Origin of the sequence: Acidovorax sp. NPDC077693, assembly GCF_044542805.1 — a bacterium.
Taxonomy (GTDB): Bacteria; Pseudomonadota; Gammaproteobacteria; order Burkholderiales; family Burkholderiaceae_C; genus Acidovorax.
In genome coordinates this window covers 171,286-227,840 of the sequence record NZ_JBITVD010000003.1, presented here as the reverse complement: position 1 = coordinate 227,840, position 56,555 = coordinate 171,286, and the positions used below count along the sequence as shown (strand labels likewise).

Annotated in this window: 49 protein-coding genes (2 of these 49 only partly in view); 25 read left to right on the top strand and 24 right to left on the bottom strand. The window is 68.0% G+C overall.

All coding sequences use genetic code 11. The features are described 5' to 3' along the window. The 4 genes from msrP to ACIGHN_RS04970 form a co-directional block, all read right to left on the bottom strand. On the bottom strand, positions 1-219 hold the 5' portion of the coding sequence (gene msrP / locus ACIGHN_RS04985) for a protein-methionine-sulfoxide reductase catalytic subunit MsrP (protein ID WP_056415311.1). Its footprint begins 786 nt before the window's first position; 219 of the gene's 1,005 nt are visible here — the first part of the coding sequence; its start codon is at positions 217-219; the stop codon falls past the left edge of the window. Positions 220-393: 174 nt separating this feature from the next. Continuing rightward, a complete protein-coding gene (gene ccsB / locus ACIGHN_RS04980) occupies positions 394-1,740 on the bottom strand; it encodes a c-type cytochrome biogenesis protein CcsB (RefSeq protein ID WP_396503493.1) in 1,347 nt (448 codons plus the stop codon). Then, positions 1,737-3,902 carry a cytochrome c biogenesis protein ResB gene (locus ACIGHN_RS04975; protein WP_396503492.1) on the bottom strand — a complete coding sequence of 722 codons (2,166 nt, stop codon included), beginning with the start codon at positions 3,900-3,902 and terminating at the stop codon, positions 1,737-1,739. The genes ccsB and ACIGHN_RS04975 overlap by 4 nt, the downstream gene beginning before the upstream one ends. 160 nt (positions 3,903-4,062) lie before the next feature. Then, positions 4,063-4,704, bottom strand: coding sequence for a cytochrome c (locus ACIGHN_RS04970; protein ID WP_056415302.1), 642 nt, complete (start codon positions 4,702-4,704; stop codon positions 4,063-4,065). Between the two features lie 72 nt (positions 4,705-4,776). Here ACIGHN_RS04970 and yihA point away from each other — a divergent pair, with 72 nt between their 5' ends. Both yihA and ACIGHN_RS04960 read left to right on the top strand, forming a co-directional pair. Continuing rightward, positions 4,777-5,535, top strand: coding sequence for a ribosome biogenesis GTP-binding protein YihA/YsxC (yihA, locus tag ACIGHN_RS04965; protein ID WP_396503491.1), 759 nt, complete (start codon positions 4,777-4,779; stop codon positions 5,533-5,535). Positions 5,536-5,585: 50 nt separating this feature from the next. Then, positions 5,586-6,491: an alpha/beta fold hydrolase gene (locus ACIGHN_RS04960; protein WP_396503490.1), complete on the top strand. Its 906-nt coding sequence runs from the start codon at positions 5,586-5,588 to the stop codon at positions 6,489-6,491. A 165-nt stretch (positions 6,492-6,656) separates the two neighbouring features. Here ACIGHN_RS04960 and ACIGHN_RS04955 read toward each other — a convergent pair whose 3' ends face one another. Both ACIGHN_RS04955 and ACIGHN_RS04950 read right to left on the bottom strand, forming a co-directional pair. Next, positions 6,657-7,523: a lysophospholipid acyltransferase family protein gene (locus ACIGHN_RS04955; protein WP_396503489.1), complete on the bottom strand. Its 867-nt coding sequence runs from the start codon at positions 7,521-7,523 to the stop codon at positions 6,657-6,659. Beyond that, entirely contained in the window at positions 7,520-8,386 is an 867-nt protein-coding gene (locus ACIGHN_RS04950) for a lysophospholipid acyltransferase family protein (protein ID WP_056415289.1), read from the bottom strand. Before ACIGHN_RS04950 ends, ACIGHN_RS04955 begins: the two co-directional genes overlap by 4 nt. 131 nt (positions 8,387-8,517) lie before the next feature. On the opposite strand from ACIGHN_RS04950, the gene metK reads away from it, so the two are divergent. The 3 genes from metK to ACIGHN_RS04935 all read left to right on the top strand — a co-directional run bounded on the left by metK (position 8,518) and on the right by ACIGHN_RS04935 (position 10,711). Further along, positions 8,518-9,699 (top strand): methionine adenosyltransferase, encoded by a 1,182-nt coding sequence (metK, locus tag ACIGHN_RS04945; RefSeq protein WP_056415287.1) that lies wholly within the window; start codon positions 8,518-8,520, stop codon positions 9,697-9,699. Positions 9,700-10,023: 324 nt separating this feature from the next. Next, positions 10,024-10,209, top strand: a complete 186-nt coding sequence (locus ACIGHN_RS04940) for a DUF1328 domain-containing protein (RefSeq protein ID WP_056415285.1) — start codon at positions 10,024-10,026, stop codon at positions 10,207-10,209. A gap of 49 nt (positions 10,210-10,258) precedes the next feature. Next, positions 10,259-10,711 carry a hemerythrin domain-containing protein gene (locus tag ACIGHN_RS04935; protein WP_396503488.1) on the top strand — a complete coding sequence of 151 codons (453 nt, stop codon included), beginning with the start codon at positions 10,259-10,261 and terminating at the stop codon, positions 10,709-10,711. 99 nt (positions 10,712-10,810) lie between these two features. On the opposite strand, the gene ACIGHN_RS04930 is transcribed toward ACIGHN_RS04935, so the two are convergent. Together ACIGHN_RS04930 and ACIGHN_RS04925 are read right to left on the bottom strand one after the other, a co-directional pair. After that, positions 10,811-12,055 carry a diguanylate cyclase gene (locus ACIGHN_RS04930; RefSeq protein WP_396503487.1) on the bottom strand — a complete coding sequence of 415 codons (1,245 nt, stop codon included), beginning with the start codon at positions 12,053-12,055 and terminating at the stop codon, positions 10,811-10,813. A gap of 225 nt (positions 12,056-12,280) precedes the next feature. Continuing rightward, positions 12,281-12,958: an NrtR DNA-binding winged helix domain-containing protein gene (locus ACIGHN_RS04925; RefSeq protein WP_396503486.1), complete on the bottom strand. Its 678-nt coding sequence runs from the start codon at positions 12,956-12,958 to the stop codon at positions 12,281-12,283. Positions 12,959-13,132: 174 nt separating this feature from the next. Here ACIGHN_RS04925 and ACIGHN_RS04920 point away from each other — a divergent pair, with 174 nt between their 5' ends. The 4 genes from ACIGHN_RS04920 to ACIGHN_RS04905 all read left to right on the top strand — a co-directional run bounded on the left by ACIGHN_RS04920 (position 13,133) and on the right by ACIGHN_RS04905 (position 18,542). Next, on the top strand, positions 13,133-13,999 hold the full coding sequence (locus ACIGHN_RS04920; RefSeq protein ID WP_396503485.1) for a cysteine hydrolase: 867 nt from the start codon (positions 13,133-13,135) through the stop codon (positions 13,997-13,999). A 212-nt stretch (positions 14,000-14,211) separates the two neighbouring features. After that, on the top strand, positions 14,212-15,411 hold the full coding sequence (pncB, locus tag ACIGHN_RS04915) for a nicotinate phosphoribosyltransferase (protein WP_396503484.1): 1,200 nt from the start codon (positions 14,212-14,214) through the stop codon (positions 15,409-15,411). 140 nt (positions 15,412-15,551) lie between these two features. Then, complete coding sequence (locus tag ACIGHN_RS04910) at positions 15,552-17,252, top strand: NAD+ synthase (RefSeq protein ID WP_396503483.1); 1,701 nt, start codon at positions 15,552-15,554, stop codon at positions 17,250-17,252. 234 nt (positions 17,253-17,486) lie between these two features. After that, complete coding sequence (locus ACIGHN_RS04905) at positions 17,487-18,542, top strand: bifunctional nicotinamide-nucleotide adenylyltransferase/Nudix hydroxylase (protein ID WP_396503482.1); 1,056 nt, start codon at positions 17,487-17,489, stop codon at positions 18,540-18,542. A 47-nt stretch (positions 18,543-18,589) separates the two neighbouring features. On the opposite strand, the gene ACIGHN_RS04900 is transcribed toward ACIGHN_RS04905, so the two are convergent. The 7 genes from ACIGHN_RS04900 to ACIGHN_RS04870 form a co-directional block, all read right to left on the bottom strand. After that, a complete protein-coding gene (locus tag ACIGHN_RS04900; RefSeq protein ID WP_056415266.1) occupies positions 18,590-20,653 on the bottom strand; it encodes a bifunctional diguanylate cyclase/phosphodiesterase in 2,064 nt (687 codons plus the stop codon). Between the two features lie 257 nt (positions 20,654-20,910). After that, positions 20,911-22,434 (bottom strand): methyl-accepting chemotaxis protein, encoded by a 1,524-nt coding sequence (locus tag ACIGHN_RS04895; RefSeq protein WP_396503481.1) that lies wholly within the window; start codon positions 22,432-22,434, stop codon positions 20,911-20,913. Between the two features lie 293 nt (positions 22,435-22,727). Continuing rightward, positions 22,728-23,984: a Zn-dependent hydrolase gene (locus ACIGHN_RS04890; RefSeq protein WP_056416302.1), complete on the bottom strand. Its 1,257-nt coding sequence runs from the start codon at positions 23,982-23,984 to the stop codon at positions 22,728-22,730. A 153-nt stretch (positions 23,985-24,137) separates the two neighbouring features. Next, the gene (gene hydA / locus ACIGHN_RS04885) at positions 24,138-25,592 is read right to left on the bottom strand and encodes a dihydropyrimidinase (RefSeq protein WP_396503480.1); all 1,455 of its coding nucleotides are present in this window, start codon (positions 25,590-25,592) and stop codon (positions 24,138-24,140) included. A gap of 74 nt (positions 25,593-25,666) precedes the next feature. Beyond that, positions 25,667-27,124 (bottom strand): NCS1 family nucleobase:cation symporter-1, encoded by a 1,458-nt coding sequence (locus tag ACIGHN_RS04880; protein WP_396503479.1) that lies wholly within the window; start codon positions 27,122-27,124, stop codon positions 25,667-25,669. A 223-nt stretch (positions 27,125-27,347) separates the two neighbouring features. Next, positions 27,348-28,661 carry an NAD-dependent dihydropyrimidine dehydrogenase subunit PreA gene (gene preA, locus ACIGHN_RS04875; protein ID WP_396503478.1) on the bottom strand — a complete coding sequence of 438 codons (1,314 nt, stop codon included), beginning with the start codon at positions 28,659-28,661 and terminating at the stop codon, positions 27,348-27,350. A 58-nt stretch (positions 28,662-28,719) separates the two neighbouring features. Next, positions 28,720-30,099 (bottom strand): NAD(P)-dependent oxidoreductase, encoded by a 1,380-nt coding sequence (locus ACIGHN_RS04870; protein ID WP_396503477.1) that lies wholly within the window; start codon positions 30,097-30,099, stop codon positions 28,720-28,722. A gap of 349 nt (positions 30,100-30,448) precedes the next feature. Between ACIGHN_RS04870 and ACIGHN_RS04865 the strand changes: the two genes are divergently transcribed. Then, positions 30,449-31,174, top strand: a complete 726-nt coding sequence (locus ACIGHN_RS04865; protein WP_396503476.1) for a TetR/AcrR family transcriptional regulator — start codon at positions 30,449-30,451, stop codon at positions 31,172-31,174. Between the two features lie 225 nt (positions 31,175-31,399). On the opposite strand, the gene ACIGHN_RS04860 is transcribed toward ACIGHN_RS04865, so the two are convergent. Beyond that, positions 31,400-32,287, bottom strand: a complete 888-nt coding sequence (locus ACIGHN_RS04860; RefSeq protein ID WP_396503475.1) for a LysR family transcriptional regulator — start codon at positions 32,285-32,287, stop codon at positions 31,400-31,402. A 120-nt stretch (positions 32,288-32,407) separates the two neighbouring features. Between ACIGHN_RS04860 and argC the strand changes: the two genes are divergently transcribed. The 3 genes from argC to ACIGHN_RS04845 all read left to right on the top strand — a co-directional run bounded on the left by argC (position 32,408) and on the right by ACIGHN_RS04845 (position 34,694). Continuing rightward, on the top strand, positions 32,408-33,340 hold the full coding sequence (gene argC, locus ACIGHN_RS04855) for an N-acetyl-gamma-glutamyl-phosphate reductase (protein WP_396503474.1): 933 nt from the start codon (positions 32,408-32,410) through the stop codon (positions 33,338-33,340). 221 nt (positions 33,341-33,561) lie between these two features. After that, positions 33,562-33,915: an SMR family transporter gene (locus ACIGHN_RS04850; RefSeq protein WP_396503473.1), complete on the top strand. Its 354-nt coding sequence runs from the start codon at positions 33,562-33,564 to the stop codon at positions 33,913-33,915. Between the two features lie 56 nt (positions 33,916-33,971). Next, positions 33,972-34,694: a pentapeptide repeat-containing protein gene (locus ACIGHN_RS04845; protein ID WP_396503472.1), complete on the top strand. Its 723-nt coding sequence runs from the start codon at positions 33,972-33,974 to the stop codon at positions 34,692-34,694. Between the two features lie 44 nt (positions 34,695-34,738). On the opposite strand, the gene ACIGHN_RS04840 is transcribed toward ACIGHN_RS04845, so the two are convergent. Beyond that, a complete protein-coding gene (locus tag ACIGHN_RS04840; RefSeq protein ID WP_056173325.1) occupies positions 34,739-35,128 on the bottom strand; it encodes a RidA family protein in 390 nt (129 codons plus the stop codon). A 117-nt stretch (positions 35,129-35,245) separates the two neighbouring features. On the opposite strand from ACIGHN_RS04840, the gene ACIGHN_RS04835 reads away from it, so the two are divergent. From ACIGHN_RS04835 to ACIGHN_RS04795, 9 genes are all read left to right on the top strand, one after another. After that, a complete protein-coding gene (locus tag ACIGHN_RS04835) occupies positions 35,246-36,853 on the top strand; it encodes an ABC transporter substrate-binding protein (RefSeq protein WP_396503471.1) in 1,608 nt (535 codons plus the stop codon). 129 nt (positions 36,854-36,982) lie between these two features. Next, positions 36,983-37,930 (top strand): ABC transporter permease, encoded by a 948-nt coding sequence (locus ACIGHN_RS04830; RefSeq protein WP_056415237.1) that lies wholly within the window; start codon positions 36,983-36,985, stop codon positions 37,928-37,930. Continuing rightward, a complete protein-coding gene (locus ACIGHN_RS04825; RefSeq protein WP_156372212.1) occupies positions 37,927-38,817 on the top strand; it encodes an ABC transporter permease in 891 nt (296 codons plus the stop codon). The genes ACIGHN_RS04830 and ACIGHN_RS04825 overlap by 4 nt, the downstream gene beginning before the upstream one ends. Continuing rightward, positions 38,814-39,857: an ABC transporter ATP-binding protein gene (locus tag ACIGHN_RS04820; RefSeq protein WP_396503470.1), complete on the top strand. Its 1,044-nt coding sequence runs from the start codon at positions 38,814-38,816 to the stop codon at positions 39,855-39,857. The genes ACIGHN_RS04825 and ACIGHN_RS04820 overlap by 4 nt, the downstream gene beginning before the upstream one ends. After that, positions 39,854-40,879, top strand: a complete 1,026-nt coding sequence (locus ACIGHN_RS04815; protein ID WP_396503469.1) for an ABC transporter ATP-binding protein — start codon at positions 39,854-39,856, stop codon at positions 40,877-40,879. Before ACIGHN_RS04820 ends, ACIGHN_RS04815 begins: the two co-directional genes overlap by 4 nt. After that, complete coding sequence (locus tag ACIGHN_RS04810) at positions 40,876-42,159, top strand: amino acid deaminase (RefSeq protein WP_396503468.1); 1,284 nt, start codon at positions 40,876-40,878, stop codon at positions 42,157-42,159. Before ACIGHN_RS04815 ends, ACIGHN_RS04810 begins: the two co-directional genes overlap by 4 nt. Before the next feature lie 2 nt (positions 42,160-42,161). Further along, positions 42,162-43,085 carry a MurR/RpiR family transcriptional regulator gene (locus ACIGHN_RS04805; protein WP_396503467.1) on the top strand — a complete coding sequence of 308 codons (924 nt, stop codon included), beginning with the start codon at positions 42,162-42,164 and terminating at the stop codon, positions 43,083-43,085. 1 nt (position 43,086) lies between these two features. Continuing rightward, positions 43,087-44,568 (top strand): amidohydrolase family protein, encoded by a 1,482-nt coding sequence (locus tag ACIGHN_RS04800; protein ID WP_396503466.1) that lies wholly within the window; start codon positions 43,087-43,089, stop codon positions 44,566-44,568. A 392-nt stretch (positions 44,569-44,960) separates the two neighbouring features. Next, positions 44,961-45,137, top strand: coding sequence for a DUF3606 domain-containing protein (locus tag ACIGHN_RS04795; RefSeq protein WP_082485896.1), 177 nt, complete (start codon positions 44,961-44,963; stop codon positions 45,135-45,137). A 135-nt stretch (positions 45,138-45,272) separates the two neighbouring features. Here the strand turns inward: ACIGHN_RS04795 and ACIGHN_RS04790 are convergent, their stop codons facing one another. The 6 genes from ACIGHN_RS04790 to ACIGHN_RS04765 all read right to left on the bottom strand — a co-directional run bounded on the left by ACIGHN_RS04790 (position 45,273) and on the right by ACIGHN_RS04765 (position 52,761). Next, entirely contained in the window at positions 45,273-46,700 is a 1,428-nt protein-coding gene (locus ACIGHN_RS04790; RefSeq protein WP_396503465.1) for an efflux transporter outer membrane subunit, read from the bottom strand. A gap of 222 nt (positions 46,701-46,922) precedes the next feature. Next, positions 46,923-48,884: a MacB family efflux pump subunit gene (locus tag ACIGHN_RS04785; RefSeq protein WP_396503464.1), complete on the bottom strand. Its 1,962-nt coding sequence runs from the start codon at positions 48,882-48,884 to the stop codon at positions 46,923-46,925. A gap of 62 nt (positions 48,885-48,946) precedes the next feature. Continuing rightward, the gene (locus ACIGHN_RS04780) at positions 48,947-50,161 is read right to left on the bottom strand and encodes an efflux RND transporter periplasmic adaptor subunit (RefSeq protein WP_396503463.1); all 1,215 of its coding nucleotides are present in this window, start codon (positions 50,159-50,161) and stop codon (positions 48,947-48,949) included. Positions 50,162-50,355: 194 nt separating this feature from the next. Beyond that, positions 50,356-51,045: a TetR/AcrR family transcriptional regulator gene (locus ACIGHN_RS04775; protein ID WP_396503462.1), complete on the bottom strand. Its 690-nt coding sequence runs from the start codon at positions 51,043-51,045 to the stop codon at positions 50,356-50,358. 207 nt (positions 51,046-51,252) lie between these two features. Then, on the bottom strand, positions 51,253-51,546 hold the full coding sequence (locus tag ACIGHN_RS04770; RefSeq protein ID WP_396503461.1) for a DUF4148 domain-containing protein: 294 nt from the start codon (positions 51,544-51,546) through the stop codon (positions 51,253-51,255). Between the two features lie 291 nt (positions 51,547-51,837). Then, a complete protein-coding gene (locus ACIGHN_RS04765; protein ID WP_235503982.1) occupies positions 51,838-52,761 on the bottom strand; it encodes a LysR family transcriptional regulator in 924 nt (307 codons plus the stop codon). Positions 52,762-52,833: 72 nt separating this feature from the next. Between ACIGHN_RS04765 and ACIGHN_RS04760 the strand changes: the two genes are divergently transcribed. After that, complete coding sequence (locus tag ACIGHN_RS04760) at positions 52,834-53,829, top strand: tripartite tricarboxylate transporter substrate binding protein (protein ID WP_396503460.1); 996 nt, start codon at positions 52,834-52,836, stop codon at positions 53,827-53,829. Positions 53,830-53,846: 17 nt separating this feature from the next. Then, positions 53,847-55,511, top strand: coding sequence for an FAD-dependent monooxygenase (locus ACIGHN_RS04755; RefSeq protein WP_396503459.1), 1,665 nt, complete (start codon positions 53,847-53,849; stop codon positions 55,509-55,511). A 123-nt stretch (positions 55,512-55,634) separates the two neighbouring features. Here the strand turns inward: ACIGHN_RS04755 and ACIGHN_RS04750 are convergent, their stop codons facing one another. After that, positions 55,635-56,024, bottom strand: a complete 390-nt coding sequence (locus ACIGHN_RS04750; protein WP_396503458.1) for a nuclear transport factor 2 family protein — start codon at positions 56,022-56,024, stop codon at positions 55,635-55,637. A 291-nt stretch (positions 56,025-56,315) separates the two neighbouring features. Between ACIGHN_RS04750 and ACIGHN_RS04745 the strand changes: the two genes are divergently transcribed. After that, on the top strand, positions 56,316-56,555 hold the beginning of the coding sequence (locus ACIGHN_RS04745) for an AraC family transcriptional regulator (protein WP_396503457.1). Its footprint extends 663 nt past the window's final position; the window shows 240 of its 903 coding nt (coding positions 1-240); its start codon is at positions 56,316-56,318; the stop codon falls past the right edge of the window.

Genomic DNA, 56,555 nt, shown 5'->3' with positions numbered 1-56,555 from the left:
CGTCGACCGGGTGCTGGCCAGCGCGGCCAGCTTGCCGGGCTTGGGCACTGCCGCCGCCTGCGCCATGGCCTCGCGCCCTGCCCAGGCCGCCAGGGCAGCGCCTGCGGCACCACCGGCCATCAGGCGCAGCATCTGGCGCCGGTCCTCGTAGACCGAGCGCGGCGTGATCTCCGAGGAGTGCGGGTGGTTGAAGCCTTTGTCGCGGGGCGGGATCAGCATGGCGGTCTCCGGTGTTCTCGGGTTGAAACAGTGTGACGATAGAGCAGAACAACTGCTAGTTCGTTCCCTGTACCGCTCAGGTTACACCGAAGACGCAATAGTTTCCATCGCGCCGACCCCACCGCCCCGCTCGCACCACGCCATACCCCGGGGAATGGCGCCCCGGCGTTCTTCTTACAGCGTGCCGTAGCTGTGCAGCCCCGACAGGAACATGTTCACGCCCAGAAAGGCGAACGTGGTCACCGCCAGGCCGACCAGCGCCCACCAGGCCGACAGGGTGCCCCGCAGCCCCTTCATCAGGCGCATGTGCAGCCAGGCCGCGTAGTTGAGCCAGACGATCAGCGCCCAGGTCTCCTTCGGGTCCCAGCTCCAGTAGCCGCCCCAGGCCTCGGCCGCCCACAGGGCGCCCAGCACGGTGGCGATGGTGAAGAACGCAAAGCCCACGGCGATGGACTTGTACATCACGTCGTCCAGGATCTCGAACGACGGCAGGCGCGCCGCGATGCGCTTGCGGCCCAGCAGGATGCCCGCGACGATGAGCGCGGAGATGCCGAAGTACACCATCCAGTAGCTGCCGCCGTTCTCGGTGGCACCCTGGCGGAAGACGATGGGCTCGAAGCACAGCACCACGCCCAGCAGCCACAGCGGGGCCAGCTTGTACCAGCGGGTTTCGGTGGCCTGCTGCTTGATCAGGTAGGCAAAGGCCACCATGGCAGCCAGCGCGAAGGTGCCGTACCCGATGAAGTTGGCGGGCACGTGCAGCTTCATCCACCAGCTTTTCAGGGCCGGCACCAGGGGCTGGATCTCGTGCGCCTCGCGCACCACGGTGTACCAGAGCAGAAAGCCCACCGCCGCGCTCACCACCAGCATCACGAAGCCGCCCAGGGCGCGCGTGTCGTACTGCTGCTCGTAGTACAGGTAGAACGCTGCGGTCATCCAGCAGAACAGCACGAACACCTCGTAAAGATTGCTCACCGGGATGTGGCCGATGTCCGGGCCGATGAGGTAGCTCTCGTACCAGCGCACCAGCGTGCCGATGAGCGCCATGGCCACCGCCACCCAGGCGATGCGCGAGCCCAGCAGGCTCATCGTGCGGCCTTCGCCGCGCGAGAACATGCCCACCCAGTAGAAGATGGTGCTCATGAAGAACAGCATGCTCATCCACAAAATGGCGGACTGGCTGGACAGGAAGTACTTGAGGCCGAACACCGTGTCGGCACGCGCCAGGCTGCCCGCGCCGTCCTGCTGGTACAGGCCGATGGCCATCAGCGCCACCGCCGCCACCACCAGCAGCAGCGCGCGCAGCGGGCGCCAGAACCAGCACAGCCAGATGGTGCACGGGATGGCGCCCAGCAGGATACCCTTCTCGTACACATCCATGAAGCTGCCGTAGCGCTGGAGCGCATACAGCCCCCCTGCCACGACGATGGCGGCAAACAGCCAGTCGAACCAGTTGCGGCGGGCGAAGAACCCCTCGTTCAGGGTGATCACGGTGGTCGTGTTGCGGGTGGCGGTGTTCATGCGGTGCCTTCCGGGGCCTTGGTGGCCCCGATCAGTTTCTGTGCAAGCTGGACGAACTCATGGTCGCCGTCCATGGTTTTTCGATTGGTCGACAGGGCCATGACGGCGTGGCTGCGCGTGCCATCACCGTCGCGGGGGGCGAGCCAGACCCATACGCGGCGCTCGCGGACGTAGAGCATGGCGAAAACGCCCAGGATCAGCAAGGCGCAGCCCAGATAGACGATGTTCTTGCCCGGGGCGCGCGCCACCTGGAACACGCTGGCCTGCACCTGCGTGAAGTCCTTGAGCTCGAACACCAGCGGTGCGGGGTAGATCTGCGCGTCGGACAGCGACAGCACCGCCTGCGTCATGAAGGCCTGGGTCTTTTCATCCTGCGGCAGCGGCGGCAGGCCGGCGCGCTGGCGCGACAGCTGCGCCACCTCGAACAGCGTGCCGTTCAGGATGCGCACCAGCACTTCGCCAGCACGCGCGCGCTCGGCCTCGGGCACGTTGGCTTCCATGAAGTCCGACACGGCCTGCAGGCCGCCGGTGGGCTTGCCATCGACCATGCCCCGGCCCGCGAACAGCGCCAGCGCGCGGGATGCAGACTGCCGCAGCTGCTCGGCCAGCTCGGGGCGCGAGGCATCGATGGCCTGCGCCACATAGCGGCGCACGGCCACCTCGCGGGCCTCCGGGTCGGCCAGGGCGGCCTTCATGCGCAAAAAGCCATCCATGCTGCCGCTGTCATCGGCCGGCACGCGCAGGTAGCGAAACGGCTCGGACGGTGTCTCGCGCACGCCCAGCAGGAACACGGGCGCGCCATCGCCGGTGTCCACCGGCAGCATGTAGTTGTGGAATTCGCGGGCCTGGCCTGCGGCGTCGCGCAGCTTGTAGCTCACGCTGGGGCCCACGTTGCGCAACTCTTTCTTGGTCACCGTCTTGTTGGCCGCGCCCAGGCGCGACTCCACCGATTCGCGCAGGTCAACCTTGCGCACATCCACGCCCGTGCTGCCGGGGCCGGCGCCCGCGAAGTTCTCCACGTTGATGGTGCGCAGCGCGGTGAATTCGAGCGTGAGCTTGTCGCTGCCCGGGCCGCCGCCCTTGTTGGTGAGCTCGGTGGAGTTGCCCACCACGCCCTCGATGTCGAACGGCTTGGCACCCGCCACCATGGGCACGGCACGCAGCTTCAGGTGCGAGCCGCCGTCGTCGAAGCTCGACTGGTAGATCTCGATGCCTTTGTAGCTGGCCGGGTGGTTCACCTCGACGCGCGCCGGGGTCTTCTCGCCCGTGGCCTTGTCGTGGATGACGATCTCGCTGGCAAACAGCTTGGGCATGCCGGTGGAGTAGTGCTCCACGATGAATTTCTTGAGCTCGATGGCGAACGGCAAGTCCTGCAGCAGCACGCCGTCGGACTGGTTCAGGATGGCCGTGCTCGACTGCGTGCCTTCGGCCACGAGCAGGTTGCCCCGGAACGTGGGGTTGCGCTCGGACAGGCGGTGCTCGGGCTTCACGTCGGCGATCAGGCCACCGCCCTGGTAGGGCGTCTTGCCACCCAGCAGCATCTGGGCCCGCACGATGAGGTCGCCGTCCAGCAGCCCGCCCAGGCACACCAGCACGATGGCGCTGTGCGCCGCGATGTACCCGAGCTTGTTGGCCGCGCCCGCCTTGGCGGCCACCATCCAGCCGGTGCCCGGGCCGGCCGCCGTGTCGCGCTGCTGCAGGCGCACCTTCCAGCCGCCGCCGGCCAGCATGGTGCCGATGCGGCGCGCCTCGGCTTCGGCCGACTCGTTCAGGTCGGCCTCGGCCTTGTGGTGAAAGGCCTTGAGGCTCTGCTCGCGGATGTTTTCCTTGTAGACCTTGAGGTCCGTGAGGATCTTGGGCGTGTTGCGCGCGATGCACAGCGAGGTGCTGGTCACCAGGAACGCCAGGATGAGCAGGAACCACCAGGCGCTGTACACCGCGTTGAGCTGGATGGCGCCGAACAGCTCGGCCCAGAATGGCCCGAACTGGTTGACGTAGTTGACCGCCGGCTCATGCTGCTTGAGCACCGTGCCGATCACCGAAGCGATGCAGATCACCGTCAGCAGCGAGATCGCGAACCGCATGGAGGACAGCAGTTCGACCCCGGCGCGCAGGGCTGCTGAACCAGACTGGACGCGAAGGCCCTGGGTGTTGTCGGACATGGATGAAGAGGAGAAAGAGCGGGTGCTGCGAGGCGCGGGAAGTGGAAAGCAAAAAGGGCGGGGCCATCCGTGCGATGGACCCGCCCTTTTTGGGGTTGTTATTGGCGGTAGGTTCCGTGCGGCGCCCTTAAAAAAGCCGCCGTGGGTTGACGAGGATCAATCAGCGCAGGCCGGCGATGTAATCCGACACGGCCTTGATTTCCTTGTCGTTCAGCTTGGCGGCCACTTGCGTCATCTGGATGCTGTTGGCGCGCTTGCCTTCGCGGAACTCCACCAGCTGCTTGACGGTGTAGTCTGCATGCTGGCCCGACAGGCGGGGGTACTGGGCCGGGATGCCGGAGCCATTGGGGCTGTGGCAGCCGGCGCAGGCGGCGATGTTGCGGTCGGCGATGCCGCCGCGGTAGATGCGCTCGCCCAGCGAGACCAGTTCCTTGTCCTTTGCGAAACCAGGCTTGGCGGTCTTGGAGGTCACCCAGTAGGCGATGTTCTTCATGTCCTCGTCCGACAGCGCCGAGGCGAAGCCCTTCATGACGGGGTCGTTGCGCTTGCCGGACTTGAACTCCTGCAGTTGCTTGACCAGGTACTCAGGGTGCTGCTGCGACAGCTTGGGGTTGGCTGCGATGGCAGAGTTGCCATCGGCGCCATGGCAGGCTGCACACACAGCCGTGAAGCTGGCCTCGCCTTTGACCAGATCGGGCTTGGCCGCCTTGGGCGGTGCCGCAGGAGCTTCCCCCGCTGCAAAGGCCGAGAAAACAGGTGCTGCCAATGCGGCAGCTGTCAACAAGGAGGCAAGCAACTTCATATCGAGGGTCTATGTTATGGGCGCAAAAACCTCGCGATTCTACAATGAGGCTCTCTCGTAACCCAATACTCCATGACGACCTCCCCCACTGCGCCAGTTGCTGGCTCCCTCCCGCCCGCACCCGACGCGAAGATCGCCATGGGCTGGATGCACACGGCCAGGTTCCTCACCACGGCCGCCCAGCTGCACCACCTGCCGCCCATCCACGTGCCCGAGATCGCCTTCGTGGGCCGCTCCAATGCGGGCAAATCCACCTGCATCAACACGCTCACCCAGCAAAAGCAGCTGGCGTTTGCCTCCAAAAGGCCGGGGCGCACGCAGCACATCAACCTGTTCTCGCTGGGCAAGCACGGCGTGACCGATGCGGTGCTGGCGGATCTGCCCGGCTACGGCTACGCGAAGGTGTCGCGCTCGGACAAGCTGCGCTGGCAGCAGGTGATGGTCAACTACCTGGTCAGCCGCCCCGGGCTCACGGGCATCGTGTTGCTGTGCGACCCGCGCCTGGGCTTGACCGAGCTGGACGAGGCGCTGCTCGAAGTGCTGCGCCCCCGCGTCGAGGAAGGCCTCAAATTCCTCATCGTGCTGACCAAGGCGGACAAGCTCACACGCTCCGAGCAAGCCAGGGTCCTGTCGATTACGCGACTGAACGCGGCGGGCGGAGATGTGATGATGTTTTCGGCCCTCAAGAAGCAGGGCGTGGACGAGGTTGCCCAGCTGCTGTGGCAGTGGGCGCACCCGGTGCAGCCCGGCGCCCCCGCCGCGTTGCCTGCCGATGGCCCCGCCACCGCCCGCGCCACGTCGGATGCGCTTGAGGATTCTCAGCAAAACTAGGCCTTAGCGCTGATCCAACGGGCGCTATCAGCTATTCAATTCATAGCGCCATGATCCAGACCCGCTCCGTCGCCCTGCCCCACGGCATCACCCTGCACTGCCGCGTGAGCGGCGTGGCCGGTCGGCCCGTGCTGCTGTTTCTGCACGGCTTCCCCGAAGGCGCCTTCATCTGGGACGAGCAGCTGGCGTACTTTGCCCGGCCGGAGAACGGCGGCTACCGCTGCATCGCCCCCTACCTGCGGGGGTTCGGCGCCTCCAGCAGCCCCGCTGAGGTCGAGGCCTACCGCGCCAAGCACCTGGTGCAGGACCTGGTGGCCCTGATCGCCGCCGAGTCGCCCCAGGCACCGCTCGAATGCCTGGTGGCGCACGACTGGGGCGGCGCCGTGGCCTGGAACCTGGCCAACCAGCAACCGCAGTTGATGAAGCGCCTGGCCATCGTCAACTCGCCGCACCCCGGTGCCTTCGTGCGCGAGCTGGCGCACAACCCGGCGCAGCAGGCCGCCAGCCAGTACATGCACTTCCTGTGCAGGCCGGACGCCGAAGCCCTGCTGGCCGAGAACGACTTCCGCCGCCTGTTCGGCTTCTTCGACGACCCCCAGGGCCGCGCCCCGGCGTGGCTCACCGAGAGCGTGCGCTCCCAGTACCGCGCGCTGTGGCAGCAGGGCCTGACGGGCGCGTGCAACTACTACCGTGCCAGCCCCATCCGCCCGCCGCGGGACGGGGAGCCCGGCGCGCAAGCGATCACACTGCCCGAGTCCATGCTCACGATCGCCGTGCCCACGCTGGTGCTCTGGGCCATGGACGACCCGGCCCTGCTGCCCGGTCTGCTGGACGGACTGCCGGGCTGGATACCGCAGCTGCAGATCCACAAGGTGGAGCAGGCCTCGCACTGGGTCGTGCACGAGCACCCGGAGCGCGTGGCGCTGGAGCTGCGCCGGTTTTTGCAATCAAATTGATAGCTGCCAGCGCCTGGCAGACAAGCGCCAGCGGCCATTTTCGTGAGCATCTGCCATCTTGCCCACTGGCGCACCCCAGGCCAGTGCCACCGTGGAACCGGCTCTGCCAGGCCACGGGTGGCGGCCCCCGGAGGGGGAAGACGCCGCAAGCGGCTCAGTGGGGAATCAATACAAGCCTGGCTCGCCCTCGGGCCGCGTCTTGAAGCGCTTGTGCACCCAGTAGTACTGCTCGGGCATGGTGTCGATCACGGCCTGCAGCTCGCGGTTCATGCGCTCGGTGTCGGCATCGACGTCGTCGGTGGGGAAGTTCGCCCACGCGGGCGAGACCTCGGCCACGTAGCCGGTGGGCGTCATGCGCGAATACACCCCGACCACCTTGGCACGCCCCAGCCGCGCAAAGCGCGACAGCGACGGGATGGTCGCGGTGGTCACGCCGTAGAACGGCACGAACACCGAATCGTTGCGGCCATAGTCCATGTCGGGCAGCAGGTACAGCAGGCCGCCCTGGCGCAGGTTGGCGATGATGGGCTTCACGCCGTGAGACCGGTTGAGCATGCGCACATCGCCGAAACGCTGGCGCCCCGCCATGAACCAGGCGTCCACGGCGGGGTCCGGGTGGGTGGCGAAGATGGAGGTGAATGCGCGGCTGGAATGCAACGGCAACGCCAGGCCGCCCGCATCCATGCCGTAGAAATGCGGCGCGAACAGGATGGTGGGCGTGTCGCCCTCCAGCTCGTGGATGGCGCCGGTGAGAACGACGCGCCGCTCCACCACCTCGCGCGGCGCGGCCCACAGCCAGCTGCGGTCGAGCCAGGTCTGGCAGAACGCCACGAAACTCGCCCGCGCCACCGCGCGGCGGCGCGCCTCCGTCCAGTCCGGAAAACACAGCGCCAGATTGCGCAGCGCCACCCGCCGCCGGGGCGCCGCCAGCACAAAGGCCACCTGCCCCAGCAGCCAGCCCAGGCCCCGCAGCACCGGCAGCGGCAGCAGTGCCAGCACCCGCATGAACCACACGCCCAGGCGGCCGGTCATGCTGCGGTCTCCGGAGCCGGTGCAGCCGGCGGCGCGGCCTCGGCACGGGGCTGCTTGTAGCGGGCGTAGCCCCACAGGTACTGCTCGGGGCACTGGCGGATGAGGTGTTCCATGGCCTGGTTGATCTGCAGCAAGGCCTGGTCCATGTCGGCCGACAGCGGCGCCGGCAGCGGCTCGAAATGGGTGACGTAGCCACGGCCCCAGGACAGCCGCTCGCACCGCGCCAGCACCACCGCCGCGCCCGTCTGCTGCGCCAGCCGCGCGGCCAGGGTCATGGTGTAGGCATCGCGGCCGAAAAAGGGCGACCACAACCCCTGCCCGTCGGGCGGCACCTGGTCGGGCAGCAGGCCCACGGCCTCGCCGCGGCGCAGGGCCTTGATCATCTGGCGCACCCCCGCCAGCGTGGTGGGCACGGCCAGCATGCCGGGGCGGTTGCGCGCGGTCTCCATCACCTTGGCCAGCCAGGCCTGGCGCGCAGGGCGGTACAGCACGGTGATGGGGCCGCGCTCGGCGCTCCAGCGGCGCGCGGCCGCCTGGGCCGACAGCTCGAAGCACCCCTGGTGCGGCGTGAGATACACGATGCCCTTGCCGGCCGCATAGGCCGCCTCGACACACGCCTCGCCCTCCAGCCGGCACGGCATGGGCGCGCCCAGCCACAGGCGGGGCAACTCGGTCACCATGCGGCCCGCGTGTGCCACGGCGGCACGCACCGCGCCGAACGGATAGCCCGCCAGCGCCACGTTGGCCAGAAAGCGCCGCCGGTACGTGGGCGACGCCGCAAACGCCACCCAGCCCATCGCCGCGCCGAGGGCGTGCAGCAACCACAGCGGGAACACAGAAAAGAAACGGAACACGACTGGCATTAAAATAACGGGTCGCTGAGTTAAATGAGCAACTTGCAGGGCGACGTTAAAAAAATCTGCTAAAGCGTTCGCCACAGCTCCTTCGGGGTGAGGGCAACGCCCCAAATGCCGGAACACAGGAGTTTATTCAAATGGCGAACGACTTTCTCTTTACCTCGGAATCCGTGTCCGAGGGCCACCCCGACAAGGTGGCCGACCAGATCTCGGATGCGATCCTCGATGCGATCTTCAAGGAAGACCCCCGCTCCCGCGTCGCCGCCGAAACGCTGACCAACACCGGCCTCGTGGTGCTGGCGGGCGAGATCACCACCAACGCCCACGTGGACTACATCCAGGTGGCGCGCGACACCATCAAGCGCATCGGCTACGACAACACCGACTACGGCATCGACTACAAAGGCTGCGCAGTGCTGGTGGCCTACGACAAGCAGTCCAACGACATCGCCCAGGGCGTGGACCACGCGTCCGACGACCACCTGAACACCGGCGCCGGCGACCAGGGCCTGATGTTCGGCTACGCCTGCGACGAGACGCCCGAGCTGATGCCCGCGCCCATCTACTACGCCCACCGCCTGGTGGAGCGCCAGGCCCAACTGCGCAAGGACGGCCGCCTGCCCTTCCTGCGCCCCGATGCCAAGTCGCAAGTCACGATGCGCTACGTGGACGGCAAGCCCCACAGCATCGACACCGTGGTGCTGTCCACGCAGCACCACCCCGACCAGAGCGAAACCCAGACCAAGATGAAGGCCTCGTTCACCGAAGCCATCATCGAAGAGATCATCAAGCCCGTGCTGCCCAAGGAATGGCTGCAGAACACCCGCTACCTGATCAACCCCACCGGCCGCTTCGTCATCGGTGGCCCCCAGGGCGACTGCGGCCTGACTGGCCGCAAGATCATCGTGGACACCTACGGCGGCGCCTGCCCGCACGGCGGCGGTGCCTTCAGCGGCAAGGACCCCACGAAGGTGGACCGCTCGGCCGCCTACGCCGCCCGCTACGTGGCCAAGAACATCGTGGCTGCCGGCCTGGCGCGCCAGTGCCAGATCCAGGTGGCGTACGCCATCGGCGTGGCCGAGCCGATGAACATCACGGTCTACACCGAAGGCACTGGCGTAGTCCCGGACGAGCGCCTGGCCGAATTGGTGCGCGAGCACTTCGACCTGCGCCCCAAGGGCATCATCCAGATGCTCGACCTGCTGCGCCCGATCTACGAAAAGACGGCTGCGTATGGCCACTTCGGCCGGGAAGAACCCGAGTTCAGCTGGGAGAAGACCGATAAAGCTGCCGCACTGCGTGCGGCAGCCGGGCTGTAAAGCCCGCCGCGCTCCTTGCGCGGTATCGGTCTTCGGGCGAAGCTCATATCGCGCAGCGATGTGAACGGAGACCAAGGTACGGATACACCCGCCGCCGCATCCTAGCCCCCCACAGTCCCCATCAAAGCCGCAACGCCCCGCGTTGCGGCTTTTCTTTTGCCTGCTCACCAAGCACCAGCTCCGCGCAAACCTTGCCCCGGCGACTCTCTCCTACACCCGCATCCCGCCCATGCTGACGGCTGTGCCCAGGCCCCGCCGGTATCGTTCCAGCACACCCTCACGCAGCCCCGGGCTGCTCTTCAACCCCCGCTAGGAGCGACCATCATGCTGAAGTACGCCATCATTTTTGCCCTGATCTCCCTGGTTGCAGGTGCACTGGGCTTCACCGGCGTGGCTGCCGGCGCCGCAGGCATTGCCAAGGTGCTGTTCGTGATCTTCCTGATCATCGCCGTGGTGTTCGTGATCCTTGCTGCCGTGGGCGTGGGTGCAGCGCGCAAGGCGCTGAAGTAACCGCACCGCCGGCTTCACCCCACGATCGACACAAGAAATCAGGACTCCCATGGCACTCAACATCTTTGAAGCACTGCGCGAAAGTCACGAACGGCAACGCGAGCTGTGCAAGCAACTGGTCGACACCAGCGGCGACACGCCCGAGCGGCACGAACTGTTCGAGCAGCTCAAAACCGAACTGCTCGCGCACGAGCTGGGCGAAGAGCGGCATTTCTACATTCCGCTGATGGCGCACGATGCCGGTGTGGATCTGTCGCGCCACGCGATCTCGGAACACCACGAACTCGATGAGCTGGTGGAATCCATCGAAGAGGCCGACCCTGCAACGCCCGCGTGGCTGCCGCTGGCCAAGAAGCTCGCCGAAAAGGTCGAGCACCACCTGAAAGAAGAGGAACACAAGTTCTTCCAGATGGCGGGCAAGCTGCTGACCGAAAAGCAAAAGACGCAGCTCGCCAAGGAATATCTGGCGACCTACGAAGAAGCCAAGACTACGACGGCCTGAGGAGCTGTTGTCGCGGCACGGGGCGCGACGCAGGCAGCCACGGCCCAGCTGCTGCGCTCCGCGCTCTGCACAATGCCGTGCACAGCGCTCCAGAGGTGGTCAGGCTGTGGCTTCCTCGGCCTGCACCACGCAGTTGCGGCCCTTGGACTTGGCCACGTACAGCGCGGTGTCTGCGCGCTTGATGAGAGCATGGGCATCTTCGTGGTGGTCCCAGGTGGCCACGCCAAAACTTGCGCTCACATGCCCCACCGAATCGAACGGCGCTCCGGCAATGCGGGCGCGCACCGCCTCGGCCATGGCCATCGCGGCGTCCACCGGCGTTTCCTTGAGCAGGATGATGAACTCCTCGCCGCCAAAGCGTGCGGCGCAGTCCGAGGTGCGCAGCAGTTCGCGCACCCGCAGCGCAGTGCTCTTGAGCACCACGTCGCCCGAGTCGTGGCCGAACGTGTCGTTGATGCGCTTGAAGAAATCGATGTCGAACATCACCACCGACAGGTGGCTCTTCTTGATGCGCGTGTCGGCCATTTCGGTTTCCAGCCGCTCGAAGAACCGGCGGCGGTTCACCAGGTCGGTCAGGAAGTCCTTGGTGGCCAGGTCCTCCAGCTTGGCGTTGAGCCGGGCCATGGGCTCGATCACCAGCGACGAGAGCGACAGGTTGAGCACCACGAACAACAGCACGAAGCTGGCCAGCAGCGCGCCCATCACGGTGTAGAAGGTCTGGCGCGCCTTCTCCAGCGGGAAGTACATCGGCACCTTCACTACCTGGATGCCGACCGTCTCGTTCATGCCCCAGCCAAAGCCGTTCTTGTCGCCATAGATCTTGAGCATGGTCGGCGGCGCAGCAGCCGGTGTGCTGTGGCAGGCCATGCACTGGGCCTGCTTGATGGTGATGGGCCGGGCCACGTACATGGCGCGGTGCATGCCCTCGCCCACTTCGCCCGTCACCTCTTTCTTCACGTCCACGCGGCCTTCGCGGAAGTCGCTGATGATGCGCTCCTCCCACTCGTTGGCGCGGTCGCGCAGGTTGGTGGGGTTGAGCACCGCCTCCTTGTACTCGTAGCCGGCGAAGCGGCCCTGCAGGCGGCGCAGGGTTTCGGTGGCGGCGTAGGCGGGCACGGTCTGCGGCAGGAATTTCTCGGCCAGCGTCACGTCCAGGTGCGGCTTGACCAGCTCGGTGGTGTAGTCCCGGATGGCCATGGCGGCGTGCATCATGATCTGCGAGTTGTGCTGCACCTCCTCGATGGCCGACTTCTGCAGGAAGCGATGCACATAGGCTCCCGCACCGACCAGTGCGAGCAGCAGCACGGCTGCCAGCACCAGGTTGAATTTCAGCCGCAAAGACATGGATTTCCCTCGGGTGCCAGCGTGGGTGGCCGGCTTGTTATGGGTACGGCGTGGGCCGCCGCTGCACGCGGGGCGGCTGCCAGCGCACGCCACTCCCTCGTCAAAGCCTGCGTTTGTGCCAGATTTTGCAGGGGCGGTCCAACACTTTCTGCCACCGTGCCCCAGCGCAACACACACGGCACACCGATGGCCCGGGCCCGCAGTTTGGCACTGGCAAAAAACTGCTTACAAGCCGCGCGCGCTCAGCGACAGGCTGCGCCGGTACGCCGGCCGCACCCGGTACAGCTGTGCGGGCCGGTGCGCACCACCCGTCTGCAGGGCGCCGGGCACGGGCTCCAGCATGGCCAGCTCGTCCACCTTGCGGCGAAAGCTCACCTTGTTGATGGCCTCGCCCAGCAGCGCTTCGTAGACGGCCTGCAGTTGAGGCAGCGTAAAGGGCTCGGCACACAGGTGCACCGGCAGCGACGAATACTGACTCTTGCTACGCACGCGCTGCACGGCGGTGTCGATGATCTGGCGGTGGTCGAACGGCAGGGGCGGCAGTGCATCCACCGCCACCAGCTCCACGCGGCCCTCGGCCTGGGCCAGCGTCTCGGGCGGCACCAGCGCGCAGTACGCCACCGCCACGGACCAGCCCCGCGGGTCCCGCACCGCGCCCGAGAACGTGGCCAACTGCTCCAGGTACGGGCTCTCCAGGCCCGCCTTGTCGCGCAGCACGCGGGCGGCGCTGGCCTGCGTGTCCACATCGTCCTGCGCATGGATGTAGCCGCCGGGCAAGGCCAGCGCCTGGGCGAACGGCGCCCGCTCACGGCGCACCAGGGCCACCTTCAGCTGGCTCTGCTCCAGGGTCAGCAGCACCACGTCCACGGTGCAGATCACGGCGGGGGCACTGTCGCTGGTCATGGTTCGATCGTTGAGTTCATTGCAGAGATATACGAACAAGGCTAACACTGCACCTTCAAAACCCCAAGTATTCAGAGAAAAAGCTCTCTGGAATCCGACACATCGTGTTGCATCTTAGTTAGTTGCATTTTTGTATTAACAAAATTACACTGCATCCAACCCAAGGAGAAGACCATGGCCCGCAACATCCAGCTTTTGGTGATCGACCCGCAAAACGACTTCTGCGACCTGCCTGCCGAGTGGCATCCTGTGCAGACCGGCCAGCCCCCAGGCAGCCGCACAGCACCCAGCCTCCCAGTCGCCGGCGCCCATGCCGACATGCAGCGCCTGGCCGCGTTCATCCGCACGCAGGGTGCACGGTTTGACGCCATCACCGTCACGCTCGACTCGCACCAACGCTTCGACATCGCCCATCCCGGGTTCTGGCAGCAGGCAGGCGGCGCAGCCGTCGCGCCCTTCACCCCCATCACGGCGGCCCAGGTGCGCAGCGGCGCGTTCACGCCCCGCAGCGCCTCCGCACTGCCGCGCACGCTGGCCTACCTGGATGCGCTCGAAGCCCAGGGCCGCTACACGCTCATGGTCTGGCCGGTGCACTGCGAGATCGGCAGCTGGGGCCACGGCGTGCATGCCGACGTGCAGGCCGCCTGCGGCGACTGGCAGCTGCAGCAACAGCGCGCGGTGCACAACGTGTTCAAGGGCACCAACCCCTGGACCGAGCACTACAGCGCCATCCAGGCCGAGGTGGTCGACGCCGCCGACCCGGACACCGCCCTCAACACCCGCCTGCTCGCGGCGCTCGACACCGCCCACCTGCTCATCATCGCCGGCGAAGCCAGCAGCCACTGCGTGCGCTCCACCACCGAGCACATCGTGCAGCACCTGCCCCGCCTGCAGGCGGCCGGCGCCGGGCCCAGCCACATCGTTCTGCTGACCGACTGCATGAGCCCCGTGGGCGGCTTCGAACCACAGCACCAGGCCTTCCTCGACGCCATGCGCGCCCAGGGCGTGCAACTGGCCACCAGCACGGAAATCAGCCTCTAGGGGCCCTCTGCACGAATCATCGCGCCGTGTGCATCTGCGGTCTCGGGCGGCCTGCGGCGTTGCAAATACTCGCAATAGCTACAGCTATTGCTGCGTTTTGCGCCTTGCACTCCTTCCCGATCCGCAGTGCACACTTGGCAACTCGATTCGTGCAGAGGATCCCTAGCGCTTGCTGAACCAGCGCAACCAGCTACAAAAACAGGAGCATCACCATGACCCGCATCATCACCAGCCTGCTCGACACCGACCTGTACAAGTTCACCATGTGGCAGGCCCTGCTGCACCGTCACCCGCAGACGCAAAGCGAATACCGCTTCGTGTGCCGCAACCAACCCCTGTACCCGCTGACCGAACTGCTGCCGGAGGTGAACGCAGAGCTCGACCACCTGTGCTCGCTGCGCTTCACCAAGGGCGAGCTGGACTACCTGGGCGGCCTGCGCTTCATCAAGAGCGACTTCATCGACTTCTTGCGCATCTTCCAGTTCCAGCGCAGCTTCATCGAGGCGCGGGCCGAGGGCGACACGCTCACCATCGTCGCGCGCGGCCCCCAGGTGCACGTGATGGGCTTCGAGATCTTCGTGCTGGCCATCGTGAACGAGCTGTACTTTCGCCGCTTCGACGCCGCCGCAGCGCTGGCCAGCGGCCGTGAGCGCCTGGCCGCCAAGGTGCAGCAGCTGCAGGACCTGGCCCAACAGGCCACGCTGCGCCACCCCTTCGAGCTGTTCGACTTCGGCCTGCGCCGCCGCTACAGCGGCGACTGGCAGCGCGAAGTCGTCAAGACGTTTGCCGAGCAAACGCCGCAGTGGTTCAAGGGCACGAGCAACGTGCTGCTGGCGCGCGATTTGAACCTGGTACCCATCGGCACCATGGCGCACGAATACCTGCAAAGCTACCAGGCGCTGGGCGTGCGGCTGCGCGACTTTCAAAAGGCCGCGCTGGAAGACTGGGTGCAGGAGTACCGCGGCGACCTCGGCATCGCGCTGACCGACACCGTGGGCATGGACGCCTTCCTGGCCGACTTCGACCTGTACTTCGCCAAGCTGTTCGACGGCCTGCGCCACGACTCGGGCGACCCGGTGGCCTGGGGTGAAAAGGCGCTGGCGCACTACGCCAAGCTGCGCATCGACGCCAACACCAAGCGGCTGGTGTTCTCCGACGGCCTCACGCTCACCAAGGCGCTGTCGCTGTACCGCCATTTCGGCGACCGCACGCAGCTGGGTTTTGGCATTGGCACCCACCTCACCAACGACATGGGGGACACACCCGAAATGAAGCCGCTGAACATCGTGATGAAGCTCACCCGTGCCAACGGCCAAGCGGTGGCCAAGCTGTCGGACACGCCGGGCAAGACGCTGTGCGACGATGAAACCTATTTGGCCTACCTCCGCCAAGTCTTCAACGTTGTGAATTGAGCGGCTGAGAAAACTCTCCTGGCGTCGTTGTTCCGTCTTGCCGTACATCCGGTACTGTCTGCGACGGAACGCCTAGCCAGGACCGCTTCGCTGAGTTTTTCAGCCACTCCATATCGCTCTGCGCACTCAAGGGAAACGCAATGCTCCGCATCACCATCGCTCAATTGAATATCACCGTCGGCGACATCGAAGGCAATGTCGACCGCATGGTGGATGCTGCCCGCAAGGCTGCAGCCGACCAATCCGATATCGTCGTGTTCAGCGAACTCTCGCTGTGCGGCTACTACCCCGGCGACATGCTGGACGAGCCAGAATTCATGCAGCGCGTGGAGGCCGGGGTGGCTGAGTTGCAGGCCGCATCGGCCGAGCTGCCGGCCCTGCACTGGGTGGTGGGCACGCCCACGCGCGCCAGCGGGCCGGGCAAGCGGCTGCACAACAGCCTGCTGGTGCTGCAGGGCGGCACCGTGAAGCTGTCGTACGCCAAGCAGCTGCTGCCCACCTACAACATCTTCGACGAGCGCCGCCACTTCGAGCCCGGCCCCGACGTGGCCAAGGTGCTGCGCGTGGGCAATGCCCAGGTGGGCCTGCTGGTCTGCGAAGACGGCTGGAACGACCACGGCGCCGACTACGTCACCAACCCCTTCGTGCGCCTGCGCGATGCCGCACCGGACCTGGTGATCAGCATCAACGCCAGCCCCAGCCACGTGGGCAAGCGCGAGCAGCGCCACCAGATCTTCGGCGGCTCATCGCGCCGCCACGGCCTGCCCATCCTGTACGTCAACCAGGTGGGCGGGCACGACCAGCTGGTGTACGACGGCGCATCGTTTGCGGCCGAGCCCGATGCCGGCATCGTCTTCGAGGCGCCCCGCTTCGTGGAGGACGTGCGCACCCTGCAGTTCGACAACGGCCACTTCTCCATGGGCGACGGCCAGGCCCCGGCCCCCGTGCCGGCCGAGGGCATTCCCACCATGGAGTTCTACCGCCAGCAAATCATGCTGGGCCTCAAGGACTACGCGCGCCGCTGCGGCTTCCGGCAGGCGGTGGTGGGCAGCTCGGGCGGCATCGACAGCGCGCTCACCCTGGCCCTGGCCGCACAGGCGCTGGGCCCCGAGAACGTGGTGGGCATCACCATGCCCTCGCGCTACTCCAGCAGCGGCTCGGTCGACGACTCGGTGGCCCTGTGCCGCAACCTGGGCGTGCAGCTGTTCACCCACCCCATCGCAGACCTGGTGGCGGGCTACGCGCAGCAGTTCGGGCAATCGTTCGACCAGCCGCTGGCGGGCCTGCCGCTCGAAAACCTGCAGGCGCGCATCCGCGGCACGGTGCTGATGGAATACTCCAACGCCTTCGGCCACTTGCTGCTCACCACCGGCAACAAGTCCGAGATCTCGGTGGGCTACTGCACGCTGTACGGCGACACCAACGGCGGCCTGGGGTTGATCGGCGACCTGTACAAGACCGAAGTGTTCGCGCTCTCGCGCCACGTCAACGCACAGGCCGGGCGCGAGCTGATCCCCGTGGCCATCATCGACAAGGAACCATCCGCCGAACTGGCCCCCGGCCAGCGCGACGTGGACAGCCTGCCGCCCTACCCGGTGCTGGACGAAGTGCTCAAGCTCTTGATCGAAGGCGAGCGCCTGTCCACCGCCGAACTCACGGCCGCGCAGACCTTCGTGTCGAACCTGCAAGAAGACGACGCCGGCCGCGCCCTGGTGCAGCGCGTGCGCATGATGGTGGCGCGCAACGAATACAAGCGCCGCCAGGCCCCGCCCATCCTGCGCGTTCGGCCCCGGGCGTTCGGCAGCGGGCGGCAGATGCCGATCGCGGCAAAATATGTCTGACGGCATGCATATGGAATGCACTCCCATCCGCTTGGGCTGAGCTGGCCGAAGCCCGGCACCGCGCTTCGACAAGCCTGCCGTGACATGCCGAAAGGCCCGGCGTGAACGGATGGACTTTTCAGCAGCCGCCGAGCAGCCCCGCACGCCCTTTTACAATCGCTATCAAAACAGTAGCTGGCAGCGCTCTCCCATCAAGCGGTAGAGGCTCAGATCACTTCAACCGCCTGGAGACACATGCACGACACCGCCATCTACATCGGCCGCTTCGAGCCCGTCCACACCGGCCATCTGGCCCTGCTGCAACGCGCACTCGACAGCGCGCGTAATGTGATCGTGGTGGTCGGCTCTGCTTGGCAGGCCCGCTCGCCCAAGAACCCCTTCACCTGGCAAGAACGCGAGGCCATGCTGCACGAAGCCCTGCCCGCGGCCGACCGCGCCCGGGTGCGCGTGCTGCCCGTGCGGGACTACTACAACGAGGCCGTGTGGGTGCAGGCCGTGCGCCGCGGCGTGGCCGAGATCGCCGGTGCCGATGCCAACATCGGCCTGGTGGGCCACTTCAAGGACGCCACCAGCAGCTACCTGAGCGCCTTCCCCGGCTGGCAGCTCATCCACGTGGAGCGCCAGGGCCGCATCGACGCCACCGCCATCCGCGACGCCTACTTCGGCGCCACGCCCGCCACAGTGCAGGCAGCGCTGGCTCCGCTGGCGGCCGAGATTCCGCCCAGCACACTGACAGCGCTGGAGCACTTTGCCCACACCCCGCACTACCCGGCCCTGCAGGAAGAATGGCGCATGCTGCGCCGCTACCGAGAGGCCTGGTCCGCTGCACCCTACCCTCCCGTCTTTGTGACCGTGGACGCTGTCCTGCGCTGCCAGGACCACGTGCTGCTCATCCGCCGCGCCCACGCCCCCGGCAAAGGCCAGCTGGCCGTGCCGGGCGGCTTCATCGAACAGCGCGAAACGGTGTGGCAGTCCTGCCTGCGCGAACTCGTGGAAGAAACCCACTGCGACCTGCCCGAAGCCACCATGCGCGCCGCGCTGCAGTCCGTGGCCGTCTTCGACCACCCCGACCGCAGCCAGCGCGGCCGCACGCTCACGCATGCGCACTACTTCGACCTGGGCAACGCGGCCTTCCCCAAGGTCCAGGCGGACGACGATGCGCTGCAGGTGCAGTGGACGCCGCTGTCCGAACTGGCAGGCATGGAGGAGGAGTTCTTCGAGGACCACTTCCACATGCTGGACCACTTTCTGGGTATCACCGACGCGCCGGAACTGGCGGCCTCGGCCTGACCGAATCAGTGTGAGCCGAGCATCGCGGCGACGCCTGTCTGCCAGGCTCAGCCCGGCGGGTGCACACGCATCCAGTCGGTGAACTCCCGCACCGGCATCGGCCGCGCATACAGATAACCCTGGTACTGCGCAATGCCGCGCCCGGCCACCCAGTCGAGCTGTTCCTGGGTCTCCACGCCCTCGGCCACTGCCGTGAGCTTCATCAGTGTCGACAGCGAGACGATCAGCTCGGCCAGCGAGCGGTTGGCGTCGGTGTCCTGGATGAAGGTCTTGTCGATCTTGAGCGTGTGGACCGGGAACCGCTGGAGGTAGGCCAGGTTGGAATAGCCCGTGCCGAAATCATCGAGCGCAATCGTCAGGCCCAGCGCCGACAGCTCGCGCAGCACGTTGAGCACGTGCTGGTCTTCCCCGAGCAGGATGGACTCGGTGATCTCCAGCTCCATGCGCGCGGGGTTCACAGCGGCCTCGCGCAGCACGCTGGTGATGTCGTGCAGCAGGCTGGGCGATGCGAACTGGCGCGGCGACAGGTTGACCGACACCACCAGGTCCCAGCCCTTCGCGGCCCAGGCCACCTGTTCGCGCGCCGCCTGCGCCAGCACCCACAGGCCCAGCGCGCCGATGAGGCCGGTGGTCTCGCAGGCCGGGATGAAATGCGCGGGCGACACCACGCCCAGGCGCGGGTGGTTCCAGCGCACCAGCGCCTCCACTGCGCGGATGGTGTTGGTGGCCACGTCCACGCGCGGCTGGAAGTACACCTCGAACTCCTCGCGCTCCAGCGCCAGGTGCAGCTCTTTCTCCAGCTCGGTGCGGCTGCGCACCGTCTCGGCCATGTGCCGGTCGAAATAGGCCAGCGCGTTGCGCCCGCGCTCCTTGGCCGCGTACATGGCCAGGTCGGCGTTGCGCAGCAGGATCTCGATGGACTCGCCGTCCTGCGGGTACAGCGCCACGCCGATGCTGGACGTGACGCGCAGCTGCGCCCCGGCAATGGACAGCGGCGCCGCCATGGCCACGGAGATGCGCTCGTGCAGTGCATCCAGGTCTTCGCGGATGCGCGGCGATGTCAGCAGCACCAGGAACTCGTCGCCACCCCAGCGGGCCAGCACCTCGGTGCCGTGCCGCGTGTGGCGCAAGCGCTGCGACATGGCCACCAGCAGCTCGTCGCCGGCCGCATGGCCTAGCGTGTCGTTCACGTCCTTGAAGTGATCGAGGTCGATCAGCATCAGCGCAGCTTCGAGCGACTGGGCCTTGGCCTCCTCCACAGCCCGCGCAAAACGCTGCGTGAAGTGGGCCCGGTTGGGCAGGCCGGTGAGCACGTCGTGCAGCGACTGGAAATTGGCGCGCTCTTCGGTGTGCTTGATGGCGCTGATGTCCGCCTCGCTCACCAGCACCGCGTCCTGGCCGGTGACGGCGTCGCTGCAGCGGCGCGCCGACAGCTCGTGCCAGCGGTCGCCCTGCGGCGTGCGCACTGCGAGCGTGAGCGTACCCACGCCGTGCTGCTCCAGGCTGCGCGAGAGCGCGGCAAACACCGCCGCGTTGCCCACGCGCTCCTGCAGGCGCTCGCCGGGGCTGAGCACGGCGGCACGCGCGGCAGGGTTGCGGTACAGCGCCTGGCCGTTGCCGTCGTACAGCGTGATCATCACCGCGGTGTGCAGCAGGGCCTCGACCGAGCGCAGGGACTCCGGCAGGGCCGCGCCCATGGCGTCGGCCTCGCACAGCATGCCCATGCGGCCATCGGGCAGGCGGTGCCCGCCAAAGCGCACGTTGAGCGACACCGGCACGCCGCCGGGGTAGATGGTCCACTGCTCGGTGAAGCTCGCGTCGCCCCGCAGCACGAAGTCGCTCTGGTACTGCGCCAGCCGCTGCGCGACCGACTCGGACATGTCGTGGCCCATGTCGCGCCCGCACAGCTCGGCCAGCGTGGTGGCCTGCCACACGGCCAGCGCCGCCGCATTGGCCCAGTACACGCACCGGCCGTCGATGTCGAAGAGCCAGACGGGCCGCGACAGCCACTCCAGCGCCGCGCAGCGCAGTCCGCGCTCGGCCAGCTCGGCGTCGGTGGGCAGGCGGTGTTGCGGCAGGCGCGCTGCCGGCAAGGGGGCCGACACGGTCATGCCAGCCCACAGTCCAGCGCCAGGCCGGCGGCCTGCGGGTGCGCAAAGGTCAGCAAGAGACGGGCGGGCATGGTGGTGATGACGGTGGGGTGACAGCAGTGCAGACAGGGTGTGCGCCGGCGGCGCGCTCCGTCCGCGATGCCCTTGGCGCACCCCGGCCGTAGACGCCATGGTTTGCATCTTCGCACAGCCAGAGAGCTTGTCCAGCCAAGTTTTGCCACGCCCGCGACGCCCGCCGGCGCCCGCGCAAAACCCTCTCAAGAGACGCGGAACTGCCCCACCGTCTGCGACAGCGCCACCGCCTGCTGGCTCAGGGACTGCGCCGCTGCCAGGGCCTCTTCCACCAGCGCTGCGTTCTGCTGCGTGCCCTGGTCCATCTGCGACACGGCCTGGTTGACCTGCGCGATGCCCGCGCTTTGCTCGGCGCTGGCCGCGCTGATCTCGGCCACCATGGTGGTCACGCTCTTCACGCCGTCGACCACCTCGCGCATCGTGGCACCGGCCTGCTCCACCAGTTGCGTGCCCGCACCCACCTTGGTCACGGAGTCGTCGATCAGGCCCTTGATTTCCTTGGCCGCGGCGGCACTGCGCTGCGCCAGGCTGCGCACTTCGCTGGCCACCACCGCAAAGCCGCGGCCCTGCTCGCCGGCGCGCGCGGCTTCCACCGCGGCGTTCAGCGCCAGGATGTTGGTCTGGAACGCGATGCCGTCGATGACGCTGATGATGTCCACGATCTTGCGCGAGGACTGCTCGATGGAGCCCATGGTGCCCACCACCTGCTGCACCACGTCGCCGCCGCGCACGGCGGTGGCCGAGGCCACACGCGCCAGTTCGTCGGCACGCCGGGCGTTGGCGGCGTTCTGCTCCACGGTGGAGGTGAGCTCTTCCATCGACGCAGCGGTCTGCTGCAGCGCGCTGGCTTGCGATTCAGTGCGGGACGAGAGGTCGCCGTTGCCTGCCGCGATCTCGGCCGATGCCGTGTTGATCGAGTCGGTGCTGTCGCGCACCTGGGTCACCAGGTGGGCCAGGTTGTCGCGCATGGCGCGGATGGCAAACAGGATGCTGGAGGTGTCACCCGGGCGCGTCTGCACATCCACCGCCAGGTTGCCTTCGGCGATCTGCGTGACCACCTGCGCCGCGTACTGCGGCTCGCCGCCGAGCTGCTGCACTAGCGTGCGGAGCATCTGCCAGGCCATCACCGCCACGATGAGCATCAGCACCGCGCCGATGGACAGCAGGATGGCGGTGTTGCGCCAGAACGCATCCTCGATGTCGTCCACGTAGTCGCCAAAGCCGATGATCCAGTCCCAGGGCTCGAACTTGATGATGGCGTAGAGCTTGTCCACCGGTTCCTTGGCACCGGGGCGCGTGCCCGGCGCGGTCACCGTGCCGATGGTCTTGCCCTGCAGCGCGGCGCGGTAGCGCACGCCGGCTTCCTTGCCGCCCTTTTCGTCGACGATGCCGATGCGCTTGGGGTTGGGGTGCACGTAGTTCACATCGTTGGTGAAGCCGCGCACGAAGAAATACTTGTCCTTGTCGACAAAGCTGCCGATGGTGCGCTCGGCCTCCTTGATCGCGTCCTCGCGGGACAGCGCGCCGCTCTTTTCCTTGTCGTGCGCCTTCTGCGCGGCGGCGTGGGCCAGGATGACCAGGTTGGACAACTGCGCCGTGCGCTCGTTCATCATCGACCGGTACAGCGTGGTCAAGGCCACGGCGGACAGGACCACCAGGCCCAGCAAGGTGGCCGCACACAGCCACAGGATTCGGGTACGCAATTTCATGGGAAACGTCTTCGGGAAACGGAAAAAGTAACCAGAAGATACAGGGACCGCCCCGTTGATCCCCTCAAGACCGCCAGAAAGTCACGGTCTCTTCATCCCATTGTGGTAAGCGCAGATCGGTGTGCAGGCCGCACGGGGGCACGACTTGGCGCCTGCGGGGACCCAGGTGTAACAGCGGGGGACCTGTGGCGCACCCACAACGGGACGGGACGGCCTGCGCTGCCGGCGCAGGCGCTGGTTGGCAGGAAGGCCGCCCCGTGTACCGAGCCCGCGTCCACCCGGCGTTGCGGGCGTCAGGTCCCTGCCCGCTCCAGCATCGCATGCAGCAGCACGTTGCAGCCCGCCGTGATGTGCTCTGGCTTGGCGTCCTCGATCTCGTTGTGGCTGATGCCGTCCTTGCAGGGGATGAAGATCATGCCGCTGGGCGCGAGCTTGGCCATGTACACGGCATCGTGCCCCGCGCCCGACACGGCGGGCATGTGGCTGTAGCCCAGCCTGGCGGTGGCGCGGGCCACGGCCTCCACGCATTCGGCGTGAAAGGCCTGCGCGGGGTAGCTGGACACCATCTCGATGTGCACCTGCACGCCGTGCTCCTGCGCCACCTGCTCGGCGCGGGCCTTCACTTCGGCGGCCATCCGGTCCACGAGTTCGTCGGTGCTGTTGCGCAGGTCGATGCTGAACTTGACCCGGCCGGGAATGACGTTGCGGCTGTTGGGAAACACCTGCACCATGCCCACGGTGCCGCGGCCGTGCGGCGGGTGGCGGTGGGCCGCGGCCACCACGTCCTGCATGATGTGCGTGGCGGCGAGCAAAGCGTCCTTGCGCAGCGCCATGGGCGTGGGGCCCGCGTGGGCTTCCATGCCGGTGACGGTGCAGTCGAACCAGCGGATGCCCAGCACGCCGCTGACCACGCCGATGGTCTTGTCGTTGTCTTCCAGCACCGGACCCTGCTCGATGTGGGTCTCGAAGTACGCGCCGATGGGGTGGTCGCCCGGCTCCTGCTCGCCGACGTAGCCGATGCGTTCCAGCTCGCCCTTCACCGTCTTGCCCTCGGTGTCGGTGGCGGCGTAGGCGTGCTCCAGCGTGAAGGCCTTGGCGAACACGCCCGATCCCATCATCACCGGCACGAAGCGGCTGCCTTCTTCGTTGGTCCAGAAGGCCACCTCGATCGGTGCCTCGGTCTCGATGCCGTGGTCGTTGAGCGTGCGCACCACCTCGATGCCGGCCAGCACGCCATAGTTGCCGTCGAACTTGCCGCCCGTGGGCTGGGTGTCGATGTGGCTGCCGGTCATGATGGGCGGCAAGCTGTTGTTGCGCCCGGGGCGGCGCATGAAGCCGTTGCCGATCTTGTCGATGGTGACGCTCATGCCGGCCTCGCGCGCCCAGCGGGTGACGAGGTCGCGGCCCTGCTTGTCCAGGTCGGTGAGCGTGAGGCGGCACACGCCGCCCTTGGGCGTGGCGCCGATCTGCGCCAGCTCCATGAGCGATGCCCACAGGCGGTCGCCGTTGATGCGCAGGTTCTCGATGTCGGGTTTGACTTTGGTGTCCATGGTGTTCTCCAAGGGATGTCTGAATTGCCGGTTCACTCAGTACCGTTCGGGCTGAGCCTGTCGACGCCGGGGCTGGTGACGGCCTTTGACAGGCTCAGGCTGAACGGGCGGTGAAAGTGCAAAGCCGGATGTAATGCTTCCATAGCGCCCGCATCAGCCGCGCGCCACTGCCGTGGGCGCAAGCTCCTGCGCACGCTTTTGCACGGCGTGGAAGTTGGGGCCGAACGCGGGGCGCTTGATGTAGCGGCCCGTACCCGACTCCGCACGCAGGTCGCCGTTGGCAAACACCACGCGGCCCTGGCTCACGGTGTGGGTGGGAATGCCGCGCACGGTGCGGCCCTCGAAGATGTTGAAGTCGCCCTTGCTGAACTGCGTCTTGGCCGAGAAGGTCTTGGTGCCCTCGGGGTCCCACAGCACGAGGTCGGCGTCGGCGCCCTCGCCGATGAAGCCCTTGCGCGGATAGATGTTGAACAGCTTGGCCGCGTTGGCCGAGGTGATGGCCACGAACTCGCTGGGCGTGAGGCGGCCGGTGTTGACGCCGCCGTCCCAGATGGCGGCCATGCGCTCTTCGACGCCGCCGGTGCCGTTGGGGATCTTGGCGAAGTTCTCCTGGCCCATGGCTTTTTGCGCGGCGCAGAAGGTGCAGTGGTCGGTGGCGGTGGTGTGCAGCTGGCCGGACTGCAGGCCGCGCCACAGCGCCTCCTGGTGCACCTTGGGGCGAAACGGCGGGCTCATCACATACGCGGCGGCCTTGGCGAAGTCGGGGTCGCGGTAGACGCTCTCGTCCACCAGCAGGTGCCCGGCCAGCACCTCGCCGTACACGCGCTGGCCGCGCGCGCGGGCGCGGGCGATCGCGTCGGCCGACTCCATGCAGCTCACGTGCACCACGTAGATGGGCACGCCCAGCACGTCGGCAATCGCGATGGCGCGGTTGGCGGCCTCGGCCTCGACCATGGGCGGGCGCGACAGCGGGTGGCCCTCGGGGCCGGTGAAGCCCATCTTGGCGACCTCCTGCTGCAGCAGGTACACCAGCTCGCCGTTCTCGGCATGCACCGTGGGCATGGCGCCCAGCTCCAGCGCGCGCTTGAAGCTGTTCACCAGGGTTTCGTCGTCGCACATGATGGCGTTCTTGTAGGCCATGAAGTGCTTGAAGCTGTTCACGCCCTCCTCGTGCACCAGCGTGCCCATGTCGGCGCGCACCTGCTCGCTCCACCAGGTGATGGCGACGTGGAAGGAGTAGTCGGCCGCCGATTTCTCGGCCCAGCCGCGCCACTTGCGGTAGGCCTCCAGGATGGGCTCCTGCGGGTCGGGAATCACGAAGTCGATGATGCTCGTGGTGCCGCCCGCCAGCGCTGCCGCCGTGCCGGTGAAGAAGTCGTCCATGGTGACCGTGCCCATGAAGGGCAGCTGCATGTGCGTGTGCGGGTCGATCCCGCCGGGCAGCACGTACTGGCCGCTGGCGTCCAGCGTCTGCGCGCCGGCCGGGGCCTGCGCCGCCGCACCCTCGCCCACGGCCACGATGCGGCCATCGACGCAGAGGACATCGGCCTGTTGTTCACGGTCGGCGTTGACCACGGTTCCACCGCGGATCAGAAGGGCTTGGGTCATGGAGATCTCCTTCAGGGATGCAGATCAAAAAAAGCAGGCCCGGCACCGGCACCACGGCCGGGCGGGGCCCCAGGTCACTTCTTCTTGGCGGTCAGGTAGTAGTAGGTGCCGGCCACGGCCAGGCTGAAGAACCAGCCCGAGTCGAACAGCGTGAGCCAGATGGCAGGCATGCCCGCCTTGTCCACCACGCCGGACACCGCCAGGTAGCCCGGCAGACAGGGCAGCACGCCCAGGGCGAAGGCGATGAGTGCGTGCAGGTTCCAGCCGTTGCTGTACTCGTAGTCGCCGCCGCGCCGGTACAGGTCGTCCACTTTCAGCACGCTCTTGCGCACCAGGTAGTAGTCCACCAGCAGGATGCCGGCAATGGCGCCCAGCAGCGTGCCGTAGCCGCCCAGCCAGGTGAAGAGATAGCCGCCCGATGTGGCGAGGATCTTCCAGGGCATGAACACCAGCCCGATCAGCGCGGCGATGACGCCGCCCATGCGAAAGCTGATCTTGGACGGTGCGATCTGGCTGAAGTCGTACGACGGCGACACCAGGTTGGCGGCCACGTTGGTCGTCAGGTTGGCCAGCAGGATCACCAGCAGGCCCAGGCCCGCCGCCACGCTGCCCATCTGGGTCAGCAGGCCATCAGGGAACAGCTGCGCCTTGCCATACAGGATGGCCGATGCCGAAAAGCCGATGACGCCCACCATGGAGAACAGCGCCATGGGCAGCGGCAGTCCGATGGCCTGGCCCATGACCTGGTCCTTCTGCGATTTGGCAAAGCGCGTGAAGTCCGGGATGTTGAGCGCGAGCGTGGCCCAGAAGCCCACCAGCCCCGTGAGGGCCGCCCAGGTCTTGGGCCCGCCTTCCACCACCTTGGCGGGCAGGTTGAAGAGCTGGCCCGACGGCACCTTCATCAAAAGCACCACCACGAACAGGATCGACGCGCCGATCATCAGCGGCGCGGCGATGACCTCCAGAAGGCGGATGGACTCCGGCCCCTTCCAGATGAAGTAGATGTGCACGGCCCAGAACGCGAGGAAGCACATGAACTGCGAGGTGCTGATGGTCTCGCCCTGGGCGGGCCCCGCGAGGTTCATGCCCACGATGTTCAGGAAGCCGTGGAGCGCCAGCGCACCGAAGTAGCAGTTGATGGAGAACCAGCCGCACGCCACCAGGCCGCGCAGCACGGCCGGCAGGTTGGCCCCCTTCACGCCGAACGACGCACGCGCAAGCACCGGGAACGGCACGCCGTACTTGGGCCCCACCCGGCCGATGAGCACCATCGGTATCAGCACGATGCAGTTGGCCAGGAACACGAGCCACACCGCCATCTGCCAGGTGAAGCCCTGGTCGAGCATGGAGCTGGCCATGGTGTACGTGGGCACGCACACCACCATGCCCACCCAGAGCGCGGCGAAGTCTTTCCAGGTCCAGTGCCGCTGCGCCGCGGTGGTGGGGAGCAGATCTTCATTGGCGAGCGAATTGGATGCTCCGCCGGGCAGGTGCCCTGCCACATGGGCAGCGCTGCCGGTACTGTTGGTCATGCCTGTACTCCTGTCAAAGACGTCGTGGGGGTGGAACACAACCCGCTGCCTGGTCCGGCGTTCTCACGCTGGCAGATGGCGGGCCAAGGGGATGCCAGCGATGTTGAGGGCTACGCAAAAAATGCACCAGATGCAGTGCAGCATGCGAGCCCCGTCAACACCCTGCCAACGCACAGGGACTGCTCTGCAGGCCCTGTGGCGAATGCACACGGAAAGCGGTCCATCACGCTGCCGCCGCCACCCGCTGGGGGTTGTTCGGGTGCGTGGTCCAGTTGGCGTATTCGCCGGTCACCGGCTTGCCGGTGCGCGCATCCACCTCGCCGGGCTCCAGGGCGCGCATGGTGATGCACTCGGGCACGGGGCAGATCGACACGCACAGGTTGCAGCCCACGCACTCGGCCTCGTTGATCTCGAACTTGCGCACGCCGCCGTCCTTGGTGAAAGTGATGGCCTGGTGCGAGGTGTCTTCGCACACCACATGGCAGCGGCCGCACTGGATGCAGGCATCCTGGTTGATCACGGCCTTTTCGATGTGGTTGAGGTTCAGGTTCTTCCAGTCCCGCACCGTGGGTACGGCCTGGCCCTTGAAGTCGTCGAGCGTGGCGTAGCCGTGCTCGTCCATGAAGTTGGACAGCCCGTCGCACATGTCCTGCACGATCTTGAAGCCGTACACCATGGCCGCCGTGCACACCTGCACCGTGCCGCAGCCCAGCGCGATGTATTCGGCCGCATCGCGCCAGGTGGTGATGCCGCCGATGCCACTGATGGGCAGGCCCGCGGTCTGCGCGTCGCGCGCGATCTCGGCCACCATGTTGAGCGCGATGGGCTTGACGGCCGGGCCGCAGTAGCCGCCGTGCGACCCCCAGCCGTCGGTGCTGGGGCTCATGACCATGCGGTCCAGGTCCACGCCCATGACGGAGTTGATGGTGTTGATGAGCGACACCGCATCCGCCCCGCCCGCCTTGGCCGCCCGCGCGGGGTGACGCACATCGGTGATGTTCGGCGTGAGCTTCACGATCACGGGCAGGCGGCTGTAGTGCTTGCACCAGGCTGTCACCATCTGGATGTACTCGGGCACCTGGCCCACGGCCGCGCCCATGCCGCGTTCGCTCATGCCGTGGGGGCAGCCGAAGTTGAGCTCGATGCCGTCGGCGCCGGTGTCTTCCACCAGGGGCAAAATGCTCTTCCAGCTCTGCTCCTCGCAGGGCACCATGAGCGAGACGATCATGGCCCGGTCGGGCCAGTTGCGCTTGACGCGCTTGATCTCCTCCAGGTTGGTGTGCAGCGGCCGGTCGGTGATGAGCTCGATGTTGTTCAGCCCGATCACGCGGCGGTCCTGGGACAGGAGCGTGGAGTAGCGTGGCCCGTTCACGTTGACGACCGCCGGGTCCTCGCCCAGCGTCTTCCAGACCACGCCGCCCCAGCCCGCCTCGAAGGCGCGAGTGACGTTGATCTCCTTGTCGGTCGGGGGGGCGGAGGCCAGCCAGAAGGGGTTGGGGCTCTGGATGCCCAGGAAATTGCTGCGGATGTCTGCCATGGATGTGCTCCCGTCAATTGCAGTCAGGTTGTGCGGTCAGGATGTGCCGACGATGCCGTCAGGCCACGAGCGCCACCGGCACGCTCATCGCTTCATGGATGGAGATGGCCGCCAGCTTGCCGTGCTCCACGGCCTCGACCGTCAGGTCGCGCCCGCCAGCCCGGCAGTCGCCGCCCGCCCAGACCCTCGCCAGGCTGGTGCGGCCTGCGGCGTCGGTGGCGATGCGTCCGCCCTCCAGCGCCATCGCCTTGCCAGCGGGCTCCGCCACGTAGGTCTGGCCGATGGCCTTGAGCACCATGTCCGCCGCGAGCGTGAAGGTCTCGCCGGTGTTCACCAGCTTGCCCGCCGCATCGAGCGCCGTGGCCGCAAAGCGCACGCCGGTCACGGCGCCGCCCTCGCACAAGACTTCTTGTGGTGCCGCCCAGTGGCGAATGGTCACGCCGTTCGTCTGCGCCCATTGCTGCTCTACCTTCGACGCAGACATGGCGTCGGCTCCCCGGCGGTAGACAATGGTCACCTCTTCGGCGCCCAGCTTGCGGGACTGCACGGCGGCGTCCACCGCCGTCATGCCGCCACCGATCACCACCACGCGCCGGCCCACGGGCAGGGTGGACAGGTCGCTGCTCTGGCGCAGCTCGGCGATGAAGTCGACGGCGCTACTCAAGCCCTGCACTCCGGCCGCCGCAGGCTCGGCCACGCCCAGCGCATTCACGCCCTGCAGCCCCATGCCCAGGAAGACCGCATCGTGGCTGGCCAGCAGGCCGTCGAGCGTGATGTCGCGGCCCAGCTGCTGGCTGGTGCGCACCTCGATGCCACCCACCGACAGCAGCCACTCCACCTCCTTCTGCGCGAAGTTGTCCGTGGTCTTGTAGCTCGCCAGGCCGTATTCATTGAGCCCGCCCAGCTTGGGGCGCGCGTCGAACAGCACCACGTCGTGCCCGCGCAGCGCCAGCCCGTGGGCGCAGGCCAGGCCCGCAGGCCCCGCACCCACGACGGCAACGCGGCGGCCGGTGGGCGCGGCGCGCTGGAACATGGGCGCGCCGGGGTTGGCGAAGAAGGCGTCGGTCGCGTAGCGCTGCAGCGCGCCGATCTCCACCGGCTTGTCCTCGTTGGTGTTGCGCACGCAGGCCTGTTCGCACAGCACCTCGGTGGGGCAGACCCGGGCGCACATGCCGCCGAGCGGATTGGCCTCCAGGATGGCGCGCGCCGCGCCCCGGTTGTTGTCCTGCGCGATGCGGTGGATGAAGGACGGGATGTCGATGCCCGTGGGGCAGGCGGTGGCGCACGGCGCGTCGTGGCAGTAGTAGCAGCGCTCCGCCTCGATGAGGGCCTGCGGCCGGGTCAACGGCGGGTGGGCGTCGCTGAAGTTGACGGCGTAGTCGGCCAGGTTCAGGCGTGCGGCATGAATGCCGCAGGCACGGCTTGCGGGTGTGTCCATCAGATGTCCTCCGAAAGGTGCGGGGTGGTTGTGCAGGCCGGGCCCTTGCTCGCTGGTTCGGCCGGGGTGGGCGCGGGCGCCCGGTGCAGGTGGCGCGCGCCGCTGCCGGAGCGGCGGCGGCCAGCCGATGCGGCGCCAGCGTGGGTGCTTGCGCCCGCAGACTTCGGAGGTTTCATCGTGGTCCTCGCTGTGGGGGTGCAGGTGCCCACGGCTTGGTGTGCCGCGGTGCCCTGCGTTGTGGGCCAATTTACCAACCTGTAAAAATTTACCAATTGGTAAAATCCCTAGAGCAAACGCCATGCCAGCCAAATGCCAGTTTCCAGGCCCCGGCTTGTTCCACAATGGTGCAATGACCGACGCCCGCCAGTCCCCGGCTGCCCCCGCCCCCCGCCCTGCCAAACGCCCCCGCGCACCCGCCGCTGCGGTGGCCACAACCGCCGACGACACCGGCCCCCGCGCCCCCAAGGCTTCGCGCCTGCGCAAGGAGCAGGGCATCCTGGCCGAGGCAGAGAACCACTTCGCGCAGTTCGGCTTCGAGGGCGCGTCGCTCGAGAGCATTGCCGCGGCCATCGGCATCAGCCGCCACAACCTGCTGTATTACTTTCCGAGCAAGGAGGCGCTGTACCAGCGCGTGCTCGACGACGTGCTCACCCAGTGGCTCGAAGGCATGGAGGCCCTGTCGCACAGCGATGACCCCCAGCAGGCCCTGCGCCGCTACATCCGCGCCAAGCTGCAGTACTCGCGCATGCGCCCCCAGGGTGCCAAGGTGTTCACCAAAGAGGTGATTGCCGGTGCACCACGCTATGGCACCGCCATCGCAGAGCGCGTGGGCCCGCTGCTCAAGACCGAAGTGCGCACCTTCGAACGCTGGGCGCGCGAGGGCCGCATCGCCAAGGTCAACTTCACGCACCTGATGTTCATCATCTGGTCGGTCACGCAGGCCTATGCGGAACAGGAGGCGCAGTTCGCCCTGCTGCTGGGCAAGCCCGCGCTCACCGAGCGCGACTACAACAATGCCGAGGAACTGATCGTGCGCATGGTGCTGAGTGCGCTGGGGCCGCACGCCGCGGCCTGATCGACTGCTCAGGTGGAGGCTGCGCGGTCATGCAGGGAGTGGCTGGCTGCATGCACTATCAAATTGATAGCTTGTCGCGCTTGCCAGGTGCGCGGTAGAGGCATTTTTTGATCAAAATCAGGCTTTGGCGCATCCGAAACGTCGCTGCCTGCCCCACTCCTTCCCCTCGCTCCCAAGCCATGGACGTGGGCCGCTCACACACCGCGCGCCCCTGTTGGGCCGCCTTCAGGCCTGGCGCTGCTGCCACAGCACATCCAGTACGTGCTGCGTGGCGCGCTCCACTGGGCCTGCGCGGTGGGCGATGCCCAGCGGCCGCCACAGCGCGGGGCGCAGCGGCAGCATGCGGATGCGCGGGTCGAGCGGCGTGGAGGATGTGGCCTCGTGCGGCAGCAGCGTGGCGCCGTAGCCTGCGGCCACCAGGCTCTTGATGGCGTCGTTGTAGTTGAGCTGGATGCGCGCCTTGGGGTGCGCGCCCGCCAGCGCAAACCATTCCGCCGTCAGCCGCGACAGGCTGGTGCCCACATCGTTGAGGATGAGCGGCTGCCCCGCCAGCCACTTCGGCGTGACACGCTGTGGCACAGGCCAGGCCGACGGCACGAACGCCATCACCGGATCGCGCCGCCAGGGCTGCACCTTCACGCCCTGCACGGTGGCCTGGGGCAACGCCACCAGGCCCACATCCAGCGACCCGCCGGCCAGGCGCGCCATGGTGTCCTGCGTGGTGAGCACGGCCACCTGCACGTCGATGCCAGGGTGGTTCTGCCCCAGCACCTCCAGCGCCTGGGGCAGCAGGTGGGCAATGGCACCGGTGGAGGCCCCCAGCCGCACGCGGCCCGCGAGCCCCTGCACCTGGCGCTGCACCACATCGAGCGCCTCGTCCGCATCGGCCAGCAGGCGTCGCGCGCGCTCGATCAGCGCGTCGCCCACGCCCGAGGGGGTGACCTCGCCGCGCTTGCGCACCAGCAGCGGCGCGCCGAACAGCGCCTCCAGGTCGGCGATGTGCAGGCTCACCGTGGGCGCCGCCAGGTGCAGCACCCGCGCAGCTTCGGCGAACGAGCCCAGGTCTGCGATGGTGACCAGCGTGCGCAGCCGGTCGAGGTTGAGTTCGCGCATGACGTTCAGTAAATCTGATGTTGATGTTTGTGAAATTCAACTTTTCAAATTCTAGGGCGCGGCCGAAGATTCGTCATTCCTTCATTTTTCTTCAGCCATTCCATTCATCAGGAGCACCGCATGAGCGCACCCTTGGTTTTCATCGACGGCGATCAGGGCACGACCGGCCTGCAGATCCACGAACGCCTGCACGGCCGCAGCGACCTGCGCCTGCTCACGCTGCCCGAGGCCGACCGCAAGAACCCTGCGCGCCGCGCAGAAGCGATCAATGCCTGCGACATCGCCGTGCTGTGCCTGCCCGACGGGCCTGCGCGCGAAGCGGCGGCGTCCGTGGTGAACCCCGCCGTGCGCGTGATCGACGCCAGCTCGGCCCACCGCACCGATGCGGACTGGGTCTACGGCTTGCCTGAAATGAGCGCCGCGCAGTCCGCCCGCATCGCCACGGCACACCGCGTGACCAACCCCGGCTGCTACCCCACGGGCGCCATCGCGCTGCTGCTGCCGCTGGTGCAGGCAGGCCTGGTGCCTGCGGACCATCCGCTGGCCATCCATGCCGTGTCGGGCTACTCGGGCGGCGGCCGCGCGCGGGTGGATGAGCACGAAGGCGCGGGCGCGTCGCAAGCCCCCGCGTTCCAGGTGTACGGCCTGGGGCTGGCCCACAAGCACACGCCAGAGATCCAACAGCACGCGGGCCTCACGCAGCGGCCTTTCTTCCTGCCGGCCTACGGCTCGTTCCGCCAGGGCATCGTGCTGACCATTCCTTTGCTGCTGCGGCAACTGCCCGCGGGCGTGACTGCCGACCGGTTGCACGCCTGCCTGCAGCAGCACTACGACGGCGCGGCGCATGTCGAGGTGGTGTCGCTACAGGATGCGCAGGCAGCGCAGCACCTGGACCCCCAGGTGCTCAACGGCACCAACCAGTTGCGGCTCTCCGTGTTTGCCAATCCGCAGCACGGCCAGGTGCTGCTGAGCGCGGTGTTCGACAACCTCGGCAAGGGCGCGTCGGGCGCTGCCGTGCAGAACCTGGACCTGATGCTGCAGCACGCCGCCTAGCGGCCATCTGCGCCGGGTGCGCGGGTCGCGCCGGGCGCGCCAGACCACGGGTCGCGCTGCGGCGGTGGAAGCGCGCCCCGCACAGCGCCGCGTGCACACAGATCCCGGCCGCTGGCAAGCCGCGCCGCAGAGGCCCCGCACAGATGCAAGGGCTTGGCCCCGCAGTGCGGCGGGCGTTCCTAGAATCGGCCGCTTCTCCAGCTTTGCAACGGACCCGCACCATGATCCAGTGGACCGCCACCACCACCAGCTACGCCCTGCTGGGTCTGGCCATCGTGGCCGAAGTGCTGGGCACCAGCGCGCTGAAGGCGTCCGACGGCTTCACACGGCTGGTTCCCAGCGCGGTCACCGCCGTGTGCTACGCAGTGTCCTTCTACTTGCTGTCGCTCACGCTCAAGACCCTGCCCATCGGCATTGCCTACGCCATCTGGTCGGCGGTGGGCATCGTGTTGATCTCGACCGTGGGCTGGCTCTACTACGGCCAGCGGCTGGACGCGCCCGCCATTGCCGGGCTGGGGCTCATCGTGGCCGGCGTGGTGGTGGTGAACCTGTTTTCCAAGACCACGGGGCATTGACGCTCGCTCGTTGCACCGCCCACGCCACTGCCCAGCCACCACTACAGCCCCGTTCCATGAACACAGCATCCACCCCACTCACCGGCACCAGCGGTACGGTCCTCGTGCAAGAGCAGCAGATCACCCGCGCCGACCTGCTGGTGATGCTGGCGGACACCCCGGCGCAGCGCCTGCACTTCGAGCACTGCGACTTCGACGGCGCCGACCTCTCGGGCCTGGCATTGCAGGGCGCGCAGTTCACAGGCTGCAGCCTGGCCGAGACCTCGCTGGCACGCGCCCAACTGAGCGACACGCGGTGGCTGGGCTGCAGGGCGCGGCAGGCAAGCTTTCATCTGGCGCACCTGACCGACGCGCGCTTTCACCACTGCGACCTGAACAACACGCTCTGGACCAAGGCCACGCTGGCGTCGGCCTTGTTCGCCGAGGTCAAGCTGACCGGCGCGCAGTTCCATGAAGCGCAGACGCTGGGCCTGAGCTTTCACGACACGCTGCTGGTAGGCGCGGACCTGCGGGGTATTTCGTTTCGCAAGCAGACCATCGAACAACTGGACATGTCCGACGCCGACGTGTCGGGCTGCGACTTCCGCGATGCGGTGTTCGAAGGCGGCAGCCTGCGCGATGCCCACCTCAAGAACGCCCGCTTCGACGGCGCCGACCTGCGGTCGGTGGACCTGGGCGGGCTGCGGCTGGCCCAGCTGGCGCAATCCTTCAAGGGCGCGATCCTCTCCACCGACCAGGCGGCCGCGCTGGTCAGCGAGCTGGGCATCCGCGTGATGTAGCAGCCCAGCCGGCGCCGCGGGCCGCCGGCATGCGCACGCCGTGCTCAGCCGCGCGGCTTGTACGCCGTGACGTCGATCTCCACCTTGGCGTCGATCATGAGCCGCGACTCCACCGTGGAGCGCGCGGGCCGGTGCTCGCCAAAACACTCCATGTACACGCGGTTGAAGCTGCCGAAGTCGCGCGCGTCGGCCAGCCACACGCTGACCTTGGCCACGTCGGCCAGCGTGCAGTCGGCCAGCGCCAGCGCCTGCGTGAGGCGCAGGAACACCTGGCGCGTCTGCGCCTCGATGCCCCCGGTGATGACCTGGCCCTGGTCATCGGTGGGCACCTGGCCCGACACAAAAACGAAGTCCCCGGCGCGCGTGGCGGGGGACAGCGGACGGGCCTGCCGGTCGGAGGCAAGCGGGGACTGACCGAGGGTTTCTACTGGCATTGAAAGTGCTCCTTTGAGTAAAGATATTACATACAAAACGCCTAACAAGCACAAATCGAGCGGATTTCTGGCATCGAAAGTGCTTATCAATGTAATCCTATTACTTAGAGGTGCACGATGCAAACTTCTGGAACCAATGTGGTGCGACCCTGGCTGACGCTGCGCCACCAGGCCGCGCGGCGCGGGCTGCTGGGTGCGCTGGCAGTGGCCGCGCTGTGGGGAATGGGTACTGGCACCGGCTGGACCCAGGCGGCCCCTGCACCGGCCAAGGGCGGCGCCGCCAACCTGGCCATGGTGGGCGAGCCCCAGGGCCTGGACCCGATGGTGAGCACCGCCGACCTGGTGGGCACCATCATGCAGCACGTGTACGAGCCGCTGTACACCTTCGACGCCAACTGGAGCATTGCGCCCATGCTGGCCGAGGGCATGCCCACCGTCTCCAAGGACGGCCTCACCTACACCATCGCCCTGCGCAAGGGCGTGAAGTTCCACAACGGCCGCGAGATGACGGCCGAGGACGTGGTGGCCTCGCTGCAGCGCTGGATGGAGCTCTCGCCGCGGGGCAAGGCCGTGGGCAAGGAAGTGGCATCACTGGCCGCCAAGGGCACGCACGGCGTGGAGCTCAAGCTCAAGAACCCCTATGCGCCGCTGCTGGCCCAGCTGGCGCTGCCCAGCGGCATGGCGGCCATCCTGGCCAAGGAAAGCATCGCGCCGCAGCTCAAGGAATTCATCGGCACCGGGCCCTACAAGTTCAAGGAACGCCGGCCGGACCAGTTCACCGTGCTGGTGCGCTTTGACGACTACGCGGCCCGCAAGGAAGCGCCCAGCGGCTACGCGGGCCGCCGCGAAGCGCTGCTCGATGAGCTGCGCTTCGTGCCCGTGCCCAGCGCCAACACCCGGGTCGAAGGCGCTTTGTCCGGCCAGTTCCACTATGCCGACCTGCTGCCGGTGGAAGCCATCGGCCGCGTGGAAAAAGGCGCGCCGGCCGTGGTGCCCATCGTCACCAAGAACTTCGGCTTTCCGTACATCGTGTTCAACACCAAGGAAGGTGTGCTGGCATCGCAGCCCCTGCGCCGCGCGGTGCAGACCGCGGTGGGCACGGGTGAGCTGATGGCCGCAGGCTTTGGCGACAACCGCTTCTTCATGGTGGAGCCCAACTTCTTCCCCAAGGGCACGCCCTACTACTCGGACGCGGGCGCCAAGCTGTACAACGAGCGCAACCCCCAGGCCGCCAAGGAGCTGGCCGCCAAGGCGGGCTACAACAACAGCCAGCCGGTGCGCATCATGGCCAGCCGGCAGTACGAGTTCCACTACAACATGGCGCTGGTGATGTCCGAGCAGCTCAAGAAGGCAGGCTTCAAGACCGACCTGCAGGTGGTGGACTGGGCCACCCTGGTGCAGCGCCGCAACGACGCCAAGCTGTGGGACGTGTACTTCACGCATTCGGGCCTGTTCCCCGAGCCCATGCTGTCGCCACCCCAACTGGGCGACGGCGCACCGGGCTGGTGGGAGTCCGACGCCAAGAAGTCGACCCTGGCCGCGTTCAACCAGGAGACCGATCCGGCCAAGCGGGGCGCGCTGTGGGGCAAGGTGCAGCAGGTGGTGTACGACGAGGTGCCGTTCATCGAGGTGGGCAAGTTCAACGGCCTGTCGGCGCGCTCGGCCAAGCTGTCGGGCTACACGCCGGCGGTCTGGCCGTTCTTCTGGAACACATGGATGAAGTAACCCCCCGAAGCGCCTGCGGCGCCTCCCCCGAGGGGGCGCCTCCGGTGGCCCGGCAAAGCCGGTTCCACGGTGGCACTGGCTTGGACCGGGGTGTGGTGCGAGTGGGGACTTTTTAAGAGACAAGCAAGCATGCGATTTCTATTGAAGCGGCTGGGTGGGGCGGCGGTGGTACTGGCGCTGGTGGCGGTGCTGGTGTTCTGCCTCACGCGGCTGGCCTCGGGCGACCCGGTGGCGCTGCTGCTGGGCGACCAGGCTACTGCCGCCGACATTGCGCAGGCGCGCGCCCAGTACGGGCTGGACAAGCCCTTGCCCACGCAGTTCGTGCTGTGGGTGGGCGAGCTGCTGCAGGGCAACCTGGGGCAGTCGCTCTTCCTGCAGCGGCCCGTGGCGCAGGCGCTGCTGGAGCGGGCCGAGCCCACGCTGTTCCTCGCGCTGTTCGCCGTGGGCATCGCGGCGCTGGTGGGCATTCCGTGTGGCATGGCGGCCGCCATCTGGCGCGGCAGCGCGGCCGACCAGGCCGTGAGCGGCGTGGCCATGCTGGGCGCGAGCGTGCCCAGCTTCTGGCTGGGCCTGATCCTCATCCAGCTGTTCGCGGTCAAGCTGGGGTGGTTTCCGGCATCGGGCTATGGCGACCCCAGCGCCACGCTGGGCGAGCGGCTGTCGCACCTGCTGCTGCCCGCGCTGGTGCTGGGCCTGCTCAACTCGGCGCTGATCATCCGCTTCACCCGCGCATCCATGCTCGACATCCTGGGCGAAGACTATGTGCGCACCGCACGCGCCAAGGGGCTGGACGAGGGCACCATCATGGTCAAGCACGTGCTGCGCAATGCGCTCGTGCCCATCGTCACTGTGCTGGGCCTGACCATGGCGCTGATGATCGGCGGCACCGTGGTGACCGAGACCGTGTTCAACCTGCCCGGCGTGGGCAACCTGGTGGTGCGGGCGGTGCTGCGGCGCGACTACCCGGTCATCCAGGGCACGCTACTGGTCATCGCGGCCATCTACGTGTTCATCAACCTCGCCATCGACTTCATCTACACGCTGGTGGACCCGCGCATCCGGCTGGAGGCACCATGAACGGCCACGTCTCTTCGGCATCTTCGCCCTCCTCCCCTTCTTCCTGGCAGCGCTTCGCGGCCGTGCTGCGCCGGCTGTTCGCACGCAAGGTGGTGCTGGCCTCGGCCATCGCGCTGGCGCTGGTGGTGGGCATCGCCGCTGTGTATCCCGCCCTGTCGGACGCCGACCCCAATGCGCTGTCCATCAGCGAGCGGCTGCGCGCGCCATCGGCCACGCACTGGGCGGGCACCGACGAGCTGGGGCGCGACGTGATGCTGCGCATCGTGCACGGCGCGCGCTACTCGCTGCTCATCGGCTTCGTGACGGCGGCAGGCGCCGTGCTGCTGGGTACGCTGCTGGGCATGTTCGCGGGGTTCTTCCGGCGGCTGGATGCGCCGCTGATGCGGGTGGTGGACGCGATGATGTCCTTCCCCGACATCCTGCTGGGCATCGCGCTGGTGTCCATCCTGGGGGTATCGCTGTGGAACGTGATGCTCGCCCTCGTCATCGTCTACACGCCGCGCGTGGCCCGCGTGGTGCGCGCCACCACGCTGGTGCTGCGCGAGCTGCTGTTCGTGGACGCAGCGCGCGCCCTGGGCGTGCGCACGCCCAAGATATTGCTCAAGCACATCCTGCCCAACCTGATGTCGCCCATCCTGGTGCAGGTGACCTTCATCTTCGCCTACGCCATCCTGGCCGAGGCCGGGCTGTCCTTCCTGGGCGTGGGCGTGCCGCCCGACATCCCCACCTGGGGCACCATGATCGCCGGCAGCCTGGACTATGCGGACAAGGCGTTCTGGACCATCTTCGCGCCCGGCATCGCCATCGTTCTCACCGCGCTGTCGCTGCAGATGCTGGGCGACGGCGTGCGCGACCTGCTCGACCCCAAACTGAAGAAGACCGTATGAGTGCCGCACCTTTGACCGACCCCGCCGCGGCCCGCCTGGAAGTGCAGGGCCTCTCGACCTCGTTCGCCACCGACGGAGGCCGCATCCAGAGCGTGGCCGACGTGTCGTTCACCATCCACCCCGGCGAGACGCTGGCACTGGTGGGCGAGTCCGGCTCGGGCAAGTCCGTCACCAGCCTGTCGCTGATGGGCCTGCATGCGCGCACCTCGCAGGCCGAGGTCAGCGGCCAGGCCTGGTTCGTGCAGCGCGACGGCCGCCGCGTGGACCTGCTGGCCCTGAAAGAGGCCGACAAGCGCGCACTGCGCGGCAACGAGCTGGCCATGATCTTCCAGGAGCCCATGACCAGCCTGAACCCGGTGCTCACGGTGGGCGAGCAGATCGCCGAGTCCGCCCGCCTGCACCTGAAGATGGACCGCCGCACCGCGCATGCCCACGCCCGGCGCATGCTGGAGCTGGTGGAGATACCGGCCGCCGCCCAGCGCGTGAACGAGTACCCGCACCAGCTCTCGGGCGGCATGCGCCAGCGCGTGATGATCGCACTGGCCATGGCCTGCAACCCCACGCTGCTGATCGCCGACGAGCCCACCACGGCGCTCGATGTGACCATTCAGGCGCAGATCCTCGCGCTGATGGGCCGTCTGCAAAAGGAGACGGGCATGAGCATGCTGTTCGTCACGCACAACCTGGGCGTGGTGGCGCAGTACGCCGACGCCGTGGCGGTGATGTACGCCGGCCGCATCGTCGAATCGGCCCGCGTGCACGACCTGTTCGCGCGGCCCGAGCACCCCTACACGCGCGGCCTGCTGGCCTGCCTGCCCGGTGTGGCACGGCAGCAGGGCGGCGCAGCGGCCGCCCCCGGGCGCCGCAAGCTGGTGGCCATACCGGGCCAGGTGTCGAGCCCGCTGGCCCCGCCCCCGGGCTGTGCCTTTGCACCACGCTGCGCCCGCAAGCTGGCCGCCTGCGACGCGCAGATGCCGCCGCTGGAAGCCACCGGCGCGCGCCGCATGGTGCGCTGCATCCACCGCGAGGTGACCGCATGAGCGCCGTGCTGCAACAACCCATGGCATTGCCCACAGGCAGCCTTGCGGAGGCCCCGCTGCTGGAGATCCAGCACCTGCGCAAGTACTTTGGCAGCGGCGCCCACCCGGTGCGCGCGGTGGACGATGTGAGCTTCACCATCCGCCAGGGCGAGACCCTGGGCCTGGTGGGCGAATCGGGCTCGGGCAAGAGCACCATCGGCCGGCTGCTGACGCGCCTGGTGGACCCGACCGGCGGGCAGATGCTGTACCACGGCGCGGGCGCCGCGCAGGACCTGGCGGCGCTCTCGCAGGGGCAATACCGCCCGCTGCGCTCCAAGATCCAGATCATTTTTCAGGACCCGTACGCCAGCCTCAACCCGCGCATGCGCATCCGCGAGGTGCTGGCCGAAGCGCTGGACACCCACGGCCTGGCCAAGGGCCGCGCACGCCTGCCGCGCATCCACGAGCTGCTGCAGCAGGTGGGCCTGCGGCCCGAGCATGCGGACCGCTTTCCGCACGAGTTTTCCGGCGGCCAGCGCCAGCGCATCGGCATCGCCCGCGCCCTGGCCGTGGAGCCGAATTTCATCGTGGCGGACGAACCCCTGTCGGCGCTGGACGTGTCCATCCAGGCCCAGGTGGTGAACCTGCTGGGCGAGCTCAAGGAGCAGTTGGGCCTGACCCTGCTGTTCATCTCGCACGACCTCGACGTGGTGGAATACCTGTGCGACCGCGTGGTGGTGCTGTACCTGGGCCGCGTGATGGAGATCGCCCCCACCGAGGCGCTGTACGCCCACCCCCAGCACCCCTATACGCGCGCGCTGCTGGCGGCCGCGCCCATCCCCGACCCGGCGCAGCGGCGTAGCATCCCGCTGCTGCAGGGCGACCTGCCCAGCCCCGCCCACCCACCCTCGGGCTGCGTGTTCCGCACCCGCTGCCCCCTGGCCGAAGAGCGCTGCGCCAGCACCGATATGCTGCTGCGCGAGGTGCAGCCGGGCCATCTGCATGCCTGCTGGAAAACAGCGCACCACCCCATTTCCCCATGACCGACGAATTCATCCTCGACCACCGCAGCAAGAGCTTTCCGCAAACCGCTGCGCCCTGCCGCGCGTCCGACCTGGCCGCCAGGGGCTGGAACCTGCTGGCGGACGACCTGGCCTACCCGCTGGCCGTCATACGGCGCTCTGCGCTGGCCCACAACCTGGCCTGGATGCAGGACTTCGCGGCGCGCAAGGGCGTGGCACTGGCACCGCATGGCAAGACCACCATGTCGCCCGAGCTGTTTCGCCAGCAGCTCGCGGCCGGCGCCTGGGGCCTGACGTTCGCCACCATCTACCAGCTCTCGGTGGGCGTGGAGGCTGGCGCGCGCCGGGCCATCATTGCCAACCAGGTGGTGTGCGATGCCGACCTGGACGGACTGCAGGCGCTGCTGCAGCGGCATGCGGGCCTGCGCGTGTGGTTCCTGGTGGACTCGCTGGCGCAATTGCAGCTGATCGAGGACTGGGCCGCGCGCCGCCAGGCCGCGGGGCAGGTGGCCCGCCGCTTCGACACGCTGCTGGAGATCGGCATCCCCGGCCAGCGCACCGGCTGCCGGACGCTGGAAGAAGCGCTGGCGCTAGCCCAGGCCATCGCCCGCTCACCCGCCGCGCAACTGGGCGGCATCGAGTGCTACGAAGGCGGCGTGGCCCGGTGCGACAGCGAGCACGATGCGCGCGAAGTCACTGCCCTGGTACGCCGCGTGACCGAGGTGGCGCGCCAATGCGATGCCCACGGCCTGTTCGCCGACCCCACCGTGCTGCTGACGGCCGGCGGCTCCGCCGTGTTCGACCTGGTGGTGCCGCTGCTGCGCACGCAGGGCCTGTCGCGTCCGGTGGAGGGCGTGCTGCGCTCGGGCTGCTACATCACGCACGACCACGGCAACTACATGCGCTTCCTGCGCCACGTAGAGCAGCGCGAGGGCCTGGACGCATCGCTGCGCCCCGCACTGGAGGTATGGGCCATGGTGCAGTCCGTGCCCGAGCCGGGCCTGGCGCTGCTGACCTGCGGGCGGCGCGATGTGTCCTACGACCTGGAGATGCCGGTGCCCGTGCGCTGGGCGCCGCGGGGCCAGCGCACTGCGGGCGATGTGCCGCAGGGCTGGACCGTGAGCGCGCTGAACGACCAGCACGCCTACCTGCGCTTCGACCCCGCGGGCAGCCCGCCCGCCGTGGGCGACCGCGTGGCGCTGGGCATCTCCCACCCCTGCACCACTTTTGACAAATGGCGCTGGCTGCCCCTCGTCGAGGACGACTGGGCAGTGACCGGCGCCATCAGCACCCGTTTTTGAGCATGGCCATCACACACACATCCCAAAGCTTGCTGCAGCAGTTGCGCGAGCGCCAGCCCGACCTGCCCGAGGCGCAGCGCAGCGTGGTGCGCGTGGTGCTGGAAGACCCCCGCGCCGCCGTAGTCGCCACGGTGGAGCAACTGGCCCAGCAGGCGGGCGTCTCCATGCCCACCATCGTGCGCACCTGCCGCAGCTTCGGGCATGACTCGGTGCGCGAGTTCATGGTGGCGCTGGCGCAGGACCTGGCCGTGTCCGGCTCGCACCTGCACCGCAGCGTGCTGGCCGACGACAGCGCGCACGACGTGGCCAGCAAGATCGTGCACGCGGCCGTGTCCTCGCTGACCGAGCTGGGCCGCAACCTTGATGCCCAGGTGCTCGACCAGGTGGCCGAGCGGCTCGCTGCGGCGCGCCGCATCGACTGCTATTCGGTGGGCGCCGCGTCGACCTTCATGGCCAGCGAGCTGCAAAGCCGGCTGTTCCGCCTGGGCTGCACGGCCAACGCGATCTTCGATGCGCACCAGCAGCTGGTCTCGGCCAGCACGCTGGGGCCCGACGGCGTGGCCTTCGTGATCTCGCACGTGGGCCGCATGCCCTACACGCTGGAGGCCGCGCGCTTCGCCCGCTCGCAGGGCGCCACCGTGGTGGCCCTGACCCAGCCGGGCACCCCGCTGGCCGAGGCGGCCGACCTGGTGCTGGCCGTGTCCGTGCCGCAGGACGCGGTGATGCGCGTGGGCACCGAGGCGTACCTGGCGCACCTGGTCGTCATCGAGATCCTGATGGTGCGCCTGGCCCAGAAGCTCGGCCCCGTGGCCGCACGGGGGCTGCAGCAGTTCAAGCAGCTGCTGCACAAGCACGGCTTCGACAGCGCGGAGTACGCGGGGGCGCTGGAAGGTGGCGCGTACAAGCTGTCGGCGCGGGAGGAGTGACATGGCGCCCGCAACGCTGCTCAAGAATGGCCTGATCGTGGACGGCACCGGCGCGGCCGGCTGGCAGGGTGACCTGCTGCTGCACGGCGACCGCATCCTGGCCATCGCGGCGCCGGGCCAGATCGCACCGGCCGATCTGGCCGCCGCCGGCACGCCCGAAGAAATCGACTGCACCGGCCTGGTGATAGCCCCCGGCTTCATCGATGTGCATACCCACGACGACGCGGCCGTGCTGGACGGCCCGGCCATGCTGCCCAAGCTGTCGCAGGGCATCACGACGGTGATCGTGGGCAACTGCGGCATCTCGCTCGCGCCCGTGGTGACCGAGGCGCCGTCCGCGCCCCTGTCGCTGCTGGGCCGCCTGCAGTTCCGGCATGCGAGCATGGCCAGCTACGCCGATGCCGTGAACGCGGCCCAGCCCGCGGTGAACGTGGCGGCGCTGATGGGCCACACGGCATTGCGCATGCGGCATCTGGCGGACTTGCGCCAGGCGGCCTCGCCGGCCGAGCGCGCGGCCATGGCCACCGACATGCAGGAGGCCATGGACGCCGGTGCGCTGGGGCTGTCGTCCGGCATCTTCTACAGCGAGGCCTACGCGGCCGACCAGGACGAACTCGTGGCGGTGGCCAGCGTGGCCGCACGCAATGGCGGTGTCTACGCCACCCATGTGCGCGACGAACTGGCAGGCATCCTGCCGGCGTTGCAGGAGGCCGCGCTGACGGCCCGGCAGTCCGGCCTGCCCCTTGTGATATCGCACCACAAATGCGCGGGCCCGGCCAACTGGGGCCGCACCCGCGAGACACTGCCGCTGCTGGAGGAGCTGGCCCGAGGCCAGGAGATCGGCATGGACGTATACCCCTACACCGCCGGCTCCACGGTGCTGCGCGAAGACCTGGTGGACGGCATCATCGACATCCTCATCACCGGCAGCCAGCCGCACCCGGAGATGGGCGGGCGCTACCTGGCCGACATCGCGCGCGAGTGGGGCGTGTCGCAGCAGGAGGCGGCTGTGCGGCTCAAGCCCGGCGGGGCGTGCTACTTCCAGATGCGCGAGGACGATGTGGAGCGCGTCATCGCGCACCCGCTGTCCATGATCGGCTCCGACGGCCTGCCGCACGACGAGCGGCCGCACCCCAGGCTGTGGGGCGCGTTTCCGCGCGTGCTGGCCTGCTACTGGCGCGAGAAGGGTTTGCTGCAGCTGGAAGAAGCCGTGCACAAGATGACCGGCCTGTCGGCCCGGCGCTTCCGGCTGGGCGCGCGCGGCGTGCTGCAGGCGGGCCACACGGCCGACGTGGTGGTGTTCGACCCGGCACGCGTGAAGGACATCGCCACGTTCGAGCACCCCCAGCAGTTCAGCGAAGGCATCGAGCGCGTGTGGGTCAATGGCGTGTTGAGCTACACCGCGCGGCAGCGCGCCACGGGTGCGCGGGCAGGGCGGTTCGTGCGGCGGGGCAGCGCTGCAGAGCCAGCGCTGACTGACTGACTGACTGACTGCAAGGGGCGCGAAGACGCCCCCAAACACAGCCCAAAACACACCCCAAGAGAAGGCCCCACAGGCCAACTGACCGCAAGGCGAGTGGTCCTAGTCCTACCGGAGCGCCCTGCACGGCTTGACTAGGATGAAATTGCCGGTGATCAGGCACCGGTAGATGAAGCGTCTTTGGGCCCGCTCACGCGGGCCCTTTTTTGCGCGCCGTAACCCAAGCGGACCCGATGCGCCTTCAGGCCGCGCCTGAGGCGCACCCTGCCGAACAATGTGCGCGCCCCTGTCCGCCAAGCGACAGCACGGGCCGTTTGCCACACCGAAGCACTCTTGTCCTACAGGTCGTTCCAGGCGCCGATGCTACTTTCAGAGGCTTCATCTTAGGAGCCTCCATGAGCGACGACAAGAACAAGACGGCGCTGGACCGCCAATTCATCAACCTCAGCGAGCCGTATGAAGTCCGCAGCTGGACCCACAGCCTGGGAGTGACGGAGGTGCAATTGCGCGATGCGGTGGCCGCCGTGGGGCGCTCGGCCGACAAGGTCCGCGAGTACCTCGCTTCGCACTGAACACTGGGCACGGCGCCTGGCCCTTCTGCCCTCGGATGGAACCAGCAGACGGCGGGCCATGACCATTCCACCCATCCCTGACCGGATGCCCCGGGCGAGCCCGCCTGCCGGCGTCCCGGTCGCCTGCCGCTCGCATCATCCCGGTGAGCGCACGGCGCTCTCCACGCCACCTCCCAGCACCCGGTACACCGTCGCGAGCGCATTCATCTGCGCCAGCCGGTTGTCCTGCACCGCGAGGTCTGCCGCGCGGCGCCGCTCCTGCGCGTCCAGCCAGGTGCGCAGGCCGGTGGAACCCGCCCGGTAACGCACCTCGCACAGGCGCTCGGCCTCGCGCGCGGCGGCCAGTTGCAGGGCCAGCTGTTCGCCCTGGCGCAGCAGCTGGGTGCGGGCCGAGAGGGCGTTTTCCACGTCCGCCAACGCCGTGTGCAGGGTCTGGCGGAAGTTGGTGACCGACTCTTCGTACTGTGCCGCTGCCAGTTGGCCCGAGAGCCTCATCTCCTGCGCGCGCAGGAAGGGCAGGCTCAGCCCTGCGCCCAGGGTGGCCACGGGGTTGGAGAGCAGGCGCAGCAGCGAGGTGCTCGACGTGCCCAGATCGCCCGTGAGGCTGAGGCCCGGGTAGTAGCTGGCGCGCGTGGCGTCGCCGCTGGCGAGCACATTGCGCAAGCGGGCCTCGGCGGCGCGCAGGTCGGGGCGGCGGGCCAGCAGCTCGGCGGGGGCCCCGGCCGCCACGGCCGGCAAGGCGGTATCGGGCAGACGCTGGGGCTCGGCCGGCAGGACCTCGGCCAGGGTGGCGGCACCGGGCGGCGCATTCATCAGCACGGCGATGGCGTTGCGGGTTTCCACACGCTGCTGCTCCAGCTGGGCCAGGGCAGCGCGCTGGCCGGCCACCGTCTGCTCGGCCTCGCGCAGCTCCACCGCCGAGACCGATCCCGCGTCGTACTGCGCGCGCACGAGTTCCTGCGTGCGCAGGGCATAGGCCAGGCTGTCGCCGCCGCTGGCCACGCGCTGGTTCAGTTGGGCCAGTTGCCAGTACAGCCCCGCAGCCGTGCCAGCCAGGGCCTGGGCGGCGGCCTCGCGGTCTTGGGCAGTGGCGCGGGCGGTCCACTCGGCCGCGTCCCGCGTGCTGGCCACGCGGCCCCACAGGTCCACCTCATAGCTGACCGAGAGCGATGCCCCGCTGCTGCGGGACGCGGCGTTGTCGCCCCCGTCCAGCCGGCGCGACGCGCCGCTGGACAGGCGCCCCGCGACGGTGGGGCCCAGCCCCGCGGCGGTGATGCCCGCCTGCAGCTGCGCCTGGCGCACGCGCAGCGCGGCGGCAGCCAGGTCGTTGTTGCGCGCCAGTGCGGATTCGACCACCTGGCTCAGCGCCGGGTCGTCGAACTGGCGCCACCACCGGTCGGGCAGTTGCGTCGTGGCGAACGGGGTGGCCTGCTGCTGCTCCCAAGCGGCAGGCACGTCGACACCAGGCGCCTGGTAGACCGTGCGCGTGCCGGCGCAGCCGGCCAGCAACAAAGCCACCGCCAGGGGAACCAGAGCGAAGGAGGGTTTTTCGATGGTCGTCACGTGTAGCCGATCCTTCATGTTCATCATTTATTCAGTTACTCAATGCGCCACACGCTACCCACGACGCCCTAAACTGGCGCGCCCAAAGCCAGCGCCCCCGCGCAAGGGCCGCCAAGCCGCGCATGCGGCGCTTCGCTGGCGTGCACCGGGGGCGTCCACCTCCCGACTCGCGCAGCGAGTCGAGACAGGGGGAAGGGCGAAGCGACTCAGGGGGAGCCTCACCTAATCCCGCGCCAGCGCATCAATGGGGTTGAGCCGCGCCGCGCTGCGCGCCGGCAGGAAGCCGAAGACCACGCCGATCAGCGTGGAGCAGGCAAACGCCCACACCATCGAGCTCACGGAAAACGCCAGCGGCACCACCGGCGCCACGCTGGTGATCAGCGCGCCCAGGCCCAGCGCGATGGCGATGCCCAGGGCGCCGCCCAGCAGACAGACCAGCACGGCCTCGATGAGGAACTGCTGCTGGATATCGCCCTGGCGCGCGCCCACGGCCATGCGCACGCCGATCTCGCGGGTGCGCTCGGTCACCGACACGAGCATGATGTTCATCACCCCGATGCCGCCCACCATGAGCGAGATGACGGCGATGGATGCGACCAGCAGGGTCAGCGTCTGCGTGGTGGTCTCGATGGTCTGGCGGATGCTGTCGGTGTTGAGCACGTAGAAGTCCTCGCGGCCGTGGCGTGTCTTGAGCAGCTGGTTGATGCCCTGCTCCGCCGCGGCCATGGGCGCGGTGTCGGCCACGCGCACGGTGATGCTGCGCAGGTAGTTCTGCCCCACGATGCGGCCCATGGCCGTGGTGTAGGGCACCCAGACGTTGAGCGCCTCGCTGTTGCCGAAGGCGTTGTCGCTCTTGGCGGCCACGCCGATCACGCGCACCGGCACGCTGCCCAGCAGCACCACCTCGCCCACCGGGCTTGTCAAGTTGGGGAACAGCTTGGCGCGGGTGTTGTCGTCGATCACCGCGACCTGCTGGCGCCCTTGCACCGCACTCGCATTGAACACCGTGCCCTGCGCCAGCTTCACGGCCTTGACGCGGAAGTACTGCTCGCCCACGCCGTTGATGGTGCCGGTCAGCTCCACGTTGCGCCAGCGAAACCGCGCCGATGCATTGAGGTTGGGCGTGACGCTGTCCACATAGGGCTGGGCGGCCAGGGCGTCGGCATCGGCCGGTACCAGCGTGCGCACCGCGGCCGAGCGCACGTCGCCGAAGCCCGAGCCCGAGAACACCTCGATGGTGTTGGTGCCGATGGCACTGATGTCGGCCAGCACCTTCTTTTGCGTGCCCGCGCCCAGCGCCACCACCGACACTACCGATGCGATGCCGATGACGATGCCCAGCATGGTCAGGAAGGTGCGCAGCCGGTGCGCGTTCATGGCCAGGAGCGCCATGTGGAAGGCCTCGCGAAAGCGGTCGCCAAAGGCGGACAGGCGCGCGAAGAAGCCCGTGGGGGCGCGGCTGGCAGGTCGGCTGGCGCCCGTACCGGGCGCAGCAGCCCCCTCGCGCCGCGTGTCGCCCACGATGGCGCCGTCGCGGATCTCGATCACGCGCTGCGCGTGGGCGGCCACGCCCATGTCGTGCGTGACGATGATGATGGTGTGGCCTTCGGCATGCAGCTCTGCGAGGATCTTCATCACCTCGGCGCCGGAATGCGTGTCCAGCGCGCCGGTGGGCTCGTCGGCCAGGATCACGCGCCCGCCGTTCATCAGCGCGCGGGCAATCGATACGCGCTGCTGCTGTCCGCCCGAGAGCTTGCCCGGCGTGTGGTGCATGCGGTCGGCCAGGCCCAGGCGCGCCAGCAGCGCGGCCGAGCGCTCGTGCCGCTGCGCGCGCGTGCGCCCGGCGTATACCGCCGGCACCTCCACGTTGCCCTGGGCCGTGAGGTCCGACAGCAGGTGGTAGCGCTGGAAGATGAAGCCGAAGTGCTCGCGCCGCAGCTCGGCCAGTTCGTCGGGCGACAGCTGCCCGGTCTCGCGCCCGTCCACGCGGTAGCTGCCGCGCGTGGGCGTGTCCAGGCAGCCCAGGATGTTCATCAGCGTGGACTTGCCCGAGCCCGACTGCCCGACGATGGCCACCATCTCGCCCGCGTGGATCGTCAGGTGCACGTCCTTGAGCACGGCCAGCACCTGGTCGCCGGCCGGGAACTCGCGCGTCACGCCGCGGATGTCGAGCAGGGGCTGCACTGCCGTGCCTGTCGCCCCGCCCGGGTCGCTGGTATGGCCGTGCAGGGCCTGCGCCGCCCCGCTCACTGCCGTGGCGGGCCGCCGCGCATGCGGCCCGGGTTGGTGGCCGATGGCGCGGTGGCGCCGTCGCCCAGCACCACCTTCTCGCCGGCGGCCAGGCCCTCGGTGACCTGCGCGCTGACGTTGTTGTTCAACCCGATCTTCACCTGGCGGGGCGCGGCGTTGCCCTCGGCGTCGACCACGCGCACGGTGGTGGTGCCGTCGGCATGGCGCTCCCCCAGCGCGGCGGACGGGATGGTGACCACGCCCTTGGCCTCGGCTCGCACGATGTAGACCTGCGCCGTCATGGAGATGCGCAGCTTGCCATCGGGGTTGGGGGCATCGAACAGGCCGTTGTAGTAGATGGCGGTGGCCGCGGCATTGCTGCTGGTGGCCGCGCTGGACTGCGATGACTCGGTGGCGATGGAGTCCGGCGCGGGCTCCACCGCGCGCAGCGTGGCCTGGTAGCGCTGGTCGGGCTCGCCCAGGATGGTGAAGTACACCTTCTGCCCGGGCTTGACGCGGGTCACGTCGGCCTCGGAGATCTGGGCCTTCACCGTCATGGTGTCCACCTTGGCCAGCTTGATGATGGTGGGCGCGGCCTGGTTGGCGTTGACGGTCTGCCCCTCCTGCGTGACCACGGCGACCACCTGGCCGTCGATGGGCGCGACGATGCGCGTGTAGCCCAGGTTGACCTTGGCCGTGTCGGCCGCGATGGCGGCCTGCTGCATCTGCGCCTTGAGCGCGTCGATGTCGGCCAGCGTGGTGCGGTAGGTGGCCTCGGCCGCCTCCAGGTCGGCCTGCGGGCCGGCGTCGGCCGCACGCAGCTGCTGCTGGCGCTTGTAGGCCAGCTCCACCTGCGACAGCGAGGCCTGGCGCGCGCGCAGGTTGGCCTGCGCCGTGGCCAGCGCTGCCTCGGAGTTGCGCACCGTGTTCTGCTGCGTCAGCGAGTCGATCTCTGCGACCAGTTGCCCCGCCTTCACGTTGTCGCCCAGCGCCACCTTCAGCGACTTGATCTGCCCCGACACCTGCGCACCCACGCTCACCTGCTTGAAGGCCTGCAGCGTGCCGCTGGCCAGCACCGTGTCTTCCAGGTCACCCGTGGCGGCGGTGGCGGTGATGAAGTTGTTGGGCACCTTGGCCGGGAAGAACTGCCACTTGACGAAGGCGGCCACGGCCGCGATCAGCACCAGGGCAATGATGCCGATGCGCAGGGGTTTTGGGGGTGGAATGGCCATGGATAGTGGGTGGATGGAGGGCTGCGGTGCGCAGTGCGGTCAGAAGTGGTGGACAGGCAGAGGTCGGCGAAGCGCGGGCTGCGCGGACGTTCAGGGGTGGTGGAGCGTGGAGCGTGGAGCGTGGAGCGTTGAGCGTTGAGCGTTGAGCGTTGAGCGTTGAGCGTTGAGCGTTGAGCGTTGGGGGTTGAGAGGATCTACTTGGCAGCGCGTCGTGCTCGTGCGGCAGGCTCTGGGCGGGGTACAGGGCCAGGTGCAGGGCCGCCGAACGGCTGGTGCACCACGGGGTCGCAAAACGGCAGGTTGCTCACGGCGCGGATGGCGCGGGACATCTGTGCCACCACCTCTGCGGTGGTGAAGGCCCGCGCATCGCGCACGGCGGCACGGCTGATGGCCTCGTCCACCGTCCGCACCGCGCCCATCACGGCGGCGGCGCACAGGCGCACTTCGAAATCATGGTGCGAGCGGCCCAGCCGGTCGCCGATCAGTGCCGCCACTTCCTCCTCGCCGTCGTGGTACGAGTGCAGCCAGACGGAGCGCAGGTCGGGCTCCTGCGGCAGCGCGGCGATCAGCCGCACCACCAGCACCATGTCGGCGATCTCTTGGGGCGAACGCCTGTCCAGCGCGAACTGGTCGGCCAGATGCACCTCGATCGGCTGGCTGTGGGGCCAGGAGCGCAGCTCGCGCGCAAAGCGCTGCCAGGTCTGCGCGAACAGCGGCGAGACGCAGCTCTCCTTGTTGCGAAAGTACCGCCACAAGGTGCGCTCTGAAATGCCGGCGGCCGCCGCAATCTCGCTGCCGCTGGTGGCGCCGAATCCTTGGTCGGCGAACAGGCGGGCAGCGACGCGGGCTACGCCAAGGCGGGAGATTTCTGTGCGGTGGGCCAAAACAGGAGATGTCAGTTTGCGCCATCTTAATGGCATTAACTGACAGACCCCTCACCCCAAAAGGTCATGCCGACCAACAAAAAGGGCTCCCACACGGGAGCCCAGTTTGCTGTCGCGTCGCAGCGGGTCCAAAACACTCCCCATGGCAGCAGCACCAGCGACATGCCGCCAATGCCACCACCATGGGAAGGCCCGCAACTGCGTCAATTACATCGCGCTGATTTCGCCCGAAGGGATCGTGCCGGTGCGCACGGCTTCAGCAGCCTGGGCACGCACGGCAGCGCGGTCGGCCGTGGACTTGTAGGTCACGACGCGCGAACCTGCGGGCTCGATGCTGCGGGTCTGGGCGACGCTCGAAGCTTCTGCAGCCACTTCGGCGCGGGTGCGGTTCGTGTCGAATTGGGTGGCGAATTGCGAAGCATCGGCTTCGTCAGCGTGGGCGCCGAAGGCAGCGAAAGCGGACACAGCGGCGATGGCGAGGAAGCGTGCGGTCTTGTTCATGATGAAAGTCCTTGAAGTTAAAAAGCGTCTCAATAAAGCCGGTACAAAACCATTCTTGAACCGGGTTCGGTGAGTCGCCTTGCGGGTTCGGCTCATCGATGGGTTGAACTGTACGCCGGTGGTGTCCAGAGAAAAACCGCCCAGTCGCGAACTGACTGTTCCAGTATTGAGAACAATCAACCCCAGCGGTGTGCCTGTCTGCCCAAGGACTGCTGGCCCACGCCAAGCCCGGGTGCACGACCGCACCGCCGCGTCCGACAGGGCTTGGCCCCTCCGGCCTGCGCGGTCCTCCTAACTGGGCAGGCTTGCGGCTGCACGTTTGAGCGCTGCGGCAAACGCGAGTGCGGCCGGCTTGGGCTGCGTGCCGCGCTTGGACACCAGGTACAGGTCCAGGTAGGTCACCGGCTCGCGCAGCATGGCCACCGCAAGGCCCTGGCGCAGGCACTCTTCCAGAGCGAAGGACGGTATGACGGCGTGGCCCCGACCGGCACGCACCATGCCAATGATGGTGCCCATCAGGTTCATGCGTGGGCGCTCATCGTGCACGCGCCCCAGCTGCGAGAGCTGTTTTTCGATCACCACCTGGATAGGGTTGTCCGACGGCAGGCTCACCAAAGGCATGCTTTTGAGACTGCTCCACGGCTGGCTGACCGCCAAGCCTCCTTGGCCCGCCACTGGCGGGCTGATGCGCATGAGCCGGAACTTGCACAGCGGCTGGCGCGACAGGCCCACCGCCGGCTTGACGAAGAAACCCAAGCCGATGTCTGCCTCGCCCTCCAGCACATGCTGGCGCACCGTGCCCACCTCGACGTCGGCCAGATGCACCTGCACCTGGGGATGGGTCTGGGCGAAGCCGCGCACTACGTCGGGCAGCAGGCTGGCCGAGATCATGGGCGTTGCCGCCACCCGCAGACGCGAGCGCACGGCGGACTCGCTGCCGTCGAGCACGGCACCCAGCGTGCGCAGCTCGCCAACGATGCTTTCGGCCACCGGCTGCAGCCGCCTGCCCGCGTCGGTCAGCGTGAGCGAACGCGTGGTGCGGTTGAACAGGCGGGCGCCGACCTGGTCCTCCAGCTCCTTGATCAGCATGCTCATGCCCGAGGGAGACAGGTGCACCTGCTCGGCCGCCTGGGCAAAGCTCTGCAGGCGCGTGACCTCCAGGAAGGCGTGGAGCTGCCGGCTGCTGACATTCATCAGCTTTGTTGACGAATTCATCAGAATTTTCCGTTTGATTCACATCAAGACTGTCGCTGTAATTGTGGTCCAACTACCCAAGAGACAAACACCATGACCATGGCAACCCCCTTGCAGCCGCCGTCCCTTCAACGCAGACGCCTTGTGCTCGGTGCCCTGGCCGCGGCGGCAGCGCCACTGGTCCATGCGCAGGCTGGCAGCGACGCGTCGGTGCGCCTGGTCGTGCCTTTCACGCCCGGCACGGGGATCGACCTGATCGCGCGCCAGATCGCAGGCCCGCTGTCCGAGCGGCTCAAGCGGCCTTTCTTTGTCGACAACAAGGCCGGGGCGTCGGGGATCATCGGTACGCAGGAGGTGGTGCGTGCGCCAGCCGACGGCACGACCCTGCTCGTGAGTGTCAACACGCTGGTGATGAACATGGCGCTGTACCCCAAGCAGGGCTTCAACCCGCTGACCGACCTGCAGCCCGTGAGCCAGACGAGCTGGGGCCAGCTGCTGCTGGTGGCCAGCGAAGGGGCAAGAATCCAGTCGCTCAAGGAACTGGTCGATCGCGCCAAGGCCAAGCCGGGTGCGCTCAACTACGGCTCGCCCGGCGCGGGCACGCCGCACCACCTGGCGATGGAACTGCTCAAGAACCGCGCGAAGATCTCGCTCACGCACATCAGCTACCGGGGCACGGCCCCCGCCGTGACCGACCTGCTGGGCGGGCAGATCGACGCGATGTTCCTGCCCATCCATGTGGCCCTGCAGCATGTGAAGGCGGGCAAGCTCAAGGCGCTGGCCATCAGCTCCAGCACGCCCCACCCCCTGCTGCCGGAAGTCCCCTCGCTGAACAGCCTGAAGCTGGGCGACCTCAACGTGGACATGTGGTACGGCGTGTTCGCACCCGCGGGTACGCCGCGCGCCTTCGTTGACCGGCTGAACACCGAGCTGCGCGACGTGCTGGCGCAGCCTGCGGTCGCCAGGTCGTTCGAGACACAGGGCATGACACCCGCCCACAGCACCCCGGATGCCTTCGCGAAGCTCGTGGCCGCAGACGCCAAGCGCTGGTCGGACCTGATCAAGGCCCAGGGCATCACCGCCGAATGATGAAAGCAGCAGACCCCATGAACGACATGAACGACATGAACAAGGATCAGGCCCTGCCGCCCCCCCAGGACGCCGAGGTCGTCATCGTCGGCGGTGGCCCGGTGGGCATGGGCCTGGCCATCGAGCTCGGCCAGCGCGGTGTACGCACCATCGTGGTGGAGCGCTATCCGCAGCCCCAGCCCATCCCCAAGGGTCAGAACCTGACCCAGCGGACGATGGAGCACTTCCACTTCTGGGGCGCTGAAAAGGAGTTGCGCGCCGCGCGCACCATCCCGATGGAATACGGCATTGGCGGCCTGACCGCACACGGCACGCTGCTGGGCCCCCACACCTACGATTGGCTGCAGCGCGACCTGGTCAAGCCCTACTATTTCACCGGCAACGAACGGCTGCCGCAGTACGCGACCGAGGCCGTGTTGCGCGAGCGCGTGGCGCAGTTGCCATCGGTACGCACCATCTATGGCTGGGAAGCCAAGGCCGTGGCGCAGGATGCCGATGGCGTGTCGATCACCATCACCGAGCGTGGCGGCACGGGCGAGCGCACCGAGCGCGTGCTGCGCGCCGCCTACGTGGTCGGATCGGACGGCGCGCGTTCGGTCGTGCGCGAGCAGGCGGGCATCACCCAGACCCGCACGGACCACGACCGCATGATGGTGCTGCTGGTCTTCCGGTCGCCGGGGCTGCACCAGCTGCTTGAACGCTATCCCGGCAAGTCCTACTACAACGTGCTGCAGCCCGAGCTGCAGGGCTACTGGAAGTTCTTCGGCCGCGTGGACCTGGGCAACACCTGGTTCTTCCACGCGCCCGTTCCGCCGGGCACGACCAGGGACAACTTCGATTTTGCGGGCTACCTGCACGAGGCGGTGGGCGCGCCGTTCGGTGTGGAGTTCGAGCACATCGGCTTTTGGGACCTGCGTTTCATGCTGGCCGACAGCTATCGCCAAGGCCGGGTCTTCGTCGCCGGCGACGCAGCGCACAGCCACCCGCCCTACGGCGGCTATGGTGTGAATTCGGGGCTGGAGGATGCGCGCAACCTGGGCTGGAAACTGGCGGCCCGGTTGCAGGGCTGGGGCGGCGAGCGCCTGCTCGACTCGTACGACGAGGAGCGGCGCCCTGTGTTTGCCTCGACCATGCGTGATTTCATCGCACGGTCCATCGACACAGACCGCGAGTTCCTGAACACGCACGACCCGCAGCGCGACCGCGCCGCGTTCGATGCTGCATGGCAGGCACGGGCACAGGGCGCCGTGGGCGAGGTGCATGCGTTCGAACCCCACTACGAGGGCTCGAGCGTGGTCTGGGGCAGCGCGGGCCGCGTCAGCAGCGCCAAGGGATCGCACCGCTTTGACGCGAGAGCCGGCCACCACCTGGCGCCTGCGGTGCTGCCGTCCGGCAGCAACGTGTTCGAGGCGCTGGGCACCGGCTTTTCGCTGCTGGCCTTCGGGGCCCACGCCGACGCGGTGCAGGCCTTTCGCGCCGCCGCGGCGGACACGGCGCTGGCCCTGACCGTCGTGGAGGCCCACGGCGCAGGCGAGCATGAGCGCTACGGCGCGCAACTGGTGCTGGTGCGTCCGGACCAGTTTGTCGCCTGGAGCGGCAGCGACGCCAGCGTCTCGGCGGACAGGGCCCGCCAGATTCTGCAGACGGCCACTGGCGGACTCGCGCGGGTGGTCGCGGCCTGACGCCAAGTTGCGCTTCAAATAGGGGCGGGCTGGTGCCCCGCGGGCGCCGCAGGCCGCGCCCCCTGCCCGCCTTGCCGTGCCCTGGTCAGCAGGACGACACGGCTCCGCGAAAGGAGCCTTACCTTACTGTCCCCAGAACGCGTCCTCCTGGGCCTGGTCGCTGGAGAAGAGACGAACCTCCACGATCTTTCCACCGTCGATACGGATCAGGTCCACACCCGGCTGCCGGAGCGTGATGCCGTTGGCTTCGCCCGCGAATTCGATGGTGATGGCCACCCAGTCGCCGTTGGCCATGTAGTGGTCGGCGCGCGTGATGGCGAAGGTTCCCTGGGAGACTTCCATCATCTTGCCCAGCATCGGACCGACGCTGGCCATGCCCCGGTGCGTGCCAGAGAACTGGTTGCGGCCGGGCTGGTGCCAGACCACTTCGGGCGAGATGAGGCTGCCGAGCGCGGCCTGGTCGCCGGTCTGCACGGCACGGATGTAGGTTTTGGCGATGTCGATGGGGTTCATGGAGCGATCCTGTGAATGGTTTCAGGGGTTCAGTGGCGGTGGTGGCTGGACATGGGCGATGTGTGGGGCACACACCTCCTGCGCGCCGACGGCATCCCCCTGAATCCAGCGCTCGTTCGTTGCACTCCAGCGCGAGGACGATGCGCCCGCCATCTGGCGGACGCCGCCCTCGTGCCTCGCGTTTTCAAAGAACTTGCTGAAGGTGATTGTTGGACATCGGTCGTCTTTCATCACGGCATTTCAGCGACAATGAATGGTATTTTTTAGACATTCGATCATTCCAATACCGCCATGGCGCGCCCGCACGACATCGAACGCCTGGAATACCAGCCGCAAGGCGCGTATGCGCTGGATGTGGAGGTCTTCACGATGGCCGAGCTCCGGCAACGGGGCAGCAGGGAGAAGGTGCGTACCACGCACCGCTACGGGTTCCACATGTTGGCGTGCGTCACGCAAGGGGTTTGCAGACAGGTGATCGATTTCAGACCGGTCGTCTGTGCACCAGGCTCCCTGCTGGTGGTACGCCAGGGA

Excerpts from the sequence above, each read along its gene's own strand:
- ccsB (WP_396503493.1), bottom strand. The coding sequence starts at position 1,740 with ATGAACACCGCCACCCGCAACACGACCACCGTGATCACCCTGAACGAG.
- ACIGHN_RS04975 (WP_396503492.1), bottom strand. The coding sequence starts at position 3,902 with ATGTCCGACAACACCCAGGGCCTTCGCGTCCAGTCTGGTTCAGCAGCC.
- ACIGHN_RS04970 (WP_056415302.1), bottom strand. The coding sequence starts at position 4,704 with ATGAAGTTGCTTGCCTCCTTGTTGACAGCTGCCGCATTGGCAGCACCT.
- yihA (WP_396503491.1), top strand. The coding sequence starts at position 4,777 with ATGACGACCTCCCCCACTGCGCCAGTTGCTGGCTCCCTCCCGCCCGCA.
- ACIGHN_RS04960 (WP_396503490.1), top strand. The coding sequence starts at position 5,586 with ATGATCCAGACCCGCTCCGTCGCCCTGCCCCACGGCATCACCCTGCAC.
- ACIGHN_RS04955 (WP_396503489.1), bottom strand. The coding sequence starts at position 7,523 with ATGACCGGCCGCCTGGGCGTGTGGTTCATGCGGGTGCTGGCACTGCTG.
- ACIGHN_RS04950 (WP_056415289.1), bottom strand. The coding sequence starts at position 8,386 with ATGCCAGTCGTGTTCCGTTTCTTTTCTGTGTTCCCGCTGTGGTTGCTG.
- metK (WP_056415287.1), top strand. The coding sequence starts at position 8,518 with ATGGCGAACGACTTTCTCTTTACCTCGGAATCCGTGTCCGAGGGCCAC.
- ACIGHN_RS04940 (WP_056415285.1), top strand. The coding sequence starts at position 10,024 with ATGCTGAAGTACGCCATCATTTTTGCCCTGATCTCCCTGGTTGCAGGT.
- ACIGHN_RS04935 (WP_396503488.1), top strand. The coding sequence starts at position 10,259 with ATGGCACTCAACATCTTTGAAGCACTGCGCGAAAGTCACGAACGGCAA.
- ACIGHN_RS04930 (WP_396503487.1), bottom strand. The coding sequence starts at position 12,055 with ATGTCTTTGCGGCTGAAATTCAACCTGGTGCTGGCAGCCGTGCTGCTG.
- ACIGHN_RS04925 (WP_396503486.1), bottom strand. The coding sequence starts at position 12,958 with ATGACCAGCGACAGTGCCCCCGCCGTGATCTGCACCGTGGACGTGGTG.
- ACIGHN_RS04920 (WP_396503485.1), top strand. The coding sequence starts at position 13,133 with ATGGCCCGCAACATCCAGCTTTTGGTGATCGACCCGCAAAACGACTTC.
- pncB (WP_396503484.1), top strand. The coding sequence starts at position 14,212 with ATGACCCGCATCATCACCAGCCTGCTCGACACCGACCTGTACAAGTTC.
- ACIGHN_RS04910 (WP_396503483.1), top strand. The coding sequence starts at position 15,552 with ATGCTCCGCATCACCATCGCTCAATTGAATATCACCGTCGGCGACATC.
- ACIGHN_RS04905 (WP_396503482.1), top strand. The coding sequence starts at position 17,487 with ATGCACGACACCGCCATCTACATCGGCCGCTTCGAGCCCGTCCACACC.
- ACIGHN_RS04900 (WP_056415266.1), bottom strand. The coding sequence starts at position 20,653 with ATGACCGTGTCGGCCCCCTTGCCGGCAGCGCGCCTGCCGCAACACCGC.
- ACIGHN_RS04895 (WP_396503481.1), bottom strand. The coding sequence starts at position 22,434 with ATGAAATTGCGTACCCGAATCCTGTGGCTGTGTGCGGCCACCTTGCTG.
- ACIGHN_RS04890 (WP_056416302.1), bottom strand. The coding sequence starts at position 23,984 with ATGGACACCAAAGTCAAACCCGACATCGAGAACCTGCGCATCAACGGC.
- hydA (WP_396503480.1), bottom strand. The coding sequence starts at position 25,592 with ATGACCCAAGCCCTTCTGATCCGCGGTGGAACCGTGGTCAACGCCGAC.
- ACIGHN_RS04880 (WP_396503479.1), bottom strand. The coding sequence starts at position 27,124 with ATGACCAACAGTACCGGCAGCGCTGCCCATGTGGCAGGGCACCTGCCC.
- preA (WP_396503478.1), bottom strand. The coding sequence starts at position 28,661 with ATGGCAGACATCCGCAGCAATTTCCTGGGCATCCAGAGCCCCAACCCC.
- ACIGHN_RS04870 (WP_396503477.1), bottom strand. The coding sequence starts at position 30,099 with ATGGACACACCCGCAAGCCGTGCCTGCGGCATTCATGCCGCACGCCTG.
- ACIGHN_RS04865 (WP_396503476.1), top strand. The coding sequence starts at position 30,449 with ATGACCGACGCCCGCCAGTCCCCGGCTGCCCCCGCCCCCCGCCCTGCC.
- ACIGHN_RS04860 (WP_396503475.1), bottom strand. The coding sequence starts at position 32,287 with ATGCGCGAACTCAACCTCGACCGGCTGCGCACGCTGGTCACCATCGCA.
- argC (WP_396503474.1), top strand. The coding sequence starts at position 32,408 with ATGAGCGCACCCTTGGTTTTCATCGACGGCGATCAGGGCACGACCGGC.
- ACIGHN_RS04850 (WP_396503473.1), top strand. The coding sequence starts at position 33,562 with ATGATCCAGTGGACCGCCACCACCACCAGCTACGCCCTGCTGGGTCTG.
- ACIGHN_RS04845 (WP_396503472.1), top strand. The coding sequence starts at position 33,972 with ATGAACACAGCATCCACCCCACTCACCGGCACCAGCGGTACGGTCCTC.
- ACIGHN_RS04840 (WP_056173325.1), bottom strand. The coding sequence starts at position 35,128 with ATGCCAGTAGAAACCCTCGGTCAGTCCCCGCTTGCCTCCGACCGGCAG.
- ACIGHN_RS04835 (WP_396503471.1), top strand. The coding sequence starts at position 35,246 with ATGCAAACTTCTGGAACCAATGTGGTGCGACCCTGGCTGACGCTGCGC.
- ACIGHN_RS04830 (WP_056415237.1), top strand. The coding sequence starts at position 36,983 with ATGCGATTTCTATTGAAGCGGCTGGGTGGGGCGGCGGTGGTACTGGCG.
- ACIGHN_RS04825 (WP_156372212.1), top strand. The coding sequence starts at position 37,927 with ATGAACGGCCACGTCTCTTCGGCATCTTCGCCCTCCTCCCCTTCTTCC.
- ACIGHN_RS04820 (WP_396503470.1), top strand. The coding sequence starts at position 38,814 with ATGAGTGCCGCACCTTTGACCGACCCCGCCGCGGCCCGCCTGGAAGTG.
- ACIGHN_RS04815 (WP_396503469.1), top strand. The coding sequence starts at position 39,854 with ATGAGCGCCGTGCTGCAACAACCCATGGCATTGCCCACAGGCAGCCTT.
- ACIGHN_RS04810 (WP_396503468.1), top strand. The coding sequence starts at position 40,876 with ATGACCGACGAATTCATCCTCGACCACCGCAGCAAGAGCTTTCCGCAA.
- ACIGHN_RS04805 (WP_396503467.1), top strand. The coding sequence starts at position 42,162 with ATGGCCATCACACACACATCCCAAAGCTTGCTGCAGCAGTTGCGCGAG.
- ACIGHN_RS04800 (WP_396503466.1), top strand. The coding sequence starts at position 43,087 with ATGGCGCCCGCAACGCTGCTCAAGAATGGCCTGATCGTGGACGGCACC.
- ACIGHN_RS04795 (WP_082485896.1), top strand. The coding sequence starts at position 44,961 with ATGAGCGACGACAAGAACAAGACGGCGCTGGACCGCCAATTCATCAAC.
- ACIGHN_RS04780 (WP_396503463.1), bottom strand. The coding sequence starts at position 50,161 with ATGGCCATTCCACCCCCAAAACCCCTGCGCATCGGCATCATTGCCCTG.
- ACIGHN_RS04770 (WP_396503461.1), bottom strand. The coding sequence starts at position 51,546 with ATGAACAAGACCGCACGCTTCCTCGCCATCGCCGCTGTGTCCGCTTTC.
- ACIGHN_RS04765 (WP_235503982.1), bottom strand. The coding sequence starts at position 52,761 with ATGAATTCGTCAACAAAGCTGATGAATGTCAGCAGCCGGCAGCTCCAC.
- ACIGHN_RS04760 (WP_396503460.1), top strand. The coding sequence starts at position 52,834 with ATGACCATGGCAACCCCCTTGCAGCCGCCGTCCCTTCAACGCAGACGC.
- ACIGHN_RS04755 (WP_396503459.1), top strand. The coding sequence starts at position 53,847 with ATGAACGACATGAACGACATGAACAAGGATCAGGCCCTGCCGCCCCCC.
- ACIGHN_RS04750 (WP_396503458.1), bottom strand. The coding sequence starts at position 56,024 with ATGAACCCCATCGACATCGCCAAAACCTACATCCGTGCCGTGCAGACC.